At 56.2% G+C, this 57671-nt stretch carries 48 protein-coding genes, 1 tRNA gene, 1 rRNA gene and 1 pseudogene (1 of these 51 only partly in view); 39 read left to right on the top strand and 12 right to left on the bottom strand.

All coding sequences use genetic code 11. The annotated features are described in order from the left end of the window. From livH to D9980_RS18420, 11 genes are all read left to right on the top strand, one after another. Positions 1-819, top strand: partial view of a high-affinity branched-chain amino acid ABC transporter permease LivH gene (gene livH, locus D9980_RS18475; protein ID WP_024484633.1) — the 3' portion only. The gene continues 108 nt to the left of window position 1, outside the view; the window shows 819 of its 927 coding nt (coding positions 109-927); its start codon lies off the left edge, out of view; its stop codon occupies positions 817-819. Further along, complete coding sequence (locus D9980_RS18470; protein WP_024484632.1) at positions 816-2099, top strand: high-affinity branched-chain amino acid ABC transporter permease LivM; 1284 nt, start codon at positions 816-818, stop codon at positions 2097-2099. Before livH ends, D9980_RS18470 begins: the two co-directional genes overlap by 4 nt. Beyond that, a complete protein-coding gene (gene livG / locus D9980_RS18465; protein WP_121608071.1) occupies positions 2096-2863 on the top strand; it encodes a high-affinity branched-chain amino acid ABC transporter ATP-binding protein LivG in 768 nt (255 codons plus the stop codon). The genes D9980_RS18470 and livG overlap by 4 nt, the downstream gene beginning before the upstream one ends. A gap of 4 nt (positions 2864-2867) precedes the next feature. Next, positions 2868-3569, top strand: coding sequence for a high-affinity branched-chain amino acid ABC transporter ATP-binding protein LivF (gene livF / locus D9980_RS18460; protein WP_121608070.1), 702 nt, complete (start codon positions 2868-2870; stop codon positions 3567-3569). Between the two features lie 92 nt (positions 3570-3661). Beyond that, positions 3662-4849 (top strand): PLP-dependent aminotransferase family protein, encoded by a 1188-nt coding sequence (locus D9980_RS18455; protein ID WP_024484630.1) that lies wholly within the window; start codon positions 3662-3664, stop codon positions 4847-4849. A 193-nt stretch (positions 4850-5042) separates the two neighbouring features. Continuing rightward, positions 5043-6362, top strand: coding sequence for a sn-glycerol-3-phosphate ABC transporter substrate-binding protein UgpB (gene ugpB / locus D9980_RS18450; protein ID WP_024484629.1), 1320 nt, complete (start codon positions 5043-5045; stop codon positions 6360-6362). Positions 6363-6477: 115 nt separating this feature from the next. Continuing rightward, positions 6478-7365, top strand: a complete 888-nt coding sequence (gene ugpA, locus D9980_RS18445) for a sn-glycerol-3-phosphate ABC transporter permease UgpA (RefSeq protein WP_021181493.1) — start codon at positions 6478-6480, stop codon at positions 7363-7365. Further along, positions 7362-8207, top strand: a complete 846-nt coding sequence (gene ugpE, locus D9980_RS18440) for a sn-glycerol-3-phosphate ABC transporter permease UgpE (protein ID WP_121608069.1) — start codon at positions 7362-7364, stop codon at positions 8205-8207. Before ugpA ends, ugpE begins: the two co-directional genes overlap by 4 nt. 5 nt (positions 8208-8212) lie before the next feature. Further along, entirely contained in the window at positions 8213-9286 is a 1074-nt protein-coding gene (locus tag D9980_RS18435; protein WP_024484627.1) for a sn-glycerol-3-phosphate import ATP-binding protein UgpC, read from the top strand. Beyond that, positions 9286-10023, top strand: a complete 738-nt coding sequence (gene ugpQ / locus D9980_RS18430; RefSeq protein WP_024484626.1) for a glycerophosphodiester phosphodiesterase — start codon at positions 9286-9288, stop codon at positions 10021-10023. The genes D9980_RS18435 and ugpQ overlap by 1 nt, the downstream gene beginning before the upstream one ends. 395 nt (positions 10024-10418) lie before the next feature. After that, positions 10419-11375 (top strand): AEC family transporter, encoded by a 957-nt coding sequence (locus D9980_RS18420; protein WP_121608067.1) that lies wholly within the window; start codon positions 10419-10421, stop codon positions 11373-11375. Here D9980_RS18420 and D9980_RS18415 read toward each other — a convergent pair. Beyond that, positions 11356-11709: a hypothetical protein gene (locus tag D9980_RS18415; protein WP_024484624.1), complete on the bottom strand. Its 354-nt coding sequence runs from the start codon at positions 11707-11709 to the stop codon at positions 11356-11358. The two genes, D9980_RS18420 and D9980_RS18415, sit on opposite strands and share 20 nt — an antisense overlap. Before the next feature lie 157 nt (positions 11710-11866). Between D9980_RS18415 and D9980_RS18410 the strand changes: the two genes are divergently transcribed. After that, complete coding sequence (locus D9980_RS18410) at positions 11867-12727, top strand: carboxylate/amino acid/amine transporter (RefSeq protein ID WP_121608066.1); 861 nt, start codon at positions 11867-11869, stop codon at positions 12725-12727. Positions 12728-12784: 57 nt separating this feature from the next. On the opposite strand, the gene D9980_RS18405 is transcribed toward D9980_RS18410, so the two are convergent. Together D9980_RS18405 and metR are read right to left on the bottom strand one after the other, a co-directional pair. Next, a complete protein-coding gene (locus D9980_RS18405; RefSeq protein WP_121608065.1) occupies positions 12785-15367 on the bottom strand; it encodes a hypothetical protein in 2583 nt (860 codons plus the stop codon). Between the two features lie 126 nt (positions 15368-15493). Beyond that, a complete protein-coding gene (gene metR / locus D9980_RS18400; RefSeq protein WP_024484622.1) occupies positions 15494-16444 on the bottom strand; it encodes an HTH-type transcriptional regulator MetR in 951 nt (316 codons plus the stop codon). Between the two features lie 105 nt (positions 16445-16549). Between metR and metE the strand changes: the two genes are divergently transcribed. Together metE and D9980_RS18390 are read left to right on the top strand one after the other, a co-directional pair. Further along, positions 16550-18826, top strand: a complete 2277-nt coding sequence (metE, locus tag D9980_RS18395) for a 5-methyltetrahydropteroyltriglutamate--homocysteine S-methyltransferase (RefSeq protein WP_121608064.1) — start codon at positions 16550-16552, stop codon at positions 18824-18826. Positions 18827-18946: 120 nt separating this feature from the next. Further along, the gene (locus tag D9980_RS18390) at positions 18947-19834 is read left to right on the top strand and encodes an AraC family transcriptional regulator (protein ID WP_121608063.1); all 888 of its coding nucleotides are present in this window, start codon (positions 18947-18949) and stop codon (positions 19832-19834) included. Between the two features lie 194 nt (positions 19835-20028). Here the strand turns inward: D9980_RS18390 and D9980_RS18385 are convergent, their stop codons facing one another. From D9980_RS18385 to D9980_RS18365, 5 genes are all read right to left on the bottom strand, one after another. Beyond that, the gene (locus D9980_RS18385; protein WP_021807973.1) at positions 20029-20373 is read right to left on the bottom strand and encodes a PTS fructose-like transporter subunit IIB; all 345 of its coding nucleotides are present in this window, start codon (positions 20371-20373) and stop codon (positions 20029-20031) included. A 21-nt stretch (positions 20374-20394) separates the two neighbouring features. Beyond that, the gene (locus D9980_RS18380; RefSeq protein ID WP_121608062.1) at positions 20395-21291 is read right to left on the bottom strand and encodes a [formate-C-acetyltransferase]-activating enzyme; all 897 of its coding nucleotides are present in this window, start codon (positions 21289-21291) and stop codon (positions 20395-20397) included. Next, the gene (locus D9980_RS18375) at positions 21257-23554 is read right to left on the bottom strand and encodes a formate C-acetyltransferase (RefSeq protein ID WP_121608061.1); all 2298 of its coding nucleotides are present in this window, start codon (positions 23552-23554) and stop codon (positions 21257-21259) included. The genes D9980_RS18380 and D9980_RS18375 overlap by 35 nt, the downstream gene beginning before the upstream one ends. A 68-nt stretch (positions 23555-23622) precedes the next feature. Next, positions 23623-23943 (bottom strand): PTS fructose-like transporter subunit IIB, encoded by a 321-nt coding sequence (locus D9980_RS18370; protein ID WP_021181481.1) that lies wholly within the window; start codon positions 23941-23943, stop codon positions 23623-23625. Between the two features lie 74 nt (positions 23944-24017). Further along, entirely contained in the window at positions 24018-25094 is a 1077-nt protein-coding gene (locus D9980_RS18365) for a PTS fructose transporter subunit EIIC (RefSeq protein ID WP_121608060.1), read from the bottom strand. Between the two features lie 361 nt (positions 25095-25455). On the opposite strand from D9980_RS18365, the gene ptsP reads away from it, so the two are divergent. Then, the gene (ptsP, locus tag D9980_RS18360; protein WP_121608059.1) at positions 25456-27957 is read left to right on the top strand and encodes a phosphoenolpyruvate--protein phosphotransferase; all 2502 of its coding nucleotides are present in this window, start codon (positions 25456-25458) and stop codon (positions 27955-27957) included. Positions 27958-28008: 51 nt separating this feature from the next. Further along, complete coding sequence (gene fsa / locus D9980_RS18355; protein WP_121608058.1) at positions 28009-28674, top strand: fructose-6-phosphate aldolase; 666 nt, start codon at positions 28009-28011, stop codon at positions 28672-28674. A gap of 301 nt (positions 28675-28975) precedes the next feature. Here fsa and D9980_RS18350 read toward each other — a convergent pair whose 3' ends face one another. Next, complete coding sequence (locus tag D9980_RS18350) at positions 28976-29803, bottom strand: dienelactone hydrolase family protein (RefSeq protein ID WP_024485455.1); 828 nt, start codon at positions 29801-29803, stop codon at positions 28976-28978. A 302-nt stretch (positions 29804-30105) separates the two neighbouring features. Between D9980_RS18350 and udp the strand changes: the two genes are divergently transcribed. The 14 genes from udp to hemB all read left to right on the top strand — a co-directional run bounded on the left by udp (position 30106) and on the right by hemB (position 43318). Next, positions 30106-30867: a uridine phosphorylase gene (gene udp / locus D9980_RS18345; RefSeq protein WP_024485456.1), complete on the top strand. Its 762-nt coding sequence runs from the start codon at positions 30106-30108 to the stop codon at positions 30865-30867. A gap of 159 nt (positions 30868-31026) precedes the next feature. Continuing rightward, positions 31027-31809: a tyrosine-protein phosphatase gene (locus D9980_RS18340; protein WP_024485457.1), complete on the top strand. Its 783-nt coding sequence runs from the start codon at positions 31027-31029 to the stop codon at positions 31807-31809. An 86-nt stretch (positions 31810-31895) separates the two neighbouring features. After that, on the top strand, positions 31896-32426 hold the full coding sequence (locus D9980_RS18335; RefSeq protein ID WP_121608057.1) for a DedA family protein: 531 nt from the start codon (positions 31896-31898) through the stop codon (positions 32424-32426). Positions 32427-32717: 291 nt separating this feature from the next. After that, positions 32718-33500 (top strand): histidine phosphatase family protein, encoded by a 783-nt coding sequence (locus tag D9980_RS18330; RefSeq protein WP_238393734.1) that lies wholly within the window; start codon positions 32718-32720, stop codon positions 33498-33500. 108 nt (positions 33501-33608) lie between these two features. Continuing rightward, entirely contained in the window at positions 33609-34922 is a 1314-nt protein-coding gene (locus D9980_RS18325; RefSeq protein WP_121608055.1) for an OprD family outer membrane porin, read from the top strand. Positions 34923-35068: 146 nt separating this feature from the next. Further along, positions 35069-36616 carry a DNA recombination protein RmuC gene (gene rmuC, locus D9980_RS18320; RefSeq protein WP_121608054.1) on the top strand — a complete coding sequence of 516 codons (1548 nt, stop codon included), beginning with the start codon at positions 35069-35071 and terminating at the stop codon, positions 36614-36616. 78 nt (positions 36617-36694) lie between these two features. Next, positions 36695-37450 (top strand): bifunctional demethylmenaquinone methyltransferase/2-methoxy-6-polyprenyl-1,4-benzoquinol methylase UbiE, encoded by a 756-nt coding sequence (gene ubiE / locus D9980_RS18315; RefSeq protein ID WP_021181470.1) that lies wholly within the window; start codon positions 36695-36697, stop codon positions 37448-37450. Between the two features lie 13 nt (positions 37451-37463). Further along, complete coding sequence (locus D9980_RS18310) at positions 37464-38072, top strand: SCP2 domain-containing protein (RefSeq protein WP_024485462.1); 609 nt, start codon at positions 37464-37466, stop codon at positions 38070-38072. Further along, on the top strand, positions 38069-39700 hold the full coding sequence (gene ubiB, locus D9980_RS18305; protein WP_024485463.1) for a ubiquinone biosynthesis regulatory protein kinase UbiB: 1632 nt from the start codon (positions 38069-38071) through the stop codon (positions 39698-39700). Before D9980_RS18310 ends, ubiB begins: the two co-directional genes overlap by 4 nt. Before the next feature lie 129 nt (positions 39701-39829). Then, a complete protein-coding gene (tatA, locus tag D9980_RS18300) occupies positions 39830-40096 on the top strand; it encodes a Sec-independent protein translocase subunit TatA (protein WP_024485464.1) in 267 nt (88 codons plus the stop codon). A 3-nt stretch (positions 40097-40099) separates the two neighbouring features. Further along, entirely contained in the window at positions 40100-40672 is a 573-nt protein-coding gene (gene tatB, locus D9980_RS18295) for a Sec-independent protein translocase protein TatB (protein ID WP_065685044.1), read from the top strand. Between the two features lie 3 nt (positions 40673-40675). Continuing rightward, complete coding sequence (gene tatC, locus D9980_RS18290; protein ID WP_121608053.1) at positions 40676-41446, top strand: Sec-independent protein translocase subunit TatC; 771 nt, start codon at positions 40676-40678, stop codon at positions 41444-41446. A 52-nt stretch (positions 41447-41498) separates the two neighbouring features. Then, positions 41499-42281 (top strand): 3'-5' ssDNA/RNA exonuclease TatD, encoded by a 783-nt coding sequence (tatD, locus tag D9980_RS18285; RefSeq protein WP_121608052.1) that lies wholly within the window; start codon positions 41499-41501, stop codon positions 42279-42281. Between the two features lie 14 nt (positions 42282-42295). Next, entirely contained in the window at positions 42296-43318 is a 1023-nt protein-coding gene (gene hemB / locus D9980_RS18280; RefSeq protein WP_024485468.1) for a porphobilinogen synthase, read from the top strand. Positions 43319-43360: 42 nt separating this feature from the next. On the opposite strand, the gene rfaH is transcribed toward hemB, so the two are convergent. After that, complete coding sequence (gene rfaH / locus D9980_RS18275) at positions 43361-43849, bottom strand: transcription/translation regulatory transformer protein RfaH (protein ID WP_024485469.1); 489 nt, start codon at positions 43847-43849, stop codon at positions 43361-43363. A 232-nt stretch (positions 43850-44081) separates the two neighbouring features. Here rfaH and pepE point away from each other — a divergent pair, with 232 nt between their 5' ends. From pepE to fre, 3 genes are all read left to right on the top strand, one after another. Further along, positions 44082-44807, top strand: coding sequence for a dipeptidase PepE (pepE, locus tag D9980_RS18270; RefSeq protein WP_121608051.1), 726 nt, complete (start codon positions 44082-44084; stop codon positions 44805-44807). A 214-nt stretch (positions 44808-45021) separates the two neighbouring features. After that, positions 45022-46518 carry a 4-hydroxy-3-polyprenylbenzoate decarboxylase gene (ubiD, locus tag D9980_RS18265; RefSeq protein WP_121608050.1) on the top strand — a complete coding sequence of 499 codons (1497 nt, stop codon included), beginning with the start codon at positions 45022-45024 and terminating at the stop codon, positions 46516-46518. Between the two features lie 29 nt (positions 46519-46547). Then, on the top strand, positions 46548-47249 hold the full coding sequence (gene fre / locus D9980_RS18260; RefSeq protein WP_024485471.1) for an NAD(P)H-flavin reductase: 702 nt from the start codon (positions 46548-46550) through the stop codon (positions 47247-47249). A gap of 355 nt (positions 47250-47604) precedes the next feature. On the opposite strand, the gene fadA is transcribed toward fre, so the two are convergent. Beyond that, positions 47605-48768: an acetyl-CoA C-acyltransferase FadA gene (gene fadA, locus D9980_RS18255; RefSeq protein WP_021181458.1), complete on the bottom strand. Its 1164-nt coding sequence runs from the start codon at positions 48766-48768 to the stop codon at positions 47605-47607. A gap of 10 nt (positions 48769-48778) precedes the next feature. Continuing rightward, positions 48779-50971, bottom strand: coding sequence for a fatty acid oxidation complex subunit alpha FadB (fadB, locus tag D9980_RS18250; RefSeq protein ID WP_121608049.1), 2193 nt, complete (start codon positions 50969-50971; stop codon positions 48779-48781). A gap of 320 nt (positions 50972-51291) precedes the next feature. On the opposite strand from fadB, the gene pepQ reads away from it, so the two are divergent. The 6 genes and pseudogenes from pepQ to D9980_RS18215 all read left to right on the top strand — a co-directional run bounded on the left by pepQ (position 51292) and on the right by D9980_RS18215 (position 57475). Further along, entirely contained in the window at positions 51292-52623 is a 1332-nt protein-coding gene (gene pepQ, locus D9980_RS18240) for a Xaa-Pro dipeptidase (protein ID WP_121608048.1), read from the top strand. Then, positions 52623-53237 carry an IMPACT family protein gene (locus D9980_RS18235; protein WP_021807951.1) on the top strand — a complete coding sequence of 205 codons (615 nt, stop codon included), beginning with the start codon at positions 52623-52625 and terminating at the stop codon, positions 53235-53237. Before pepQ ends, D9980_RS18235 begins: the two co-directional genes overlap by 1 nt. Positions 53238-53272: 35 nt before the next feature. Next, positions 53273-54723 (top strand): annotated as a pseudogene (trkH, locus tag D9980_RS18230) (Trk system potassium transporter TrkH). 23 nt (positions 54724-54746) lie between these two features. Next, positions 54747-55280 (top strand): menaquinone-dependent protoporphyrinogen IX dehydrogenase, encoded by a 534-nt coding sequence (gene hemG / locus D9980_RS18225; RefSeq protein WP_021181453.1) that lies wholly within the window; start codon positions 54747-54749, stop codon positions 55278-55280. A gap of 433 nt (positions 55281-55713) precedes the next feature. After that, positions 55714-57254 (top strand): 16S ribosomal RNA (locus tag D9980_RS18220). Positions 57255-57399: 145 nt separating this feature from the next. Then, positions 57400-57475, top strand: a tRNA-Glu gene (locus tag D9980_RS18215). Positions 57476-57671: the final 196 nt, after the last annotated feature.

Below are 57671 nucleotides of genomic sequence, written 5' to 3'. Positions count from 1 at the left end.
GGCATGATCAACTTCGCCCACGGCGAGGTATATATGATCGGCAGCTATGTCTCCTTTATCGTGATCGCCGCCCTGATGATGATCGGCATCGACGTGGGTTGGCTGCTGATCGGCGCAGCGTTCCTGGTGTCGATCGTGATTGCCAGCGCCTATGGCTGGAGCATCGAACGGGTGGCCTACAAACCGGTGCGCAGCTCCAAGCGCCTGATTGCGCTGATCTCCGCCATCGGGATGTCGATATTCCTGCAAAACTACGTCAGCCTGACGCAGGGTTCGCGTGATGTGGCGCTGCCAAGCCTGGTCACCGGCCAATGGGTGTTGGGTGAGAGCAACGGCTTTGCCGCGACCATCAGCACCATGCAGCTCATCATCTGGGTGGTCACCTTCCTGGCGATGCTGGCACTGACGATGTTTATCCGTTATTCGCGAATGGGCCGCGCCTGCCGTGCCTGTGCGGAAGATTTGAAGATGGCCAGCCTGCTGGGTATCAATACCGACCGGGTGATTTCGCTCACCTTCGTGATCGGCGCGGTAATGGCGGCGGTGGCGGGTGTGCTGCTCGGCCAGTTCTACGGCGTGATCAACCCTTACATCGGCTTTATGGCCGGGATGAAAGCCTTCACCGCGGCGGTACTGGGCGGGATTGGCAGCATTCCTGGGGCGATGATCGGCGGGCTGGTGCTGGGCGTGGCTGAAGCGCTCACCTCGGCCTATCTGAGCACCGAATACAAAGACGCGGTGTCCTTCGCCTTGCTGATTGTGGTGTTGCTGGTGATGCCAACCGGTATCCTTGGGCGTCCGGAGGTTGAGAAAGTATGAAACTCGGTCTGCTTAACGCCTGTATTGCCACGGTCGTCCTGTTTGTCATGGCCTCCTTCCTGATGGGGATGCAACTGAGCCTCGACGGTACCAAGCTGGTGGTGCACGGTGCTGCCGAAGTGCGCTGGATGTGGATTGGTATCGGTTGTGTGGTGGTGTTCTTCTTCCAACTGCTGCGTCCGCTGATGCAGCATGGGATGAAGAAAATCTCCGGCCCGTCGTTTGTATTACCCAGCTTTGACGGTTCCACAATGCGCCAGAAGGTGCTGGCAGCGGCGATCATCATTGCCGCCGTCGTCTGGCCGTTCCTGGTGTCGCGCGGCACGGTAGATATTGCCACCCTGACGCTGATCTACGTGATGCTGGGGCTGGGCCTGAACGTGGTGGTCGGCCTTTCCGGCCTGTTAGTGCTGGGTTACGGCGGCTTTTACGCCATCGGTGCTTATACCTACGCATTGCTGAACCATTACTACGGCCTGGGGTTCTGGGAAAGCCTGCCGCTGGCGGGAATTGTCACCGCTATCTTCGGCTTCCTGCTTGGTTTCCCGGTATTACGCCTGCGGGGAGACTATCTGGCGATCGTCACGCTCGGCTTTGGTGAAATCGTCCGTATTCTGCTGCTGAACAACACCGAAATTACCGGCGGGCCGAACGGCATCAGCCAGATCCCGAAACCTACCTTTTTTGGTCTGGAGTTTAACCGCAGTGCTCGCGATGGCGGCTGGGATACCTTCCATAACTTCTTTGGCCTGAAATATGATCCCAGTGATCGCATAGTGTTCCTCTACCTGGTAGCGCTGCTGCTGGTGATATTGACGCTGTTTGTGATTAACCGCCTGCTGCGCATGCCGCTGGGCCGTGCCTGGGAAGCGTTGCGCGAAGATGAAATTGCTTGCCGTTCACTGGGCTTGAGCCCGACCAAAATCAAACTGACCGCCTTCACCATCAGTGCCGCCTTTGCCGGTTTCGCCGGTACGCTGTTTGCCGCACGTCAGGGGTTTGTCAGCCCGGAATCCTTCACCTTTGTGGAGTCGGCCTTTGTGCTGGCGATCGTGGTGTTGGGCGGCATGGGCTCACAGTTTGCGGTGATCCTGGCGGCGATCCTGCTGGTAGTGTCCCGTGAGATGATGCGCGATCTGAATGAATACAGCATGTTGCTGCTGGGGGCGCTGATGGTCTTGATGATGATTTGGCGGCCACAGGGGCTGCTGCCGATGAAACGCCCGCAGTTGAAGCTGAAAGTGGCTGATATCAAAGCCGTGAAGGGGGAGCAGGCATGAGTACTCAACCTTTACTGGCGGTCGCCGGGCTTTCGATGCGTTTTGGCGGTTTGCTGGCGGTAAACAACGTCGCGCTGGAACTGCATCAAGGTGAGATTGTTTCGTTGATTGGCCCGAACGGCGCAGGCAAGACCACGGTGTTCAACTGCCTGACCGGGTTCTATCGCCCGACCAGCGGCACCATCAAACTGCGCGATCGCCATCTGGAAGGGCTTTCAGGCCAGACTATCGCCCGCATGGGCGTGGTACGTACCTTCCAGCACGTGCGGTTGTTCCGTGAAATGACGGTGATTGAAAACCTGCTGGTGGCCCAACATCAGCATCTGAAAAGTGGCGTGTTTGCCGGTTTGCTGAAAACCCCGGCGTTCCGCCGTGCAGAGGCCGATGCGCTTGAGCGTGCGGCGGTGTGGCTGGAGCGTGTGGGTCTTTTAGACATGGCTAACCGTTCGGCGGGTAATCTGGCCTATGGCCAGCAGCGTCGGCTGGAGATCGCCCGCTGCATGGTAACGCGCCCGGAACTATTGATGCTGGATGAACCGGCGGCGGGCCTGAACCCGAAAGAAACCGATGAGCTGGATCATCTGATCGTCGAGCTGCGTGACCAGCACCAGGTATCGGTGCTGTTGATTGAGCACGATATGAAACTGGTGATGGGGATTTCCGATCGCATCTACGTGGTGAATCAGGGAACGCCGTTGGCACAAGGCTCACCGGCAGAAATCCGCAATAACCCGGACGTGATCCGGGCCTATCTGGGCGAATAAGCATATGTTGTCATTTAATCAGGTTTCCGCCCATTACGGCAAAATTCAGGCGCTGCACCAGGTCAGCCTGAACATTCAACAGGGGGAGATTGTCACCCTGATCGGCGCCAACGGTGCTGGTAAAACCACCCTGCTCGGCACGCTATGCGGCGACCCAAGGGCCAGCGAAGGGACCATCACCTTGATGGATCAGGACATCACTCAGTGGCAGACAGCGCGCATCATGCGCGAGGCCGTGGCGATCGTACCGGAAGGGCGGCGGGTGTTCTCACGCATGACGGTGGAAGAGAACTTGGCGATGGGCGGTTTCTTTGCCGATCGCGAGCAGTATCATCAACGTATCGAGCGGGTATTTACCCTGTTTCCACGTCTGCTGGAGCGCCGCAGCCAGCGCTCTGGCACTATGTCCGGCGGTGAGCAGCAGATGCTGGCGATTGGCCGTGCGCTGATGAGCCAGCCAAAGTTGCTGCTGTTGGACGAGCCTTCACTCGGGCTGGCCCCCATCATCATCCAGCAGATTTTCGACATCATCCAACAGCTGCGCGAAGAGGGGATGACCATCTTCCTGGTGGAACAAAACGCCAATCAGGCACTAAAACTGGCGGATCGTGGTTATGTGCTGGAAAACGGGCGCGTGGTGTTGGAAGATACGGGGGCCGCATTATTAGCAAACGAAGCAGTACGGTCGGCGTATTTGGGCGGATGAATCGGTAGGGATCGAACATGTTCGACCCGGCTGCCTATCAGGGTGTACCAGAACGTGTTGCGCCCATATTTTAACGATTACGAGAACAAGCAATGAAGACAGAAGGACTACTCGCGCAGCGCATCGTAAAGGTCAAAAGCTCGGCAATCCGCGAATTGCTCAAGCACAGCAAAATGGAAAACGTCATTTCGCTGGCGGGTGGCATTCCCTCTGATGCGCTGTTTGACTTCGAAGGATTGAGCATTGCTACCCAGCAGGCTATTACCGAACAACCAAAAAGCGCTTTCCAATATGGGCTGACCGAAGGCAGCGAACTGCTGCGTGAAGGCATCTGTACCCTATGCGCACAGCGTGGCGTTAATGCCAAGCCGGAAGATATCGTGGTGACCGCAGGCTCCCAGCAGGCGTTAGATCTGGTGATGCGTGCGGTGATTAACCCTGGTGATGTGTTTGTGGTAGAGCGCCCGACCTATCTGGCGGCGCTGCAAACGCTGGAACTGGCGGAAGCCAACGTCATGTCCGTCTCTTCCGACAGCGACGGCATGGTAGTGGATGAACTGGCTGAACTGCTGAAAACCCAGAAGATCAAAGGGGTGTACGTGGTGCCGAACTTCGGCAACCCGAGCGGCCTGACCCTGAGCGCCGCACGCCGTGAGCAGTTAGTGAAACTGGCGGTAGAGCATAACTTCCTGATTATCGAGGATGACCCGTACGGCGAGCTGCGCTTCACCGAAGAGCGTAATGCTACGCTGTATCAGGTTTCGCAGCAGGTGCTGGGCCATACCGAAAACATTATCTATACCTCCACCTTCTCGAAGATCCTGGCTCCGGGCCTGCGCCTGGGTTGGGCCATCCTGCCGCCATTCCTGCTGCATAAAGTGGCGATCATCAAGCAGGCGGCGGATCTGCATGCCAGCGCGCTGTCGCAGAGCATCGTCGAATGTTACCTGGGGCTGGATCGTTTACCGGCGCAGATCGAAAAGATCCGCGCGGCCTACAAGCACAAAGGCGAGATCCTGGCCGGGTTGGTGGAAAAAGAGCTGGGTGATGTGATCAGCTTTGATATGCCGAAAGGCGGCATGTTCCTGTGGGCGCGCTTCCGTCAGCAATTCGATGCCACCGAGTGGCTGAAAACCACCCTGAAGCAGGGCGTGGTGTTTGTGCCGGGAGAATACTTCTTCTCTGACAAACCGGATCGCTCTACCTTCCGTCTGTCGTTTGCCACGGCAACCGAACAACAGATGCAAGAGGCCGTCGCCCGCCTGCGTCGTTCGCTGTAATCTCTCTGCGGCGGTGGGGTGAATTCCCTACCGCCGACATCAAACCGCCATCTGCACTTCACCTCGCTGTCATCTAGCTGTCACGCCAGAGTTATTTTTCTGTCATCCGCGCATGGCATGTTTAGCATCCGAACAAAAACTGTTTCTTTTCGCTCACGCGTTTTGATCACACCAGCTTTTTCAGGAGTTAGGCATGTTTGCTCACGCGATTAAAAAAACCACGTTGTGCGTTACCTTGGCCCTGGCGGTCAGCGGCCATGCAATAGCTGCCACCGAGATCCCATTCTGGCATTCGATGGAAGGGGAACTGGGTACCGAAGTCGACTCTCTGGCAGACCGTTTCAACCAAACTCACAGCGATGTGAAGATCGTCCCGGTTTATAAAGGCAACTACGAACAGAGCCTGGCGGCGGGCATTGCCGCTTACCGTTCCGGCAAGGCACCGGCGATCCTGCAAGTGTACGAAGTGGGCACCGCCACCATGATGGCGAGCAAGGCGATCAAACCGGTGTATCAGGTGTTCCAGGAGTCGGGCATCAAGTTCGATGAGTCGGTGTTTGTGCCGACCGTGGCCGGATACTACACCGATAACAAGAGCGGCCATCTGCTGTCCCAGCCTTTCAACAGCTCCACCCCGGTGCTGTATTACAACAAAGACGCCTTCAAGAAAGCGGGCTTGAACCCGGATCAGCCACCGAAAACCTGGCAGGAACTGGCGGCCGATGCCGCCAAACTGCGCGCGGCTGGCATGAAGTGCGGCTACACCAGCGGTTGGTTGGGTTGGATCCAACTGGAGAACTTCAGCGCCTGGCATGGCGTGCCGTTCGCCAGTGAAAACAACGGCTTTGGTGGCACCAATGCCAAGCTGGAGTTCAACCAGCCGCTGCAGGTTAAACATATTCAGTTCCTGCAAGACATGAACAAGAAGGGTGACTTCACCTACTTTGGCCGCAAGGACGAACCGACCGAGAAGTTCTACAACGGCGACTGCGCCATGGCGACTGCTTCTTCCGGCTCGTTAGCCAGTATCCGCAAATACGCCAAGTTTGATTTCGGCGTGGGCATGATGCCTTACGATGCTGACGCCAAAAATGCACCGCAGAACGCCATTATCGGCGGGGCCAGCCTGTGGGTGATGAACGGCAAAGATGCGGCGACCTACAAAGGCGTGGCGGAGTTCCTGCAATATCTGGCCCAGCCTGAGATTGCCGCCGAATGGCATCAAAAGACCGGCTACTTACCGATCACCACTGCCGCCTATGAAATGACCAAGCAGCAGGGCTTCTACGACAAAAACCCAGGGGCCGATGTGGCCACCCGCCAGATGCTGAACAAACCACCGTTGGCGTTCACCAAAGGGCTGCGTCTGGGCAATATGCCGCAGATCCGTACCGTGGTGGATGAAGAGCTGGAAAGCGTGTGGACCGATAAGAAAACCCCACAGCAGGCGCTGGATGCCGCCGTACAGCGCGGTGACGTGTTGCTGCGCCGCTTTGAGGCCTCCACCAAGTAAGCGTCAGATTGGGCGTTCTTTTGCCAAACGACATCGATCCACTCCCTCTCCCTTTGGGAGAGGGCTGGGGTGAGGGGCTGCTACCGATCCTCATCCCCATTTAACGGTTAACTCTATGTCATCATCCCGTCCCGGCTTCGGCTGTAGCTGGCTGCCCTATGTGTTGGTGCTGCCACAACTGCTGATCACCGTCGTTTTCTTCCTGTGGCCTGCCGGTCAGGCGCTGTGGTACTCGGTACAAAGCGTCGATCCGTTTGGCCTTTCCAGCCAGTTTGTCGGGTTGGACAACTTCACACAGCTGTTCCAGGACCCGTATTACCTGGACTCTTTCTACACCACGCTGTTGTTCAGCTTCCTGGTGGCCGGTGTTGGCCTGCTGGTCTCGCTGTTCTTTGCCGCGCTGGTGGACTATGTGCTGCGCGGCAGCCGTTTCTATCAGACGTTGATGATCCTGCCCTATGCGGTTGCCCCTGCGGTAGCGGCGGTGCTGTGGATCTTCCTGTTCAGCCCCGGCATGGGCCTGATCACCCATGTGCTCGCCGGTTTCGGCTACGACTGGAACCATGCGCAAAACAGTGGGCAGGCGATGTTCCTGGTGGTGCTGGCATCGGTTTGGCAGCAGATCAGCTATAACTTCCTGTTTTTCCTGGCCGCGTTGCAATCTATCCCGCGTTCTCTGGTGGAAGCGGCGGCGATCGACGGGGCTGGCCCGGTGCGGCGTTTCTTCAATCTGGTGCTGCCGCTGATCACGCCGGTGAGCTTCTTCCTGCTGGTGGTCAACCTGGTGTATGCCTTCTTCGACACCTTCCCGGTTATCGACGCCGCTACCGGCGGTGGGCCGGTGCAATCGACCACTACGCTGGTGTACAAAATCTATCGTGAAGGCTTTGCCGGTCTGGATCTGTCCAGCTCGGCGGCGCAGTCGGTGGTGCTGATGTTGCTGGTGATTGGCCTGACGGTGATCCAGTTCCGCTTTGTCGAACGTAAGGTGCGTTACCAATGATTGAGAACCGACGCGGGCTGGATATCTTCAGCCATACGATACTGATTGTTGGCGTGCTGGTGGTGCTGTTTCCGCTATATGTGGCCTTTGTGGCCGCTACGCTGGACGATCAGCTGGTGTTTCAGGTGCCTATGACGCTGGTCCCCGGAGGCCACCTTTGGGACAACATCCGCCATATCTGGCAGGGCGGTGTGGGTACCCTCAAGGTGCCGTTCTCGATGCTGCTGCTCAACAGTGTGATCATGGCGCTGGCGATCACCTGCGGCAAGATCGTGGTCTCGGTGCTTTCCGCCTATGCCATCGTCTATTTCCGTTTTCCGCTGCGTAGCCTGTTCTTCTGGCTGATTTTCATGACGCTGATGCTGCCGGTCGAGGTGCGTATCTTCCCGACGGTGGAAGTGATCTCCAACCTCAACCTGCTGGATAGCTACACCGGTCTCACGCTGCCCCTGATGGCATCGGCCACGGCCACCTTCCTGCTGCGTCAGTTCTTTATGACCCTGCCGGATGAGCTGCTAGAGGCTGCACGCATCGACGGAGCCGGGCCGATGCGCTTCTTTTGGGACATTGTGTTGCCGCTGTCGAAAACCAATCTGGCGGCGCTGTTTGTCATCACCTTCATCTACGGCTGGAACCAGTACCTGTGGCCGATCCTGGTCACCAGTGACGCCTCAATGAGCACGGCGGTAGCGGGGATCCGCAGCATGATCTCTACCTCCGGCGCGCCGACCCAGTGGAATCAGGTGATGGCGGCAATGATTTTGACTTTGATCCCGCCGTTGGCGGTGGTTCTTCTGATGCAGCGCTGGTTTGTGCGCGGTCTGGTTGATAGCGAGAAGTAACGAATATGGCAGGTTTAAAACTACAGGCGGTCACCAAGTCTTACGACGGCAAAACGCCGGTGATCAAGCAGATCGATCTCGACGTGGCTGACGGCGAATTTATTGTGATGGTTGGCCCCTCCGGCTGTGGCAAATCGACGCTGCTGCGGATGGTGGCAGGACTGGAGCGCACCACCAGCGGGGATATCTATATTGATAGCCAGCGCGTGACCGATCTGGAACCGAAAGATCGCGGCATCGCTATGGTGTTCCAGAACTACGCGCTGTATCCCCATATGAGCGTGTACGACAACATGGCCTATGGCCTGAAAATCCGTGGCTTTGGCAAACAGCACATCCGTCAACGGGTAGAAGAGGCCGCGCGTATTCTGGAGTTGGAACCGCTGCTGCAACGCAAACCGCGTGAGCTTTCCGGTGGCCAGCGCCAGCGGGTGGCGATGGGGCGCGCGATTGTGCGCGAACCGGCGGTATTTCTGTTTGATGAGCCGCTCTCCAACCTGGACGCCAAATTGCGTGTCCAGATGCGCCTGGAATTGCAGCAACTGCATCGCCGCCTGAAAACCACCAGCCTGTATGTTACCCACGATCAGGTTGAAGCGATGACGCTGGCGCAGCGGGTGATCGTGATGAATAAAGGCGTGGCGGAGCAGATTGGTACGCCAAGTGAGGTTTATCAACGCCCGGCGACGCTGTTTGTTGCCAGCTTTATCGGCTCCCCGGCGATGAACTTGTTGCCTGGCACGCTGAGTGCGGACGGCAAGCAACTGCAATTGGCCGGTGGCATGGCGCTGGATCTGCCAGAACCTCGGCCACAGTGGGGCGGACAGGAGTTGACGTTGGGTATCCGACCGGAGCATATTCAACTGAGTACGCGCGAGCAGGGCGGTATTCCGCTAGAACTGCAAACGCTGGAACTGCTCGGTGCCGATAACCTGGCGCATGGCCAATGGGGGAGTTCAGGCGTGATCGTCCGCCTGAGCCATGAAACCCTGCCACCTGCGGGCAGTACCCTATATTTACAGCTGCCTGCGTCGGCGCTGCACTTTTTTGCTACCCACAGCGGAACACGGATGGATTGATGACTACAGCCTGGCCTTATCCCCATATTGTCGCTCATCGCGGCGGCGGTTCTCTGGCACCGGAAAATACCCTGGCGGCGATTGATGTCGGCGCGCGTCATGGCCACAAGATGATTGAGTTTGACGCCAAACTGGCGCAGGACGGGCAGATCTTCCTGCTGCATGATGACACGCTCGAACGCACTAGCAACGGTTGGGGTGTGGCGGGTGAACTGCCATGGGAAAAGCTGGTAGAGCTGGATGCCGGTGATTGGTACAGCTCAGCCTTTAAAGGGGAGCGTTTGCCGCTGCTGTCGGATGTGGCGGAGCGCTGTAAGCAGCATGGCATGATGGCCAATATTGAAATCAAGCCAACCACCGGCAGCGACGAAGAAACCGGCCGCGTGGTGGCGTTTGCTGCCAGCATGCTGTGGCAGGGGCAAACCGATCCGCTGCTTTCTTCGTTCTCGGTGGAAGCCCTGGCAGCGGCACAGCAGACCGCCCCAGAACTGCCGCGCGGCCTGTTGCTGGACAAGTGGGATGACAATTGGCGTGAGCTGACCGAGCGTCTGGGCTGTGTCTCGCTGCATATTAATCATAAAGAACTGACCGCAGAGCGTGTCGCGGCGCTAAAAGACGCTGGGCTGCGTATTCTGGTGTATACCGTCAATAAGCCGGAGCGGGCACGCTTATTGTTGAATTGGGGCGTTGACTGTATTTGTACCGACCGGATAGATTTGATCGGCCCGGATTTTTAACTGTTTAATTTATAATATAAAGATTACCCCTCACCCCGACCCTCTCCCACAGGGAGAGGGAGCCAGTCCGGGCACTGTGTTAGCCCGAGTTTCTTCCGGGATATCAGAGGGTTCGATCGGATTTCGCTGTCAGTCTGGACACTGGGTTAGCCTGAATTTCTCCGGAGTATCAGCGAACTCGATCGGTCCCCTCTCCCACAGGGATAGGAGCCAGTCCGTGCATTGTGTTAGCCCGAGTTTCTTCCGGGATATCAGAGGGTTCGATCGGATCATCAGCGAGCTCGATCGGTCCCCTCTCCCTGTGGGAGAGGGTTAGGGTGAGGGGCCATTCACTTTGACTAAACCAGAACATAGCGACGTCAGCCCGTTGCCGCCGCGCCATCGGAAGGGATACGATGCCTGCCTTTATTGTTTCGCTGTGGCACCAGATAGTGCTTTCATTGCCGTTATTTGTGCTGATCGTGCTGGGATATGGCCTTATCCGCTGGGGAAAGTGGCCAGCGACCATCACCGATGGCATGACCCGTTTCGTGTTTTCCCTCGCCTTGCCCGCGATGCTGTTTCGCATGATGTGCGATTTCTCACAGCGTCCTGCGGTGGATACCCGCCTGCTGATCGCCTTCTTCGGCAGTTGCCTGATCGTCTTCGTCATCGGCCGCATTGCCGCACGGCGGATCTTCAAGCTGGACGGTGTTTCGGGTTCGGTATTTGCTCTGGGCGGTATTTTCTCCAATAACGTCATGCTTGGCCTGCCAATCGCCACGGTGATGCTGGGAGAGGAGGCCATCCCATCGGTGGCTCTGGTGCTGGTATTTAACGGCCTGATTCTGTGGACGCTGGTGACCATCTCCATCGAATGGGCACGGAATGGCTCCCCCACGCTGCAAGGCTTTATCAAAACGGCGCGCAGCGTGCTGACCAACCCGCTGATTATCGGCATCCTGTCTGGCACGTTGTTCAGCCTGACTGGCCTGCCGCTGCCGGTATTTGTCGATCAACCGGTCAGCATGCTGGGCCAGGTGGCGGCTCCGTTGTCGCTGGTGGTGCTCGGCATGGGGTTGGCGGAATATCGTATCAGCGAAGGCTGGCAACTGAGCAGCGCCATCTGCTTCCTCAAGCTGATCGTCCAGCCGATGGTGGTCTGGCTGCTGGCTTGGTCAATGGATTTACCCCCGATGGAGACCCGCGTGGTGGTACTGCTGGGGTCAATGGCCGTGGGGGTAAACGTCTACCTGATGTCACGCCAATTTAATGTGCTGACTGGCCCGGCGGCCACCAGTCTGTTGATGTCCACCGCGCTGGCGGCGATCACCACCCCGTTAATCCTCACCATTATGGGGGTAAGGGTGTAGCCGGGAGCGGCGCCTGTGGTATTACCGGAGCAGTCTGGTTAAAGGGATTAACCGGCTGATTGCCGTTTTGCAGCATCTTGCCCGTGGTCATCTGCGGCTGCATCGGGTTGTTATTGCCGTTATAGGGCAGCATTTTGGGCTGGTTGGCCTTGAGCGGATAACCCTGCTGCTGGCGCTGCTCCATCTGCTGATTGTCCAGCATGCGCTGTTGCTGTGCCTGCTGGTCGCGCTGGTTAAGAAACTGCTGTTGCTGGCTAAGCGTAGTGACGCCGTTTTCCGCCGTAGCCAGGCAAGGCAGCCACAGCAGGGTGGCCATAATAAGTTGACGTCTCATATTCTACCTCCGTTTGTCTCACAGTTTTAAGCCTAACGTAGTCAGGCAAAATTGCTCGATAGTTTGTTTTATGCTCAAATGTAAACCTCCTTTGCGCCACATTGTTGTTCTGCTTCCGCTACAATCGCCCTTTCGGATCTTTTAGGGTGAACTTGTCGTGCTGCTTCTGGTTATTACCACCATTTTATGGGCATTTTCTTTTAGCCTGATCGGCGAATACCTGGCTGGCAATGTCGACAGTTGGTTCTCGGTGCTGATGCGCGTTGGGCTGGCGGCGCTGGTGTTTCTGCCGTTCCTGCGCTGGCGCAATATCAAGCTGAAAGTGATCCTGCTGTATATGCTGGTGGGTGCCTTCCAGCTTGGCATCATGTATCTGATCAGCTTCCGTGCCTTTATCTATCTGACCGTGTCGGAATTCCTGCTGTTTACGGTGCTGACACCGCTGTATATCACGCTGATTTACGATCTGATCAGCGGCCGCCGTCTGCGTTGGGGCTATCTGTTCAGCGCGTTGCTGGCCGTGCTGGGGGCGGCGATTATCCGCTACCACCAATTGAGCGATCACTTCTGGTGGGGGTTGCTGCTGGTGCAGGCGGCGAATATCAGCTTCGCCATCGGCATGGTGGGTTACAAACGCCTGATGGAAGTGCATCCGTTGCCGCAGCATACGGCATTTTCCTGGTTCTATCTGGGCGCGGCGGCGGTAGCGGTGGTCGCCTGGTTCCTGTGGGGTAATCCGAACCAACTGCCAACCACCAACCTGCAATGGGGTATTTTGGTCTGGCTGGGTGTGGTGGCTTCCGGGCTGGGCTACTTTATGTGGAATTACGGGGCGACACAGGTGGATGCCGGAACGCTGGGCATCATGAACAATATACATGTGCCCGCGGGCCTGCTGGTTAATTTTGCTGTTTGGCATCAGCAGCCGCACTGGGCCAGCTTTATTATCGGTGGCTCGGTGATTGTCGCTTCGCTATGGGTCCATCGCCGCTGGGTTGCGCCGAAAGGCACCCATTAACGCAGGATGTCTTATCGTAAGGGGGGCTGCATGCAGCCCCCCTTGTGAGTTCTACGACTACCTTCTTCCACCCATGCCCCCATGGAAACGCGGTTCATAGTTACTGCGGTCGAACTGATGATGCTGTTCCGGCGCTCTTTGTTGCAATCGCTGCTGTACCTGTTGATGCTGTTGCTGATTAATGCGTGGTTGTGCCTGCTGGGCAGGGGTTCTTTGTTGTAACCGCTGCTGCACCTGCTGGTGCTGTTCCTGACTCAGGCGCGGTTGCGTTTGTAAGGTTTGCGCCCGCTCGGTCTGCCGTTCATCGCCGCGTTGGCGGGCCTGCTGGGCGCTGCTGACCTCTGCCGGAGGCTGGCTTTTAACAAACTTGCCGCTGGCGTTCATCTGTTGCCAACTGCCGTTGTTGTATTGATAGATATTGCCATCGCGCCCGGCGTAGACGTGATCGGGGCCGTTAACCACGCCACCATGTGTCACCTGGCCGGTTTCCTTGTTGTAATGCACGTAACCTGAGCCTTGCGCCACGCCATTTTTCCCGGCGGTGGTAAAGCTGCCTGCCTTACCCGCCCCCTGCGGCGTGGTGCCACTGATGCTTTGGCTGTGGGTCACGCGCCCGGTCTTGGTGTTCACGCTGTTGCGCTCTCCCCCAGCGATGCCGTTGCCGGTATTCGGGTTATAAGCCCCGGCCCCGTTGGCTGCCACCGCTCGGCCGGTCTGCGGATTGAAGCGTACGCCGCCTGCACCGCCGTGGGTGATGCCGTTATTGCCGTTGGTATCGCGCCAGGCGTAACCGGCTCCGTGGCCGCCGGTGGCGTTATTATAGAAACTGCCGCGCACGTTGCTGCCGTAATGGCCGTTCCACGGATTGCTCCAGTCGGCGCGCACGCCTTGCGCCACGGTGTTCCCCCAGTGGTTATAGACGTTATACACCGACACGCCGCCACCCCAGTAGCCAGGATGATAGGGCGGGTAGTAACCGTACCAGGGGCCCCACCAAGGTTGGCTCCAGGCACTGCCCCAGATCCAACCGCTGATGAAGCCAAAGCTCCAGCCGATCGCCGGGTCCCAGGCAAAGCTGCTACCGTAACCGTAGGTAGCCGGGCAGCTGTACCAGACGTTGCCAACCCAGGCGTTGCAAGGGTATCCGGTGCCATACACCACTACGCCATTGCTGGCCACTGTGCCGTAATAGCCCGGCGTATAACCGACGTATACCTCCTCGTTGGTGCTGCCGTAGACGCGAACATAGGTCACGTAATGCAAAGGAGAATTGGCTGGAATGGTGTAGATCACCGCCGGGACGTTGGTGGCAACCACCCACGGGCCTTGCGGTGCGGTGGCGGCAAACCATACGCCGTTTTTCACTGCGAAGAAGCTCTTACCGTCTACCTTGATCACCGGCACATCGGTGTTCCAGGCATATTGCAGCGGCGTACCGTCGATCGATCTGAATTTGGCGCTGCCGCCATCATAACGGACCTGTAGCGCCGCTTTGCTGCGTGACACTTTGGCGGTCTGTGGTACCGAGTTGGCGATCAGCGCCTCGCGAGCCTCCGGCGTTCCTGGGATCGAGGCCAGTACCGCGCTTTTTGGGCTGTCGGAAGGGATATTGCTAAAGTCTGCGGGCAGAGCGCTACCGGCAACATACTGCCATGGGCCGTTGGTGGAATCGGCACGGAACCAGCGGCCAGACACCAGCACGTACCAGCTGTTATTTTGCTGGGCATCGATAAACACGTCTGAAGGCGTATTGACCACGTAAGACAGCTGGGTGCCGTCAATCGGCATAAACTGCGGATCGCCGTCGATCTGGATCAACTCTGCTGGCTCAGTGGAGACGGTGATCTCCGCTGGCTTGGTGACCGACGTTTTTTCCTGCGGCCCGGTGGTGACCAGCTTACTTTTCACTGCGGCCTGCATAGCCTGGGTCAGCTCTACCGGCACCGTGAGTTTTTGCGCCCAAGGTCCGCCAAGGCCTGGTGAGGTATACCATTGATTGGCAAAGTAGATATACAGCGTGCCGTCTTTTTTCAGCAGCAATGAGCGGGTATTGATGGCGCGTTCCACACCCGATTGCCCGCTAGCCTGCCAGGCGGGTTGTCCATCAAGTAACACCAGCGCGGCGGGTTGGAAAGCGAACAGGATTTTTGGCGGTGCGTTGTTTACCTTCACGCCCTGTTGTGGGACCTGATCCTGAATGGCCAGATCGGACTCCAGTTGGTCTAGACTGACCAGCAAGGTTTTTGCCGGAAGTTGTCGCAATAGGTCCAGATAATGCTGTTGATTGGCGCTATCTGTCGGGAAGTTCACCTTTTCAACTTTGAGATTATCCAGCGTGACCTGCCGCTGTTCCTTATCAGTACTGGTGCGGGCGCTGAACCAGGCGACGCCGTAGCTGATTTTGTCCTGTTTTTTGCCTTTGGCATCGGTCAGGGTGCCGGTTTTCACCGCGACCACCATGCGGCCTTTCAGCAGGTTATCTTGCCAACTGTCGAGCTGCGGCTGGTGCAGCTCCATGGAGGTGCCGGAAAGGGTCACGCTGTGTGGCCAGGGAGCAACCGTTTCGGCCGCCCATAACGCTGTGCTGGCTAACAGCGCCAGGAGAAGGAACCATTGATAACAACCACGCAGTGTTCGCATAAGCGCCTCGGAAAAGCCGATAATTTCTAGGGGGGAATTGTTCCCGATGAAATTACTGTAACCGCTTTTGCCGAATTTGCATGGTGCAGAGTGTGTGTAAAATTAGACTCTCCGTCCGCCAATCAGTTAACTCAAGGACGTTAAGGATTTGGCCCCTGCAATATTGGCGCTGGGCCTGGCGGCATCACGCACAAACGGCAGGTGATCGCAGGCGTGCTGACGTGCCGAGCGGATAAAGGCTTCGGTGACAGTCTGGCGCTGCTCGCCATCGCGGGTGGCGGCATATAACCGGCTCCACAGGCCATCCCCAAGCGTCTTGGTGACGACCAGCCCCTGGCGTTCAAAACTCTCCACCACCCAGTGCGGTAACGCGGCGATCCCCATCCGGGCTGACACCATTTGAATCAATAAAAGCGTGTTATCGACGTTTTTCAGCGCCGGGCTGACGCCTGCCGGTTGCAGGAAATGACGCCAGATATCCAGCCGTTGGCGCTGCACCGGGTAGATCATCAGCACTTCATCACTCAGGTCTGCCGGTTCAATGTGCGGCTTATTGGCCAACGGGTGATCGGGGGCCAGGATCAGCCGGACTTCAAAGTCGAACATCGGCGAGTAGTGCAGCCCGCTGCGCGGCAGGATGTCTGAGGTCAGCACCAGATCCAGTTCTCCTTGCTGCAAGGCCGGTTGCGGATCGAACGTCACGCCGGATTTGAAATCCATCACCACCTGCGGGAAATAGGAGCGGAAGTTGTCCAACGCCGGCGTCAGCCACTGAATACAGCTGTGGCATTCAATGGCGATGCGCAGCGTGGTTTGATGCGGTTCGTGGCAGGCCTGCAGCGCCTGTTGGATCTGCGGCAATACCTGTTCTGCCAGCTGTAGCAGGATCTCCCCCTGAGCGGTAAAGCGCAGCGGCTGGCTTTTACGAACAAACAGCTTAAAGCCCAGACGCTGTTCCAGATCGCTGAACTGATGCGAAAGGGCAGACTGTGTCTGATGAAGCTGTGCGGCAGCGGCGGCCAGGGAGCCGGTATTACGCAGAGCCTGTAGGGTCCGTAAGTGTTTCAGTTCGATCATGAGAGTCCTTCACAGTGACAGTGAAAATATTGCGCTTGTGGATCATACAGTACCTGCGGATTATGGATGTGTAAACATCTGGACGGCTAAATGGGAAATATGACGATGACAATTCTAAATCACACACTGGGTTTTCCACGCGTTGGTCTGCGTCGTGAACTGAAAAAAGCGCAGGAAAGTTACTGGGCAGGTAATTCAACACAGGAAGAGCTGTTGGCGGTTGGCCGCGAGCTGCGCGCTCGCCACTGGCAACAACAACAGCAGGCCGGGGTGGATTTGGTGCCGGTTGGCGATTTCGCCTGGTACGATCACGTGCTGACCACCAGCCTGCTGCTGGGCAACGTCCCGGCGCGTCACCAAAATAAAGATGGCTCGATCGATCTCGATACCCTGTTCCGTATTGGCCGTGGCCGCGCACCGACCGGTGAACCTGCGGCGGCGGCGGAAATGACCAAATGGTTTAACACCAACTATCACTACATGGTGCCTGAGTTTACAAAAGGCCAGCAGTTCAAACTGGGCTGGACCCAACTGCTGGATGAAGTTGACGAAGCGTTGGCGCTGGGCCACAAAATCAAGCCGGTGCTGTTGGGCCCGGTAACCTATCTGTGGCTGGGCAAGGTGAAGGGTGAGCAGTTCGACCGCCTGTCGCTGCTGAACGATATCCTGCCGGTCTACCAGCAAGTGCTGGCGGAGCTGGCCAAACGCGGCATCGAGTGGGTACAGATCGACGAACCTGCGCTGGTGCTGGAACTGCCTAAGGCCTGGTTGGAGGCCTTTAAACCGGCTTATACCGCGCTGCAAGGCCAGGTCAAACTGCTGTTGACCACCTATTTCGACAGCATTGGCCATAACCTCGACACCATCCGTGAACTGCCGGTACAGGGTCTACATGTGGATCTGGTCGCAGGCAAAGATGATGCCGCTGTCCTGAACAACGCATTGCCGAAAGAGTGGGTGCTGTCGCTGGGGGTGATCAATGGCCGTAACGTCTGGCGTGCCGATGTGAGCAGCTGGTTTGAACGCTTGCAACCGCTGGTAGGGAGCCGCCCACTGTGGATTGGCACCTCGTGCTCGCTGCTGCACAGCCCGATCGATCTGAGCGTGGAAAGCCGCCTGGACGAAGAAGTGAAAAGCTGGTTCGCCTTTGCACTGCAAAAATGTGCCGAGCTGGCGTTGTTGAGCTCAGCTCTGAATTCACCAGGAGCAGATAAACAAGCCAAACTGGATGCCTACAGCGCACCAATCCGCGCCCGTCGCCAATCCAGCCGTGTGCATAATGCGCAGGTTGAGCAACGCCTGGCGGCCATCACTGCCAAAGACAGCGAACGTCAGCGCCCTTATGAACAACGTGCCCAGGCTCAGCGCGATCGCTTCAACCTGCCTGCCTGGCCAACGACCACCATCGGCTCCTTCCCGCAGACCACCGAAATTCGCGGCCTGCGCCTGGACTTCAAGCAGGGCCGCCTGGATGGGAGCAACTACCGCACCAGCATCGGCGAACATATCAAGCAGGCCATTGCTGAGCAGGAACGCCTGGGGCTGGACGTGCTGGTGCACGGCGAAGCCGAGCGCAACGACATGGTGGAATACTTCGGCGAAAACCTGGACGGCTTCGTGTTTACCCAAAACGGTTGGGTACAAAGCTATGGTTCACGCTGCGTGAAACCACCGGTGATTATTGGCGATATCAGCCGCCCGGAAGCCATCACCGTAGAGTGGGCCAAGTTTGCCCAGTCGCTGACCGACAAGCCGGTAAAAGGTATGTTGACCGGCCCGGTGACCATTCTTTGCTGGTCCTTCCCGCGTGAAGATGTGACCCGCGAAGTGATCGCCAAGCAGATTGCGTTGGCACTGCGTGACGAAGTGGAAGACTTGGAGAAGGCCGGTATCGGTATCATCCAGATCGACGAGCCTGCACTGCGCGAAGGCCTGCCGCTGCGCCAGTCCGATTGGGCTGCGTACCTCGACTGGGCGGTGGATGCCTTCAAACTGAACGCCGCCGTGGCGCAGGATGATACCCAGATCCATACCCACATGTGTTATTGCGAGTTCAACGACATCATGGATTCTATCGCGGCGCTGGATGCTGACGTGATCACCATCGAAACCTCACGTTCCGATATGGATCTGCTGGAAGCGTTCAAAGAGTTCGACTATCCAAATGAAATTGGGCCGGGCGTTTACGACATCCACTCGCCGAACGTGCCAAGCGTAGAATGGATTGAAGCGCTGCTGCGTAAAGCGGCACAGAATATCCCGGCAGAACGCCTGTGGGTGAACCCGGACTGCGGCCTGAAAACCCGTGGCTGGCCAGAAACCCGCCAATCGTTGGCCAATATGGTGTTAGCGGCTCAGCGCCTGCGCGACCAGGTTGTCTGATCCAAACACGTTTACCAAGGGCGCTTCGGCGCCCTTTTCTTGTTCTACTCCCGCGTTTTCCTCGCCGCTATTGGTTATCATCAGTTATCGTTTGTCACTTGGTTTGAAGGATTATCCCCAATGAAACACCCGCTGGTGGCCGTGTTGGCTCCGCTGCTCGATGATGGGCAGGGGATCCGGCAGGTTTATTTTGCTGGCAATCAACATCCGGCCCCGGAGCTGGCCTATCAGGTAGGTTTTCCACGCCTTGAACTGGTGGTAGACGGGGAACAGGAAATGGAGTGGGAGGGCAGCCAGGGAGCGCGGCAACAGCAGATACTGCTGCCGGGGGATGTGCTGTTTGTTCCGGCGCAAGGCTGGAACAGCCCGCGCTGGCAGCAACCGACGACCACGCTCAGCCTGTTGTTTGGCAAGCAGCAACTGGGCTATAGCCTGCTGGGTTGGGACGGGGAAAATACGCTGCCGTTGGGCAAGGATAACGTGGCGCGCCGTGGCCCGCGCGTGGGGTCATTCATGTTGCAGGCGCTTAACGAACTCTCCTGGCATCAGAGCGATCAGCCTACCGCACGTTTCCTGGTAAAGGGCTTGCTGAGCCATGCGCTCGATCTGTTTGGCACCTCAGTGAGAACCGCCTCCCGCAGCCAGGCGTTGTTTGATGCGGTGCGGGGTCACCTGGAGGAGCATTATCGCGAGCCGCTCACCCGTGAGTCGGTGGCCCAGGCGTTTTATATCTCGCCCAATTACCTTTCTCATCTGTTCCAGAAGGCCGGTGGTGTTGGGTTTAACGAATATCTCAATCACGTGCGGCTGGAGCAGGCGAAGCACCTGCTCAAACGCTATGACATGAAGGTGAAAGAGGTGGCGCACGCCTGCGGATTTGTCGACAGCAACTATTTCTGCCGCCTGTTTCGCAAGAACACCGAGCGTTCCCCGTCGGAGTATCGCGGCCAATACCACAGTGAGCTGTGCCCCTCACCCCAACCCTCTCCCACAGGGAGAGGGAGCTGATGGCCCTTGCTCTTTTGCAAGTAAAGAGGCCATAGCAGCAAACGCGATCGTCCCCTCATCCAAGGTGAATCACTAAAATTTCAGAGATACTCGATCGTCCCTTCATCCAAGGTGAGTCACTGCAATTTCAAGCACTCTCGATCGGTTCCCTCTCCCTGGGGAGAGGGTTAGGGTGAGGGGGGCTAACACAGCAGTTAAACCACGCGGATATGCGTTTCCTGGGGTGATGCGGCGGCCTTGCGTACCGCACTGAGCGCCTTCTCCGGCGTACGCAGAAAGGTGTTTATGCCGATCTGCACGCAGCGGTGGTGCTCAAAACGCTCGCTTTCCGCCAGCAGGATGTCGCTGATCAACAGCACCACGTCGGCCTGCGCCAGATCGTCCGCCGTCAGCGAGTTTTCAATCCCCAGAGCACCCTGGGTTTCTACTTTGACCGGCCATTTCTCTTGCGCGCACAGTTTTTCCAGCCGCTCGGCAGCCATGTAGGTATGGGCGACCCCGCTGATACAGGCCGTTACCGCTACGAGTTTTATCGTCATACCTGCCTCTCTATCTTCTGTTCAACCGCCAATGATCACCCGGTAACCTGCCTGTTGCGCCATCGCCTGCAAGGGAGCGATCTGCTGCTCTGTTGGGGCCGCTACCCCGCGCATGGCATATTCGCGCCCCAGCAGGGTATATTTCGCCTCGCCATACTGATGAAAAGGCAATAGGTGGATCTCTTGTAGCCCAAAAGGTGCCAGGAATACCAGCACCTGTGCCATGTTCTCCGTGCTCAAAGTGTAGCCGGGTATTAACGGCAGACGCGGGATCAGGTTAACTCCGCGCTGCACCAGCGCAGTAAAGTTTGCCAGTACCCGTGGCAGGTTGATGTTCAACTGATGTTTGGCGGAATCGGCATCCATGATTTTCAGATCGAACAGGATCTGATCGCAGTGTTCTGCCAGGGCCAGCACTTGGGCCTGTGAGGCATCTCCGGCCGTTTCGACGGCGGTATTGATGCCCAACGCCCGCAAGCGCTGCAACAGCTGGGTGGCAAACTCGGCCTGCATCAGCACTTCGCCCCCGGAAAGCGTTACCCCGCCGCCGGAGGTGCGATAAAACACCTCATCTTTCAGGATTTGCTGCAGCAGCGCATCGAGCGTGATGTTCTGCCCGATCAGTTCCATCGCTCCGCTTGGGCATTCCTGTGCGTCGTTCAGGCAGGGTTGGCAGCGCAGGCATTTGGCCTCGCGGCGTACGCGGTGGATCTTGCCCGACATCGACTCCGGGTTGGCACACCAAGGGCAGCTATGTGGGCAGCCTTTGAAAAACACCACGGTGCGGATGCCGTGGCCGTCGTTCAGCGAATAACGCTGAATATTGAAGATCCGGGCCTGCGGCTCTGCGGGTGTCGCCCGGGAAAACCCGGGCGTGATCAGGTTACAGTTGATGCGCTGTACGGCGGATGATGTCATCCTGGATCTCCTTCGACAGCTCCACGAAGAATGCGCTATAGCCGGCAACACGCACCACCAGCCCGGCGAAGTCCTGTGGCCTGGCCTGCGCTTCCTTCAGCGTTTCGGCATTCACCACGTTGAACTGCACGTGCTGTAGCTTGAGCTTGGTAAAGGCCCCGAGAAAATCAGCCAGCTTGTTCAGCCCTTGCTGGCCTTCCAGCGTGCTTGGGGTGAACTTCACGTTTAGCAGCGTACCGTTGGAGAGCAGGTAGTTATCCAGCTTGCTGACCGATTTCAGCACCGCCGTCGGCCCCTGGCCATCCTGGCCGAGCATCGGCGAAAGCCCGCCGTCCGCCAACTGTTCCCCCGCATAGCGCCCGTCTGGCGTGGCGCCCACCACCGCACCCAATGGCACGTGGGCAGAAACGGTATAAGAGCCTGGGGTAAATTGGCCGCCGCGCGGGTTACGGTACTGTTCCACCTCTTTGCAGTAAAAGCGCAGCAGATCGGCACTAATCAGGTCAACTTCGTCGATATCATTGCCGTATTTATCGAAGCGGTTGATTAACCGTGCGCGGATCTTTTCCCCTTCTGGCGTGGCGAAGTTGGCCTTCAGCGTGGCCAGCAGCTCATCAAAGCTCAGGCGCTGTTGATCGAACACCAGGCCTTTCAGGGCAAACAGCGAATCGCTCAGGTTGGCAATGCCGATGCCTTGTACCCCGGAGAAGTTGTAGCGTGCGCCGCCTTCGGTGATGTCTTTGCCGTGTTGCAGGCAGTCATCGATAAAGGAAGATAGCAGCGGCACCGGTGCCCAGTCGCGGTGGCCGATATCGCAGATGTTGCTGCCTTCGGCCATCAGCCGGACGTAATGGCGGATCTTTTCGCGAATGTGATCCAGCAACTGCGGATAGGTGAGGCTGGCGTTGCCTTCGTTATCCAGCAGCGTCAGCTCCATCACTTTCAGCAGGTTGAACATGGCAATGTCGTGCAGGCCGTAGGTGCGCCCAGGGATCGACAGTTCAACACAGCCCACCACGGCATAATCACGTGCATCTTCCAGTGAGACGCCACGGTTCAGGAATGCTGGCACTACTACTTCATCGTTAAAGATTTGCGGAATACCGGTGCCGAGGCGGATGGTCTCGGCGGTTTTCAGCAGGAATGGTCGATCGATAAACTCATTGACCCGCACGCCCAGGTTCGGCTGTGGCAGGCGGATATTGTGGTAGGCATCCAGGCACAGGAACGACAGCACGTTGACTGCGCTGCGGCCGGTTTCCGTCAGGCCACCCAGCAAGATGGTGTAGCCGGTAGGGAAACCCGCAAAATAGCGGGCGCTGGAAGTAGAGCGCAGCAGCACGATGTCGTTGCATTTCACCCACAGGCTTTCCAGCAGCTCCTTGAGGAAGGCCGGATCCTGCCCCTGATTGAGGGAGGCTTGATAAAACGGCAGCATGTATTGATCGAAGCGGCCCAGCGACAGCGAGCTGGCGTTGGATTCATACTGCAAAATGATGTTCATATACCAGAACAGCTGGCACGCCTGGTAGAAATCCTGCGGCTTGTGGTGGGCGTTGTGGCTTGAGATCTCTGCGATGCGCAGCAGCTCGGCGCGGCGAGTCTCATCGCTGCATTGCTCCGCCATTTGGCGTGCCAGGCTGGCATAGCGCAGGATATGGCGCTGTGAGGCTTGTAACAGCAACAAAGCTGCGGCATAGAATGCGTTATCTGGCTGCTGCTCGACATGGCTTTGCAGTTCGGTTAGCAGATTATCCAGGCCGTTATTCAGCAGGCGTGGGTAATCGATGATGATATGCCCCTGGCCCTTGTCCGTCTGGTTGACGCTGAAAATCTGGGTCTGGGTGGCGGTTTTAACCTCCTCTGACATCTGGCCGTTGATGAAATCCTTCATCGAACGTTTTTCCCAGTAGGGGTAAAGCTGTTCGCGGTACACCTGTTTGTCCGCTTCGGAAATGGCAAAGCGATCCTGTGGACGAGTAGGGAAAGCATCCAGCTCTTTCAACAGCCAGTAAGGGTCCATCTCTGGCGATACGATCCCGGCACGCGGCTTCACCGTACGGTTACCGGCAATCAGCTCATCTTCCCGCAGGGTGATCGCTACGTGATCGAGAATATAGGCGGTTGCCTTGGCACGGCGGATGATGGTCGGTTCTCCCTCGGTCTGCCGGTGGCTGGCGGTATAGAGTAGTGCGCGTTCGAGTGAAATTTCGCGCGGGGCGGAGAACAAGGCGGCTTTTAGACGTTCGATCCGGGAGAGCATCACATTTTCCTTTTGTGCGGTAATGGGGGCGGGAAAACCCGGCACGGCGTGCCGGGCTGGCTGTGCGGTTAGGCCTTTTGCGCTAAGTGGGCGGCAATTTTCTCCATGATGGCATCGGCGCGTTTTACCGCGTCGCTGATGGCCACGCGTACCACGGTTTTCCCTTTAAAGCGTTCTTCAAACTTGATGCCGATATCCTTGGTCAGGATCACCACGTCGGCGGCGGCCACGTCTTCGGCCGTCAGTTCGTTTTCCAGGCCGATGGAGCCCTGGGTTTCAACTTTGCACTGCCAGCCTTGGGCTTTGGCGGAACGTTCGATGGCTTCGGCAGCCATGTAGGTATGGGCAACGCCAGATGGGCAAGCGGTTACAGCGATAATCATAGTCATGGAAAACTCCTCAAAATGGTATGCGTGTCTTGCAAGCTCCACTGTGATTAGCGGCAGCTTGCAGGCGTATTTATTCAGTTAATTTCGAAATCCAAGTCCAGATCATCCTGGGCGACTTTAGTAGCCTGTTTCTTGGCGGCAAAGCTTTTCAGCAGGTTAACCAGCAGGGCGGTGACCACCATGCCCACCAGCAGAGCGGCTACGTAACCCAGCTTGCCTTCAACTACCGGCAGCACAATCAGACCACCCCAACCGGCGTAGCACTGTGCACCCACCAATGCGGCGGTCACGGCGGCGCAGGCAGAACCAATCATGATGGAGGGGATAACACGCAGTGGATCGGCAGCGGCGAACGGGATAGCCCCTTCGGTAACGCCGACGCAGCCCATCAGCAGCGCGGCTTTACCCGCTTCGCGCTCTTCCAGGGTGTAGTATTTACGGCCAATCAGCGTGGCGAATCCCAGGCCAAGCGGCGGGGTGGCGATGGCAACGGCCGCGATGGCGACCACCGAGTACACGCCCTGAGCGACGCAGATCAGCATAAAGGCGTAGGCCACCTTGTTAACCGGGCCGCCCATGTCAAACGCCAACATCAGGCCCATGATGATGGCCAGCACTACGATGCTGCCCTGCTGCATACCTTGCAGCCAGTGGGTCAGGCCGTTGGTCAGCGCGCCAACCGGTTCACCCAGGCCCCACATCATGATGCCTGCGGTAAGCAGGGTGCCGATGATTGGGATCACGAAGATCGGCATCACCGAGCGCAGGATCTTCGGTACCGGGATCTTCTTGAGATAGAACACAATAATGCCGCCCAGCAGGCCAGCGATGATCGCCCCGAAGAAACCAGCCCCGAAGGATGCGCCCACCCAGGCCCCAATCGCAGAAGGAGCCAGCGCGGAGCGATCCGAGATGGAGTAGCCGATATAGGCCGCCAGGAAAGGCACCATCAACGTCAATCCGGCCACGCCGATATCGAACAGTTTTTTCAAGTTAGGGTCCGTCACCGCGTCGGGTACCGCCCCTTTGCCATACAGCATCACGGAGATGGCCAGCAAAATGCCGCCGGCGACCACAAACGGGGTCATATGGGAGACGCCGGTCATCAAGTGCTGGCGTGTGTTTCTTAGAATATTGAGTAGCTCTTTCATCGTTCACTCCCTGGCCGCAACCAGCGTGCTTCTGAGATAAAACCACCGGGGAATGACCCCTGATGGATAAAGGTTGTTGGCTATCACAATAGGCATCTGGCGGTACTATCAACAGTGGATAAAATTGCCATTTACTGGATTTTTGTATTGTCAGGAGAAAAGTGCGATCTAACTCAAAGTGTGCGACAGAATAAACCGGGCTTGTGGAAACGGGCTTTGTGAGCGGCATCGCATTTATGCCGTCAGGATACATTTGTCCAGTGTTTGACATTTTTATCCGATAGCCCTGGGCCGCGCTGCGCTTTTATCCTTGTGGCAAACCGGTGTTGTTCACCGCTGCTTGTGGTATGAGGAAAGAGTGATGGCGAAAATAGTGACGTTTACCTGCGTGCTGCCCAACGGGATGCATGCCCGCCCAGCCAGCCATATCGAAACCCTGTGCAACGGTTTCCGTTCCCGCTTTGAATGGCACAACTCGCGTAGCGGCCTGCGTGGCGACGGCAAAAGCGTGTTGTCACTGATTGGTACCGATACTTTGCTGGGCGATGAGTGTCGCATCACCATCGAAGGGGAAGATGAACAGGCGGCGTTTGAGCGCCTGAGCCAGTTTATCCAACATGAATTCCCGCATTGCGACGAAGCGCTGCCACAGGTGGATGACCAGGCAGAGCAGGAGCCTATCCCGCAGTCTCTGGCTAACCTGAACCCAACGCTGGTGCGCGCTCGCTCCGTCAACCAAGGCACCGCCAATGGCAAACTGGTGCATCTGGCTCGGGTGGATTTAAACGCCCTGACGTTACCGCCTACGCAATCTGTTGAACAGGAGCAGCAGCAGTTGGCCGAAGGGTTGACGCGCTTTGGCAAGGCGCTGGATCTGCAACTGATGGGCGGTAACGGCACTACTACGGCGGTGCTGGAAGCGCATCGCTCCTTGCTACGTGACGGCGCATTCCGCCAACACCTGCTAGATGGCGTGCTGGCAGGGGAAAGCTGTGCTGCCGCCATTGTGGCCACCGCAGCCCACTTCAGCCAGCAGCTGGCACAGTCTGCCAGTGCCTATCTGCGCGAGCGCGAACTGGATATTCGTGATGTCAGCTTCCAACTATTACAGCAAATTTATGGCGAGCAGTGCTTCCCGGCGCAGCAGGCGCTAAGTGTAGACAGCATTTGCATCACCGATGAGCTGACCCCGAGCCAATTCCTGGAGCTGGACAAGCGTTATTTGAAAGGCCTGATGCTGGGCAGCGGCGGTAGTACCTCGCATACGGTGATCCTGGCGCGCTCCTTTAACATCCCAACCCTGGTTGGCGTCGATGCCGCCTCAATGTTGCCGTATTTGAATCAATCGGTGCAGATCGACGGCGATCTTGGGCTGGTGGCCTGTGATCTCAGCGAGCCGGTTCGTCGTTACTATCAGCAGGAGCAGTGGCTGAGCGAGCAGATCCGCAGTCAACAAAGCGCCTATCTCGATCAACCGGGGCGTACGGCCGACGGCGTGCGGATGGAAGTTGCCGCCAATATCGCCCACGCGGTAGAAGCAGAGGCGGCCTTCAGTAACGGTGCGGAGGCAGTGGGTTTGTTCCGTACCGAAATGCTGTATATGGATCGCCTGACAGCACCTTCCGAAGATGAGCTTTACAACATTTACTGCCAGGCGGTGGAAGCCGCAGCAGGCAAGACGATCATCGTGCGTACCATGGATATCGGCGGTGACAAGCCGGTGGATTATCTAAACATCCCGGCCGAAAACAACCCGTTCCTCGGTTACCGGGCGGTGCGTATCTATCAGGAGTTTCTGCCGCTATTTCGTACCCAGTTGCGCTCGATCCTGCGCGCTTCGGCACACGGTCCGCTGAAGATCATGATCCCGATGATCTCCTCGATGGAAGAGATCCTGTGGGTGAAAGATCAACTGGCCGAAGTGAAGCAATCGTTGCGTGCCGGGCAGATCCCGTTCGACGAAAAAATCCCGCTCGGCATCATGCTAGAAGTGCCTTCGGTGCTGTTTATCATCGACCAGTGCTGTGAGGAGATCGACTTCTTCAGTATCGGCAGCAACGATCTGACGCAGTACCTGCTGGCGGTGGATCGTGATAATGCCAAGGTCATCAAACACTACAACAGCCTGAACCCGGCGTTCCTGCGTGGGTTGGATCATGCAGTGCGGGAAGTGCACCGCCACGGTAAATGGATCGGCCTGTGTGGAGAGCTGGGGGCGAAAGGTTCGGTGCTGCCGTTGCTGGTAGGGATGGGGCTGGATGAGATCAGCATGAGCGCGCCTTCCATTGCCGCCACCAAAACCCGCCTGGCCAAGTTGGATAGCCGCGAATGCCGTTTACTGCTCAACCGGGCCATGGCCTGCCGTACGTCGCTGGAAGTGGAGCACCTGTTGGCCCAGTTCCGCATGGAGCAAAGTGATGCGCCGCTGATCACGCCGGAATGCATTGCCCTGGGGGCCGATTGGCGCAGCAAAGAAGAGGTTATCAAAGGGATGGCGGATAACCTGCTGCTGGCCGGGCGTTGCCGTTACCCACGTAATCTTGCCGCCGATTTGTGGGCGCGTGAGGCGGTATTCTCCACCGGGCTGGGCTTCGGCTTTGCCATTCCGCATACCAAATCTGAACATATTGAACAGTCCACCATCAGCGTGGCCAAGCTGGCACAGCCGGTCGTCTGGGGCGATGAAGAGGCGCAGTTCGTGATTATGCTGACCCTTAATAAACATGCCGCCGGGGACCAGCATATGCGTATTTTCTCCAAGCTGGCGCGGCGCATCATGCATGAAGGTTTCCGTGACGCACTGGTGAACGCAGTGTCTGCCCAACAGGTAGAAGCGTTACTGAAACAAGAGCTTGAACTGTAATCCATTTTTGGGCGCTGCGGCGCCCTTCATTTTTAGCCTTGAGGAGCAACTATGGAACTCTATCTGGATACTGCCGACATCAATGCGGTGAAACGCCTGGCACGTGTGTTGCCGCTGCAAGGGGTGACAACTAACCCGAGCATTGTGGCTGCGTCACGCACGTCGCTATGGGAAGTGCTGCCTGCTTTACGCGATATCATCGGTGGCGAAGGCAAATTGTTTGCCCAAGTGATGGCGGCCACGGCCGAGCAGATGGTTGAAGAGGCGGTCATGCTTCACCAGCGCGTTCCTGGCCTGGTGGTGAAAGTGCCGGTGACTGGTGAAGGGTTAGCGGCGATCAACATCCTGAGCGGCTTGGCTATTCCAACGTTAGGGACGGCGGTGTATGGGGCGGCACAGGGGCTGCTTTCTGCCTTGGCAGGGGCGAAGTATGTGGCACCTTATGTCAACCGCGTGGATGCTCAGGGCGGCAATGGCATTACTACCGTACAGGAGTTACAGCACTTGTTAGAACTGCACGCTCCGCAGGCCAAGGTACTGGCTGCCAGCTTCAAGACTCCGCGTCAGGCGCTGGAGTGCTTGTTGGCAGGTTGTGAAGCTATTACCTTACCGGTCGATGTCGCAGAGCAGTTTATCAGCGCCCCGGCGGTGCAGGCGGCGGTAGAAAAATTCGAGCACGATTGGCACGGTGCGTTTGGCACTTTGTCACTGAGCTAAGATAAGACGCCCCTCACCCTAACCCTCTCCCACAGGGAGAGGGGACCGAAAGTGCCTCTATTTGATTAGGGTATTCGTCCTCGACATCAATCCTGCCACAGATTAACTCTTGTACCTGAACGCAGCACCGAACTGGCTCCCTCTCCCCGAACCCGTGTCCAAGAAGCCTCTGATCTTTACATCGGGAGAGGGTTGGGGTGAGGGGAGATTGGTGACAAGCATCAGGGGCACTTGCTGCCCCTGAAACTGCTGATATTCCTCACCCAACTTGGCATGTAGGGGCGCTGTATGCTGCGCCCATCTATTTCACACCATGCTGGCTGAACCAGGCTAACATGCGCTGCCATCCGTCGGCAGAAGCCTCCGCGTTATAGCTTGGCCGGTAATCGGCGTGGAAAGCGTGGCCCGCTTCTGGATACACCACGATTTCCGCATCGGCATTGGCCGCACGGATCGCCTTGCGCATGGTTTCCACCGTTTCCTGCGGAATGCTGCCATCCTGGCCACCGTATAGCCCAAGCACCGGCGCCGAAAGATCGGTCGCGATATCAACCGGATGCTTCGGCGAATTCAAGGTTTTCTCCCCCACCAGCTTGCCGTACCAGGCCACTGCCGCTTTCAGCTGCGGATTATGCGCCGCATATAACCAGGTGATGCGGCCGCCCCAGCAGAAACCGGTGATCGCCAACCTGCTGGCGTCGCCGCCGTGGCGCGTTGCCCAGTGCGCAGCGTGATCCAGATCCGCCAATACTTGGCTGTCTGGTACCTTGCTGACCAACTTTTGCATCAGCTCGCTGATTTCGCTGTACTCTCTGGCATCGCCCTGGCGGAAATAGAGTTCTGGAGCGATGGCCAGATAACCCTGCTTCGCCAGGCGGCGGCACAGATCCTGAATATGTTCATGCACGCCAAAGATTTCCTGCACCACCAGCACAATTGGGAACGGCCCTTGGTGATGGGCCGGTTTGGCGATATAGGCTGGCAGATCGTCCCCCTGCGAAGGGATGGTGGTTTCCCCCACATGAATATCCTGATCGTCGGTCAGAATGGTTGAGGTGGCCAACGGTGCGACGGCCGGGGTAAATCCCCCTTTGGCCTGTTTTAACGTCATTTGTTGTTCTGTTTTCATTGATTGCAGGCTCCATGCGTTAGAGAAAAAGCGCGGCAGTTAACTATAGGCAGATTAGCGCTTATTAGCACCGCATGGCGAATTTTCGCGCAGGATAGCAATGGCTGCTCAGGTAGCAAATTGGTATAAACTGAGTGGAGATTAAGCGTGCTAGGGTTTTTTGTGTGATTTAAATCACAAAAATAATGTAGATGAATTTCTGTTTCTTTATTCAAAGTGATGATCATCACGAAATTTAATGACGATTGTCAGTAGAATCTCTGTTTGTTCCTCCCAAAAACCGTATCCATGAGGAGTCTCCCATGTCTCAGTCTGACGTTTTCCACCTCGGTCTCACTAAAAACGATCTGCAAGGCGCTACATTGGCCATCGTCCCTGGCGATCCGCAGCGTGTTGAGAAAATTGCCAAGCTGATGGAAAACCCGGTTCACCTGGCTTCCCACCGTGAATTTACCTCTTGGCGTGCAGAGCTGGATGGCAAGGCAGTGATCGTGTGCTCAACCGGTATCGGTGGCCCGTCTACCTCTATTGCCGTTGAAGAGTTGGCTCAGTTGGGCATCCGTACCTTCCTGCGTATCGGCACGACCGGTGCCATTCAGGCCAATATCAACGTGGGCGATGTGCTGGTGACAACTGCAGCTGTGCGCCTCGACGGTGCCAGCTTGCACTTTGCCCCAATGGAATTCCCGGCAGTGGCGGACTTTGCCTGTACCACTGCGCTGGTTGAAGCCGCCAAGGCCTGCGGTGCTACCACGCATATCGGCGTAACCGCCTCTTCCGATACCTTCTACCCAGGCCAGGAGCGTTACGACACCTATTCCGGCCGTGTAGTCAGCCGCTTTAAGGGCTCGATGGAAGAGTGGCAGTCAATGGGCGTGATGAACTATGAAATGGAATCCGCCACCCTGCTGACCATGTGCGCCAGCCAGGGCCTGCGTGCGGGAATGGTTGCCGGTGTGATCGTTAACCGCACCCAGCAAGAGATCCCGAATGCGGAAACCATGAAGAAGACCGAAAGCCAAGCGGTGCAAATCGTCGTCGAGGCAGCTCGCCGTCTGCTGTAATCCAAATCCTCGTTAAAAGCGGGCCGTTTGACGGCCCGTTTCTCCTTCTGTTACGGTTATCCTCCTCTGCGTCATGCTGCTGGCCTTCTGTTGTCTGTGTTTGCCGATTGCCGGCTGATGTGGCGGCATATCCCGAGACAATCAATGTAAGGACGTCTTATGACCGCTCAGATCCTGCTCCATCCTTCACTTGCGCCGTTAGACGGTGGCATCAACTTCCGCGATTTAGGCGGCAACAGCGTGGCCGATGGTCGCCGTATTAAACGCGGGCTGCTGTTTCGTTCCGGTGCACTGGATCGGTTGAGCGAAAACGACTGCAGCTACCTGGCTCAGATGCCAATGCGTTCGGTGCTGGATTACCGCGACTTCGACGAAGTGCAGGCCAAACCTGACGTGCTATGGTCGGGAGCCGACTATTACCACGTGCCGGCCAATCCGCTCAGCAGCGAAGTGAATGCCAACCTTGAAAAACTCACCGACGAAACGCTGGCCAAGTTTGATGCCCGGGTCTTTATGCTGGAGCTGTACCGCCGCCTGCCGTTCAATAACGCCGCCTATCGCCAACTGGCGCAACTGCTGGCTCAGCCTGAAGGCGGTGCGATTGTGCAGCACTGTGCGGTAGGCAAAGATCGTACCGGCGTTGGTTCGGCGATGGTGCTGCTGGCGCTGGGCGCGGATGAGGCTACGGTAATGGAAGACTATCTGCTGACGGAAACCACGTTGGCGAGCTATCGTGAACACATGCTGGAGCAGATCTCCAGCCGCCTGAACGATGCTTCGGTGGCGCAGTTTGCCTATGTACTCAGTGCACGTGAAGAGTTCCTGGCGACTGCGTTGGGTTGCATTCATGAGCAATATGGTTCCACCAACCGTTGGTTGGAGGCCGAATATGGGCTGGGGCAAAGCCAGCTCGAGACGTTGCAGGCGCTCTATCTGGAATAACGGCGCCATGTTTAACCGGAGTTTAGCCAGTGAGGTAGGGTACTGCGTATCCTTGAGGCCGGATCCGTTCTCAAAAGGAGCAGGCTATGAACCTCAATGACGTGATTAACTGGGTTAGCGAAACAGTGCGCCAGCATGAAGCCTGGGCGATCCCGATCGTCTTCTTCCTGGCGTTTGGCGAGTCGCTGACCTTCCTCTCGTTGTTGTTGCCTGCCACGGTTATTCTGCTGGGGCTGGGGGCGTTGATTGGCGAGAGCGGCATTGCCTTCTGGCCGATTTGGGCTGCCGCCGCTGCTGGTGCCTTCTTTGGTGACTGGCTCTCCTATTGGGTCGGTTATCACTATCAGGGGCGTGTCGCTCATATGTGGCCGCTGTCACGCAATCCACAGCTGTTGGTGCGTGGTCATGCGTTTTTTGAGCGCTGGGGCGTGCTGGGTATCTTCTTTGGGCGCTTCTTCGGACCGTTGCGCGCCGTAGTGCCGCTGGTGGGGGGCATCTGCGCCATGCCGCAAACCGCATTCCAGATTGCCAATGTGGCCTCGGCAATGGTCTGGGCCTTCGGCATCCTGGCACCAGGCGCCTTTGGTATCAAATGGTTTACCCAGTGGATGGCATGAACCGGCGCCTTGCCAATAACCTCGTATTTTAATTATTCAGCGTCACAGTGAGAATTCGATCACGAATTTATCCTTATCTGACGCTTTTTAATTCCCTTATTTTTTTAACAGTGTTACTTTCCCAATAAGTGGATTGTTACTGTGAATAAACAGGCAAAACCCAAACCCGTTGACGAACCAATGTCATGGGTTTGGGTTTTTTTTCGCCCTTATTTTGGCAAATGATCTGCCGATGATTAAAAAAATTAACCTATAGACGTTATTTTGTTCACTAAGGAAAAATTAATGAAAATTAAAACCTGGTTACTGGCCTCCGTACTTGCCGTTTCCTCTGCTGCGGCCTTCAACGTAACTGCCGCGCAAAGCGACAGCGTCGATATCTATTTTGCTCGCCACGGTAAAACGCTGCTCAATACCTACGATCGCGTGCAGGGCTGGGCTGACTCACCGCTGACACCGGCCGGGATCGAAACCGCGCGCTATCTGGGTGCCGGGTTGAAGGGGATCCCTTTCGATAGCTTCTACACCAGCGACGCTGGCCGCCAGCGTGAAACGATGCAGGTGATCCTCAAGGAAATGGGTAAGTCGGACGCCAAGGTCACGGAACTGACCGACCTGCGCGAAATGTTCTTCGGCGGTTTTGAAGGGCGCGCTAACGCAGAAATGGCCGACGCTGCTGCCAAGAAGCTGGGCCTGGCCTCTGGTGGCGAGATGTTCAAGCAAATGGGCGAAGGCAAGATCAGCCTGATCCCGATGGTGGATGCCATCACGCAAAGCGATGATAAGCAAGAGGCGGAAAGTGCGCTGCAGGTCAAAACCCGTATGCAACAAGCCTTGCATACCATGGTGCAGAATGCCGTAAAGAATGGGGATAAAAACATCCTGGCGGTCTCTTCCGGGCTCTCGATGCAGATGATGATTTCTGATATGACCGATAACCCGAACAAAAATAAGCCACTGACTAATGCGGCAGTCGTCAAGATGACTTATAAAGACGGAAAATATACCGTAACCGATATTGGCGATATGACTTATGTCGCTAAAGGGAAAGCGTTACTAAATAAAGCACCTTGATTATTACGCAATAAAAATAACTCACCCTTTTGGCTTGGGGATATTATCTGAGGCGATAGCATATCGCCTCGGCAGGGATTTTCTATACCTTTTTCGGGGATAACAATAATGAAACGTTCTGCTTTAAGCTGTCTGGTCGCTATTTCGCTATTCTCCACCGTGGCCCAGGCCAGCGTTGATGACGTCCTGAATTCGCCCTTTTTCAGCGACAGCCATGCTGAACTGTCGCTGAAAAACTACTGGAAGTATCTCAAGGAAGATGCAGCCAACCCAAAAGAGGTGCATAACGCCTGGGGGCAAGGGTTGGCACTGGGCTATCAGTCCGGCTATCTGGCGGACTTTATCGGCGTGAACTTCGATTACTACAGTGCGGTAAAGCTGGGTGCCAGCGATTACTTCAATACACGTGGGGTGTTGTATAACAACGGCCCAGGCAACAACAAAGAGAATGCTGCTGGCTACAGCAAGGTGGGCCAACGCTATATCAAGCTGAAAGGCGACGTGGGCGGCGCGGCGCTGAATGCGCAGGCGGGCTGGCAGGTATTGCGTAACTACGGCGTGATTTCCACCTCCACTCGCCTGTCGCCTACGACTTACCTGGGTTGGTCCGGTGGCGTGTCCGGTGCCGGGCTCTCTTTGCGCGGCGCGTATGTTGAACGTTCTATGGATCGTAACTCCCCTGACAGCCTGCGTTTGCAGACCAACGATGGCCGCTATATCAACCATCTCGCCAGCGCTGAGCTGGGCTATGAGAATAAGCAATTCAATGGGCAACTGGCCTATGGGGAATCTCAGGACTATTTACGCCGCCAGATCCTACGCGTGGGTTACAAAGCCAATGAAAAACTCAGCCTCGGCAGCCAGATTTACACCACTCAGGCGCTGGACGAGTACAAACAGATGGCGCTGAGCAAGCGCAACTTCGATCATAACGCCAACCATTTTGCGCTGGATGCCAAATGGCAGGAGCCGCTGTGGAGCGTCAAGGTCGGCATCGCCCATACGCGAGCACCGAAGGGGGACGGTCAGCTTGGCTTCTATCCCCGACATATGTCCAAAAACTCACGCGGTACCTTTACCTCCATGGCTTATGCCGGTGAAGACTACATGCGCGATGGCGAAACCATGCTGGCCACCATGGCCGAATACCGCATCACGCCTGAGTTTACTGCCGGGCTGGCGGGCAACGTGGGCCAGTTCAGCTATCAAGGTGCCGCGGTGCGTACCGGTGAGATCAACGTCTTTGGCCGCTGGGCTCCCTCCCATCCCAAGCTGAAAAACCTGACGGTATTCGCCATGGCCGGGCCGGGCTGGTCTTATAAGAACAGCAATAAAACGCCGATACTGGTGGATGGGCATTCCCAGCTCTCCCACTCACTGTCCGGCGAGTTTATCGCCGAATATCGCTTCAAACTGTTTTAACCCGCCTTATCTGCACGGTAATGCCTTGGTTACCGTGCTCACTTCCACATAAAAACAGACTGGACATCCATACAGGCTCCCTTTAACGTGACAGGCAATGGGCGCAATACGCGCCGCAAGCGCATGCATGTATGACAGGAGGCAGGGTGGATACCAGTCTGATTTACGGTATTGGTGGTGTGGCGATAGGTTTACTGCTGGGGTGGCTGATCGCCAGCCTGCGTGCGCAGCAGCACGGTGCGCAACATGAAACCGACCTGCGTCTGCTGGAGCAGTCTTTACAGCAGGCGCAGCTTGAAACGGCCTCCCGCCAAGAGACGCTGCAAAGCCACGAACAACGGCTACGGCAAAACGATCTGGAACTGCGCACCCTGCACAGCCAACTGGCCGCCGGGCAGGAGAGACTGCAACAGCTCAACCATTGGCGCAATGAATGTGAATTGCTGAACCAGGAGCTACGGGCACAGCGTGAAGTCAACAGCGCTCAGGAAGCCGAACTGCGTGAGGTGACGATCCGCCTGGAAGAGACCCGGATGGCCGCAGAAGAGAAACAGCGGCTGTTGATCAGCAGTGAACAACGTTTGACCACCCAGTTTGAGAACCTGGCCAACCGCATTTTCGAAAACAGCGGCCGCAAGGTGGATGAGCAAAATAAGCAAAGTCTGGATCGCCTGTTGCTGCCGTTACGCGAGCAGTTGGACGGTTTCCGCCGCCAGGTGCAGGATAGCTTTGGCCAGGAAGCACGCGAACGCCATACATTGACGCACGAAATCCGTAATCTGCAACAGTTGAATGCGCAAATGGCTCGCGAGGCACTCAACCTGACCAAGGCACTAAAAGGCGATAACAAAACCCAGGGTAACTGGGGCGAGGTGGTGCTGAGCCGCGTGTTGGAAGCCTCTGGCCTGCGCGAAGGGCATGAGTATGAGACACAGGTTAATGTGCGGCTGGATAGCCAAAGCCGTATGCAGCCAGACGTGATCGTACGTTTGCCACAGGGTAAAGACGTGGTGATCGACGCCAAAATGTCGCTGGTGGCCTATGAGCGTTATTTCAACAGTGAAGATGACTTCGAACGGGAAGCGGCGTTGACCGAGCATATCACTTCGCTGCGCGGGCACATTCGCGTGTTGGGCCGTAAGGATTATCAACAACTGCCTGGCCTGCGTTCGCTGGATTACGTGCTGATGTTTATCCCAGTGGAACCGGCCTTCCTGCTGGCCATCGATCGTGAGCCGGAGCTGATTAGTGAGGCATTGCAACATAACATCATGCTGGTCAGCCCAACCACCTTGCTGGTGGCACTGCGAACCATTACCAACCTGTGGCGCTATGAGCACCAAAGCCAGAACGCCCAACGGATCGCCGATCGCGCCGCCCGGCTGTATGACAAGATGCGCCTGTTCGTAGACGATATGTCGGCCCTGGGGCAGAGCCTGGATAGGGCGCAGGGCAGTTATCACCAGGCGATGAATAAACTGAGCGAAGGCCGTGGTAATCTTATCGGCCGCATTGAGGGCTTCCGCGCGCTTGGGGTTGAAATTAAACGCCCCATCAACCCGCTTTTGGCGCAGCAGGCATCGGAACAACAGGATGATGAGCTGCTCTCCGAGCCTGACGAGGATATCGCCTCGCTACCGGGGGAAGAGAACGATGATAGCAACGAAGAACCACATCGCGCATCGCACGGATGATGCCGTTGCAAGGTGGGGTATTACGCGGCTTTCTGGTACACTCCACGACACTAAATTGACTGAATGGCAGGCAGGACAATGGCAGATCAAGCGCAGGAAACCACCGATTTTGGCTTTCGTACCGTAGCAAGAGACGAGAAGCAGGCCATGGTGGCTAACGTTTTTCACTCGGTAGCGGCAAAATATGACGTGATGAACGACCTGATGTCGTTTGGTATCCATCGTATCTGGAAGCGTTTTACCATCGATTGCAGCGGCGTGCGCCGCGGCCAGCGTGTGCTGGATCTGGCCGGTGGTACTGGCGATCTGGCTGCCAAGTTCTCCCGCATGGTGGGTGAGCAGGGGCAGGTGGTGCTGGCGGATATCAACGATTCCATGCTCAAGATGGGGCGCGAAAAGCTGCGTGACCACGGCATTGTTGGCAATATCAGCTACGTGCAGGCCAACGCCGAAGCGCTGCCGTTCCCAGATAATTATTTTGACTGCATCACCATCTCCTTTGGCCTGCGCAACGTCACCGATAAAGACAAAGCGCTGCGTTCGATGTTCCGCGTGCTGAAACCGGGTGGCCGCCTGCTGGTGCTGGAATTTTCCAAGCCGCTGCTGGAGCCGCTGAGCAAGGCTTACGACGCCTATTCCTTCCACGTGCTGCCAAAAATTGGTGAGCTGGTGGTGAAAGATCCGGACAGCTACCGCTATCTGGCAGAATCGATCCGCATGCACCCCGATCAGGAAACCCTGAAGGGTATGATGGCTGCGGCCGGTTTCGAGAACGTCAACTACTTCAACCTGACCGGTGGCATCGTGGCGCTGCACCGGGGCTTCAAGTTCTGATATGGAAATGCCGATGCTGCTAACCCCGTTACTGACCGGCGTGCTCGAAACCTCGCTCAATAGCCTGCTGTTTCGCGATCGCAGCATGAAAGCTGCCCGCCAACGGCTGGCGGGTAAAGTGTTACGTATCGAGCTACAGGAACTCTCTTCGCCGTTGGTTCTGCTGTTCAGCGAACAGCGCGTGGATGTGCTCGGCCAATCAGAAGATAGTGCCGACTGTACGGTGCAAACCCGCGTACCGGTGCTGCTGAAATTGCGCGATCGTCAGCAACTTTCCCCGCTGATGCGTAGCGGCGAGCTGATTGTCGAAGGCGATATTCAGGTGGTGCAACAGCTGGTCGGTTTGCTCGATCTGGCAGAGTGGGATCCGGCGGAATGGCTGGCACCTTATGTGGGCGACATCGCCGCGCAAGGGGTTAGTCAGATCGTAGGTAAAGGTTTAGGCCTGCTGAAATCCGGTTTGCAGAGCCAGCAACGCTACGTGGCCGAAACGCTGACCGAAGAGTGGCGTATGGCTCCCGGCCCGCTTGAAGTGGTGTGGTTTAACGAAGAGGTTGATGCCACCGTTCGCAGTGTGGACGCACTGATTGCTCGTCTGGACAAGTTGGAGGGTAAGCGATGACCCCTGGCGAAATTTGCCGCCTGTATTTGATCGTGCGCGTTTTCCTGAGCTATGGACTGGATGAACTGATCCCCAAGATGCGCTTGACGCTGCCGCTGCGCATTGGCCGTCGCCTGCTGTTCTGGATGCCGAACCGCCATAAAAACCAGCCGTTGGGCGAACGCCTGCGCCTGGCGCTGCAAGAGCTGGGTCCGGTGTGGATCAAGTTCGGCCAGATGATGTCGACCCGCCGCGATCTGTTCCCACCCCATATTGCCGACCAACTGACGCTGTTGCAGGACCGAGTGGCACCGTTCGATGGTGCGCTGGCGCGTAAGCATATCGAGTTGGCGATGGGCGGCCCGCTGGAAACCTGGTTCGATGACTTTGACCAGCAGGCGCTGGCGTCGGCTTCGATTGCCCAGGTGCATACCGCCCGGTTGAAAACGACCGGCCAAGAAGTGGTGCTTAAGGTGATCCGCCCAGACATTGGGCCGATTATTAAAGCCGATGTGCGCCTGATGTATCGCCTGGCAGGCTGGGTACCCAAGCTGATGCCGGACGGTCGCCGTCTGCGCCCGCGCGAAGTGGTGCGTGAATATGAGAAAACCCTGCTCGATGAGCTGAACCTGCTGCGTGAAGCGGCCAACGCCATCCAACTGCGCCGTAACTTTGACGGTAGCCCGATGCTCTACGTGCCAGAGGTTTACTCCGATTACTGCCGTGAGAGCGTGTTGGTGATGGAGCGGATTTACGGCATCCCGGTGTCGGATATTGCGGCTCTGGAACAGCAGAACACCAATATGAAACTGCTGGCCGAGCGTGGCGTCCAGGTGTTCTTTACCCAGGTGTTCCGTGACAGCTTCTTCCATGCCGACATGCACCCAGGCAACATTTTCGTTAGCTATGAGCACCCGGAAGATCCGTGTTATATCGGCATCGACTGCGGTATCGTGGGTTCACTGAACAAAGACGACAAGCGCTATCTGGCGGAAAACTTTATCGCCTTCTTCAACCGCGACTACCGTAAGGTGGCGGAGCTGCACGTTGATTCTGGCTGGGTACCGCGTGATACCAACGTGGAAGATTTCGAGTTTGCCATCCGTACCGTCTGTGAGCCGATTTTTGAAAAACCGCTGGCGGAAATTTCGTTCGGCAACGTGCTGTTGAACCTGTTCAACACCGCACGCCGCTTCAATATGGAAGTGCAGCCGCAGCTGGTATTACTGCAAAAGACGCTGCTGTACGTTGAGGGCCTTGGCCGTCAGCTCTATCCGCAGCTGGATCTGTGGACCACGGCGAAGCCGTTCCTTGAAAGCTGGCTGCGGGATCAGGTAGGCATTCCGGCGGTGATCCGCGCGCTGAAAGAAAAAGCGCCGTTCTGGGCCGAGAAACTGCCGGAGTTACCTGAATTGTTTTATGACAGTCTGCAACAGCATAAACTGTTGCAACAAAGCGTCGATAAATTGACCGGTCAGATGCAGGCGCAACGCGTTCGGCAAGGTCAATCACGGTATTTGTTCGGGGTTGGCGCTACACTGTTAGTCAGTGGTACGATTTTACTGCTGGGAGGCGTAGAGGTGTTCCCTGCCTGGATGATGGCCGCAGGCGTAGTGGCCTGGGTCGTCGGTTGGAAACGCACCGTCTGAATAAATTAACCATCAGGTTAAGCGTTGTCGCTGCAGCTCTGCAAAAACGGGGCATATCCAACACAAAGATGAAGGGTATATAATGCGGCAGCTTGAAATAGACCCTTTTTTAAACCAGAGGTAAGTACAATGGGCGGTATTAGTATTTGGCAATTGTTGATCATCGCGGTGATCGTGGTGCTGCTGTTTGGTACCAACAAACTGCGTACGCTGGGTTCCGATCTCGGTGCATCAATCAAGGGCTTCAAAAAAGCGATTGGCGACGACAACAGCGCAGCGCCAACCAATACGACTGAAAAAACCAACCACGATGCAGACTTTGCGGCCAAGCCTATCACCGATAAGCAGCCGGAAGTGAAAGCAGCGGAAGAGTCGAAGAACAAAGAGCAGGTATAAACCGTGTTTGACATTGGGTTTGGTGAACTGCTGCTGGTACTGGTGATTGGCCTGGTGGTACTTGGGCCAGAACGGTTACCAGTGGCGGTCAGAACCGTTGCGGGCTGGATCCGAGCGCTGCGCTCTCTGGCAGCTTCGGTGCAGAATGAGCTGACACAGGAATTGAAGCTGCAAGAACTGCAGGAAAGCCTGAAGAAGGCAGAGAAAGCGGGCTTGCAGAATTTAACGCCGGAACTCAAAGCTTCAATGGATGAGCTGAAAGAGGCGGCTGAGTCGCTGAAACGTTCTTATCACGTCGATAAGGACGAGCCGCCGCATACCATTCACAATCCAGTGGTCACCGATCCTGAAGCCATTCACGACGGCGTGACTCCGGCGGAAGCGGCGACTACCGCTTCGGCACCTGTTGCCACACCGCAGCCCACCGAACCTGCGCCAGCCGTGCAAAGCGAGCCGGTGGTGCCCCCCGTGGCTCAGGCAACGGTCGTGGATCAGCAAATCCCTGCAAAGCAGGCCATCCCAGAGCCTGTGGCGGATAAATCCCCTGCGTCTCAACAACCTAGTGGCGAACGTTAAAACATGGCCGTTGAAGATACCCAACCGCTTATCAGTCATCTGATTGAACTGCGTAAGCGGCTGTTGAATTCGATCATCAGCGTGCTGGCGATCTTTATTGTGTTGGTGTTTTTCGCTAACGATATTTATCAGATCGTTTCTGCACCGCTGATCGATCAGTTGCCTGCTGGGGCGAGCATGATCGCCACCGACGTGGCTTCACCCTTCTTTGCTCCGATCAAGTTGACGATGATGGTTTCGGTGATCGTTGCCGCGCCTTTCATTCTCTATCAGGTCTGGGCCTTTATCGCTCCTGCGCTGTACCAGCATGAACGCCGCCTGATGATGCCGTTGCTGGTCTCCAGCAGCCTGTTGTTCTATCTGGGGATGGCGTTTGCCTACTTTGTCGTGTTCCCGCTGGCCTTTGGCTTTTTTGCCAAAACTGCACCCATCGGCGTCACGATTGCGACCGATATCAGCAACTACCTGAGTTTCGTCATGGCGCTGTTTATGGCGTTCGGCGTGGCTTTTGAAGTGCCGGTTGCCATTATTCTGCTGTGCTGGAGCGGTGTTACTACGCCAGATGACCTGCGTAAGAAACGCCCGTATGTGCTGGTTGGTGCTTTCGTGGTCGGCATGCTGTTGACGCCGCCAGACGTGTTCTCGCAAACCCTGTTGGCGATCCCGATGTACCTGCTGTTTGAGGTCGGGGTATTCTTCGCCCGTTTCTATGTCGGGAAGCGGCGCAAGCCGGTAGAGGAAGAAGAGGAAGGCGAAGAGCCACCAGCCTCCTGATACTCGTCTGTCCCTAAGCCGCCCATCGGGCGGCTTTTGCTTTGGAAAAACCATGTTTGATATTGGCGTCAACCTTACCAGCTCCCAATTTGCCAAAGATGCCACACAGGTGGTTGAGCGAGCCAAAACCGCAGGTGTAACGGGGATGCTGATCACCGGCACCAACGCACAGCAAAGCGAGGCGGCCAGTCACCTGGCCCGTGCGCATAGTGGCTATTGCTGGTCTACGGCTGGCGTGCATCCGCATGATGCCAGCAGTTGGAACGATGAGGTCGCACAGCACATTCACCGGTTGGCATCGCAGCCCTTCGTGGCAGCCATTGGCGAATGTGGGCTGGATTTTAACCGCAATTTTTCCACTCCGGCACAGCAGGAACTGGCTTTCAACGCTCAACTGGCATTGGCCGCCGAGCTCAATATGCCGGTATTCCTGCATTGTCGCGACGCACACGCACGTTTTGTTGCACTGCTGACCCCTTGGTTGGATAAACTGCCCGCCGCAGTCGTGCATTGCTTCACCGGAAGCGCCGAAGAGTTACAAGACTGCCTGGCGCTTGGGCTGTCGATCGGTATCACCGGTTGGGTTTGTGATGAGCGCCGGGGTCTGGAACTGCGTGCCTTGTTACCCCAAATCCCAGCCGATCGTCTGCTGCTGGAAACCGATGCCCCCTATTTGTTGCCCCGGGATTTACACCCGAAACCTGCATCTCGCCGCAACGAACCCTGTTTTCTGCCCCATATCATTCGGCAGGTTGCGACCTGGCGCGAAGAAGATCCCGCGTGGCTGGGCCAGAAAACTGATGAGAATGCCCGCCGGTTATTCCGGCTGGTCTGAGTTAGGAGAAAATTATGAGCTATGCATTTCCGGGCACCTTCCCTGGTCGCCGTATGCGCCGTGTGCGCCGTCATGACTTCAGCCGCCGTTTGGTCGCCGAGAATCAGGTAACGGTCAATGACCTGATCTACCCGGTCTTTGTTATGGAAGGCAGCAACCGCCAGGAAGCCGTTTCCTCGATGCCTGGCGTATCGCGCATGAGCATCGATCTGCTGATCAAAGAGGCAGAAGCCATTGCCAAGCTCGGCGTACCGGTGATCTCTCTGTTCCCGGTGATTGAGTCTGGCCTGAAGTCGCTACATGCCGAGGAAGCCTACAACCCGGATGGTTTGGTGCAGCGTACCGTGCGTGCGTTGAAAGATGCCGTGCCGGAGCTGGGGATCCTGACCGATGTAGCGCTCGACCCGTATACGACCCATGGGCAGGACGGCGTGATCGACGAGCATGGTTACGTGATCAACGACATCAGCAAAGAAATTCTGGTTCGCCAGGCGCTATCTCATGCAGAAGCCGGTGCCGAAATCGTGGCTCCCAGCGATATGATGGATGGCCGCATCGGCGCTATCCGCGATCAACTCGAGCTGCAAGGCCTGGTGAATACCCAGATCATGGCGTATTCCGCCAAATATGCCTCATGCTATTACGGCCCGTTCCGTGATGCGCTCGGCTCCACCGGTAACCTGAAAGGCGGCAACAAGAAAACCTATCAGATGGATCCGGCCAACGGCGACGAAGCCCTGCAAGAGATTGCTCAGGATCTGCAGGAAGGCGCGGATATGGTGATGGTGAAGCCGGGGATGCCGTATCTGGACGTGGTGCGTCGTGTCAAAGATACCTTCGGGGTGCCGACCTTCGCCTATCAGGTATCGGGCGAATATGCGATGCATATGGCGGCGATCCAGAACGGCTGGCTGCAGGAGCAACCGGCGGTGATGGAATCCTTGCTGTGCTTTAAGCGTGCCGGGGCTGATGGTGTGCTGACCTACTTCGCCAAGCGTGTTGCCCAGTGGCTGCATGATGATGCGATGCGCCGTTAATCGGTAGCAGACAAAACAGGCACCTTTGGGTGCCTGCTTGCATTAAAGTTTTTGGAACTGCCGGTTATCGATGCTCTGATTAATCTGCTTGTTGATCAGATTCAGCAGCAGCATTGAGCGGGCTTCACCGTCAGGTTCGGTGTAGATCGCATGTAGGCCCTCGAACACGCCATCGGTGATCAACACCGTATCGCCCGGCTGCGGGGTCTCTGGATCCACATAGAATTCTTCGCTATGTGTCTGGAGTTCTTCGATAACCTGTAAAGGTATCTGGGTCGGTAAGGCTCCAAATCGCACAAAGTGGCTGACACCACGGGTTGCACTGATCGTAGTGGTGTGAATACGTTCCGGATCGAATTCAACAAACAGGTAGTTGGGAAATAGCGGTTCGCTAACGGCGGTACGCTTGCCACGCACGATTTTCTCCAACGTAATAATTGGGCTCAGGCAGTTGACGGCTTGCCTTACCAGGTGTTCCTGGGCCCGTAAGAGCTGGCCGCGCTTACAATAAAGTAAATACCAAGATTCCATAGTTTCACATGCCTTTCTGTCAGCCGTTAAGCATACCAAAAGCCACCGCGGATACCTAGTGACGCAAGTATCCATCTGTTGCCATTAGTGACTGCAATCCCCCGTAGCCCGCGTAAAGTCACACACTTGATTACCCAGTTCAGGTATAACCATAGGTTCAAAATTTGCGACTGTCACAGAGGTCAGATGCTCAATGTGACGTCTTTAATCATTCTTGCACTGAGGGAGAGACATGGAGCTATTTTTGCTAAGTAACGGCAAGCTTTCCGGCGAGGCCGAACTGCTCGGTTATGCCAAGAGCCAGCTGTTGGCCATGATTGAACGCCGTAACATCACGTCAGCCGTTTTTATTCCTTATGCCATGATCCGTGGTGATTACGACCAGCGTGCGCAGGAACTGTCGCAGACGTTGGGTATCAAGGTTACCAGCATCCACCATGCCGAGTCTCCGGCAGAGGCGATCGCACAGGCCGAGTGTATTTTGGTCAGCGGCGGCAATACCTGGATGCTGAACCAGATGCTGCATGAAAATGGCCTGATTGTGCCAATTCAGCGTGCGGTGCGTGAGCGCGAAGTACCTTATGTGGGTTGGAGCGCTGGTTGCAACGTGGCGACGCCGAGCATCCGTACCACCAACGATATGCCGGTGCGTAACAGCGTCGTGTTGCCTGCGCTGGGGCTGTTCCCGGTACAGATCAACCCACATTACATCGATGCCCATATCAGCGGCCACATGGGTGAAACCCGTGATGAGCGCCTGGCAGAGTTCTGTGCGGTGAACCCAAGCGAGTCGGTTGTCGCACTGCGTGAAGGCAGCCTGCTACACGTCTGCGGCAACGATCTGCGCTACTTCAGCGCCAGGGAGCAGGGTTTTAAAGTGTTCCGCCACGGAGTAGAGATACAGGAATATCATGATACTTTGGCGCTGCGCTCGTTGGTGCCGTTCATCTGCCATTGATAAACCGAAGGGGGGCGCAGCATGCGGCGCCCCTAGAGATTCAGCATTGTGATGACAACCCAAACCAGTAGCGCTAATGTGGGCAGATTGGCTAGAATTTGTTAATCTATCTCTTTGCTGTGAAACGCCTTAAAATCAGCCAGTTAATTAAACGTCGAACCACCTTGATATTTTCCGGGTTCGTCGTTTAAATCTTCTATAAATCAATGGTGTAATGGCTTGCATGAAATACCGTGACCTACGCGATTTCCTCTCGTTGCTGGAAAAGAGAGGGGAACTAAAACGCATCAGCCAGCCGATTGATCCCTATCTGGAAATGACAGAAATTGCCGATCGTACGCTGCGAGCAGGCGGCCCGGCATTGCTGTTCGAAAACCCGAAAGGCTACGATATGCCGGTGCTCTGTAACCTGTTCGGCACGCCCAAGCGGGTGGCGATGGGGATGGGGCAGGAAGACGTCAGTGCGCTGCGCGAAGTGGGCAAGCTGTTGGCGTTCCTCAAAGAGCCGGAGCCACCGAAGGGCTTTCGCGATCTGTTCGACAAGGTCCCCAAATTCAAGCAAGTGCTGAATATGCCGACCAAGGTGCTGGGCTCTGCCCCGTGCCAGGAACAGGTGTGGCAAGGGGAAGATGTCGATCTTGGCCGTATTCCGGTGATGCACTGCTGGCCGGAAGATGCCGCACCGCTGGTCACCTGGGGGCTGACGGTTACCCGAGGCCCGCATAAAGAACGACAGAATCTGGGGATCTATCGCCAGCAGGTGTTGGGCAAGAACAAGCTGATTATGCGCTGGCTCTCGCATCGTGGCGGCGCACTGGATTATCAGGAGTGGTGTCAGGAACATCCTGGTGAACGTTTCCCGGTTGCCGTTGCGCTGGGGGCCGATCCTGCCACCATTTTGGGCGCGGTGACGCCGGTGCCGGATAATCTGTCTGAATATGCCTTTGCCGGGCTGTTGCGCGGCAACAAGACCGAAGTGGTCAAATGTCTGTCCTGCGATCTCGAAGTTCCCGCCAGCGCGGAAATTGTGCTGGAAGGCTATATCGAGCAAGGGGAACTGGCGCCGGAAGGCCCGTATGGCGATCACACCGGTTACTATAACGAGATCGACCACTTCCCCGTCTTTACCGTGACCCATATTACCCAACGGCGCAACGCGATTTATCACTCGACCTATACCGGTCGCCCGCCGGATGAACCAGCGGTGATGGGAGTGGCGCTGAACGAAGTGTTCGTGCCGATCCTGCAAAAACAATTCCCGGAAATCGTCGATTTCTACCTGCCGCCGGAAGGGTGTTCCTATCGCCTGGCGGTGGTGACCATCAAAAAACAGTACGCAGGGCACGCCAAACGCGTAATGATGGGGGTCTGGTCTTTCCTACGCCAATTTATGTATACCAAGTTTGTCATCGTTTGCGATGACGACGTGAATGCGCGTGACTGGAATGACGTGATTTGGGCGATCACTACCCGAATGGATCCGGCAAGGGATACCGTTTTAGTGGAGAATACGCCGATTGATTATCTGGACTTCGCCTCGCCGATTTCCGGGCTGGGATCGAAGATGGGCCTGGATGCCACCAATAAATGGCCGGGAGAAACCCAACGAGAGTGGGGCCGTCCGATCAAGATGGATGAGAAGGTGCGTGCGCGCATCGATGACATCTGGGATGAGCTCGCCATATTAAGTGACAGAGAACCGACGCTTTAAGCGCCAGTGATGACCCGACAGAGGAACGCATGACAATCCTGAGCTGTAAAGTGACCTCCGTAGAGGCCATTACCGATACCGTTTATCGGGTACGTTTGGTGCCAGAGGCACCGTTTTCGTTCAAAGCAGGGCAATACCTGATGGTAGTGATGGATGAGCGTGATAAACGCCCGTTCTCTGTGGCTTCGACGCCAGCACAGCAAGATTATATCGAGCTGCATATTGGCGCTTCTGAACTGAACCTGTATGCCATGGCGGTGATGGATCGGGTGCTGAAAGAGCAGGCCATCACCGTGGATATTCCGCATGGTGAAGCCTGGCTGCGTGAAGAGGGCGAGCGCCCGCTGGTGTTGATTGCCGGTGGTACCGGGTTCTCTTACGCGCGCTCGATTTTGCTGACGGCGCTGGAACAGCAACCCAATCGCGATATCTCAATCTACTGGGGTGGCCGTGAGCTGAAGCATCTTTATGATCTCAGCGAACTGGAGGCGATTTCACTGCAATACCCAAATCTGAAGGTCATCCCGGTAGTTGAACAGCCGGAAGAGGACTGGCGTGGCCGCAGCGGCACGGTGCTGAGCGCCGTGTTACAGGATTTTGGCTCGCTGGCGGAGCATGATATCTATATCGCAGGGCGTTTCGAGATGGCGAAAATTGCCCGTGAGCGTTTCTGTGCTGAGCGTGGCGCACTGGAAGCGCACATGTTTGGCGATGCTTTCGCGTTCATCTGATATACCCGTCGTCTTTCAAGCTGCAGCGTTGTTACCTGCGCTTAGTTATTCGACCCGTCCATGGGCCTCACCCCTTACGGGGCCGCTGGATACAGCGTTCAAATCTGTTCCTGACAGATTTGTCACCCCAGTCACTTACCCAAAAGTAAGCTCCTGGGGATGAGTAAGCTTGTCGCCTAGCCGCAGCTTGAAATCCATAGGGTATAAAATGTCGATTAGTACAAGCGGGGTGGCCAGGTGCTGCCCCGTTTTTATTGGTGCCGAATTCCAGGCATAAAAAACCCGCCCCTGACAGGCGGGAAGTACGGCAACAAAACCTTTGGGATGCCCTTTTGGGGCATCCAATCAGACACAGCTAAACGCGTTCAAATACCGTGGCAATCCCCTGACCCAGGCCGATACACATGGTGGCCAGACCAAACTGCACGTCACGGCGTTCCATATTATTCAGCAGGGTGGTGGAGATACGAGAGCCGGAGCAGCCTAATGGGTGGCCCAGGGCAATCGCACCGCCGTTTAGGTTGATCTTATCGTCCATGCTTTCCAGCAGTCCCAGATCTTTAATGCAGGGCAGCGACTGGGCGGCAAAGGCCTCATTCAATTCAAACAGATCGATATCCTGCACGCTCAGACCGGCGCGTTTAAGCGCGAGTTTGCTGGCAGGCACCGGACCATAGCCCATGATCGAAGGATCGCATCCCACGACCGCCATTGAGCGGATGCGGGCACGAGCCTTCAGGCCGAGCGACTTGGCGCGGGACTCGCTCATGATCAACATGGCGGAAGCGCCGTCAGACAGTGCGGAAGAGGTACCTGCGGTGACGGTGCCGTTGACCGGGTCAAACGCCGGGCGCAATGCCGCCAGGCTGGCAACGGTGGTTTCCGGGCGGATCACTTCATCATAATCGTAACGAGTCAGTACGCCGTCGGCGTCATGGCCAGTGGTGGGGATAATTTCGTTCTTGAAATAGCCGGCCAACGTAGCGGCATGGGCACGTTGGTGGGAGCGGGCTGCAAATTCATCCTGCATTTCGCGACTGATATTATGCATTTTCGCCAGCATTTCTGCGGTCAGGCCCATCATCCCGGCCGCTTTTGCCACGGTGCGGCTCAGGCCTGGATGGAAGTCTACGCCGTGGTTCATCGGGACGTGGCCCATATGTTCCACACCGCCAATCAGGCTGACCTGTGCGTCACCTACCATGATTGCGCGGGCTGCGTCGTGCAAGGCCTGCATCGAAGAACCACACAGGCGGTTCACCGTTACCGCTGGCACACGATGTGGGATCTCGGCCAGCAGCGCGGCGTTACGGGCGATGTTGAAGCCTTGTTCCAGCGTCTGCTGCACGCAGCCCCAATAAATATCATCAATTTCAGCGGCATTCAGCGCCGGGTTACGGCTCAGCACGGCACGCATCAGATGAGCGGAAAGATCTTCCGCGCGAACCTGGCGGAAAGCGCCGCCCTTCGAGCGGCCCATTGGCGTACGTACGGCATCAACAATAACTACGTTTTCCATCTTTATAACCTCATGCCGGTTGGCCAGTGGAGATATCAGACAGCGCCGCTGTCGCCACCGGGTAGTAGCTTTCATTACGTTCTGCCTTGGCACGCAGACCGGCTGGCACTTGATACAGCGCCCCCAGATTAGCGTAACGCTGGGCCATTTCGACGTAATTAGCGGTGCCGAGCGTATCCAGATAGCGGAATGCGCCACCGTGGAACGGCGGGAAGCCGATGCCGTAAACCAATGCCATATCCGCTTCTGCCGGGCTGGCCACAATGCCTTCTTCCAGGCAGCGTACCACTTCGTTGATCATCGGGATCATCATGCGGGCGATGATCTCTTCACTGCTGAAGGTCTGTGCCGATGCGCTCACGGTTGCCAGCAGAGTGTCGGTTTGCTCGTCGTTATCTTTACGCGGCTTCCCTTTGCTATCCTGGCTGTAGCGGTAGAAGCCCAGCTGGTTTTTCTGGCCGAAGCGTTGGTTATCGAACATCACGTCGATCGCATCGCGGTAATTTTTACTCATGCGTTCAGGGAAACCGTTGGCCATCACCGCCTGGGCATGGTGCGCGGTATCAATACCGACCACATCCAACAGATACGCCGGGCCCATCGGCCAGCCAAACTGTTTCTCCATCACTTTGTCGATCTGACGGAAGTCTGCGCCGTCGCGCAGCAGCTGACTGAACCCGGCAAAATACGGGAACAGCACGCGGTTAACGAAGAACCCAGGGCAATCATTGACCACGATCGGCGTTTTGCCCATGCGGGTGGCGTAGGCCACCACGGCGGCGATAGTGCTGTCGCTGGAGTGTTCACCACGGATTATCTCAACCAACGGCATGCGGTGCACCGGATTGAAGAAATGCATACCGCAGAAGTTTTGCGGGCGCTTCAACGATTTTGCCAGGTGATTGATCGGGATGGTTGAGGTATTGGAGGCCAATACGGTATCTTCGCCGATCAGGGCTTCCACTTCAGACAACACCGCCGCTTTTACCTTAGGGTTTTCAACTACGGCCTCAACAATCAGTTGGGCGCGTTCGATACCGGCATAGTCCAGCGTTGGCTGGATGGTTGACAGCACCTGTGCCATCTTCAGGCCATCCAGTTTGCCGCGCTCCAGCTGTTTATTCAGCAGCTTGGCCGCTTCATTCATGCCGAGGGTCAGGGATTTGTCGCTGATGTCCTTCATGATCACCGGCACGCCTTTCAGCGCGGATTGGTAGGCGATGCCGCCCCCCATGATCCCGGCACCCAGCACGGCAGCCTGTTTCGGTGCTTCAACGTTCTTGGCCAGTTTTTTCGCCTGGCTTTTCACGAACTGATCGTTGAGGAAAATGCCCACCAGGGCGCGCGCTTCGTTAGAGCGGGCCAAAGGCACAAAGCTGGCGGTTTCCAGTTTCAACGCTTCTTCACGGCCAAACTTGGCGGCGGCTTCGATAGTTTTTACCGCGGTCATTGGCGCAGGGTAATGAATACCTGCGGTTTGCATCACCATGCCTTTGGCAGTGGTGAAACTCATGGCCGCTTCGATTGGGCTCAGCTTTAGCGGCTCCAGCTTCGGCTGACGGTAGGCGCGCCAGTCGAGTTGGCCGTCGATCGCCTGTTGCAGTACTTTCAGCGCGGCTTCCACCAGTTTCTCCGGTGCGACCACGGCATCGACCAGGCCGACTTTCAGCGCGTCTTTCGCGCCGATATCTTTCCCGGCGGCAATGATTTCCAGCGCGCTGTCGTTACCCAGCAGGCGTGGCAGACGTACGGAACCCCCGAATCCTGGCATGATGCCCAGTTTGGTTTCCGGCAGGCCGATGCGTGCGTCTGGAGAGGCGATACGGAAATCGGTCGCCAGGATGCATTCGCAGCCACCGCCTAACGCGTAACCGTTAATGGCGGAGATGGTTGGCACCGGCAAATCTTCCAGCCGGTTAAAGATGGTATTGGCAAACACCAGCCATTCATGCAGCTTTTCGGCCGGTGCGGCAAACAGCGAGAGGAACTCGGTGATGTCGGCACCCACGATGAATGCGGATTTGGCAGAGCGCAGCAGCAGCCCTTTCAACTCGGTTTGCTGTTCCAGCACCTCGAGTGCGGCACCCAGGCTGGCAACGGTGCTGGTATCCAGCTTGTTGATCGGGCCTGGTGCGTTGAACACCAACTCGGCGATGCCGTTGTCGAGCCAGTGTACTTGTAATGTTTCGCCTTGGTAGAGCATGTCTATCTCCTGAATCAGCGCAGATGATCTGGTATGACCAGATGATGAGGAGTGTGGTTTTTATGTTAATGAATTGCAAATAATAGATTGCATATTTGCAAACCGGATCACAGGGGGAATGGCTAATTGCTTGATACTAAATCAAGTTATTTTTCCCCCCTGGGAGAGAAACTTTGGCGGGTAGCGGCCATATCACCCGGGGATGTAATCTGTTTGCAGCGGTTTGCGAAGCAGACCTCATGCAAGAGGAGATGGGGTTGGAGCGTGGGATCTGTGTGTTAAGATGGCACATTCCGTTCTGAGGGCATAAGGGTACTGTGATGGAAACGCTGGCTTCTTTGTATAACGACCACCTGGCAACACTGCAACAACGAGCTCGTGAAGTATTAGAGCGCAACAATCTGGATGCATTGCTGATCCACTCAGGCGAGCTGCAACGGGTCTTTCTGGACGACCATAGCTACCCGTTTAAAGTGAACGCCAACTTCAAGGCGTGGGTGCCGGTAACGTCGGTGCCGAACTGCTGGTTGTGGGTGGACGGCGTTAACAAACCAAAGCTGTGGTTCTATTCCCCGGTGGATTACTGGCATAGCGTTGAACCGCTGCCCAACAGCTTCTGGACCAAATCCATTGAACTGTTGCCGCTGACCAATGCCGATGATATCGCCAGCCAACTGCCGCAGCAGCGCGAGCGTGTAGGCTATATCGGCTATGCACAACAGCGGGCCCTCTCTCTTGGCATTGCGGCCGAACACATCAACCCGCAAGCGGTATTGAATTTCCTCGATTTTCGTCGCTCGATCAAAACCGGCTATGAGCTGGCCTGCATGCGCGAAGCTCAGAAAACGGCCGTGATGGGGCACAGTGCGGCTCATGAAGCCTTCCAGTCCGGTATGAGCGAGTTCGATATCAACCTGGCCTACCTGACCGCCACTGGCCATCGTGATACGGACGTGCCTTACGATAATATCGTGGCCCTGAATGAGCATGCGGCGGTACTGCATTACACCAAGCTGGATCATCAACCTCCGGCCGAATCCCGCAGCTTCCTGATCGATGCAGGGGCGGAATACAACGGCTACGCCGCCGACCTGACTCGCACCTATGCGGCTCAGAGCGACAATGCGTTTGCCCATCTGGTGAAAGATCTCAACAGTGAACAGCTTGCGCTGATAGATACCATGAAAGCCGGGGTTCGCTATACGGATTACCACGTACAGATGCATCAACGTATCGCCAAGCTGTTGAAAAATCATAAGCTGGTAACGGGCATCAGCGAAGAAGCGATGGTCGAACAAGGCATCACCTGTCCGTTCCTGCCGCACGGCTTAGGCCACCCGCTTGGTTTGCAGGTGCATGATGCCGCCGGGTTTATGCAGGATGAAAATGGTACTCATCTGGCAGCACCCGCAAAATATCCCTTCCTGCGCTGCACTCGTGTCATGCAACCAGGCATGGTGCTAACCATTGAGCCGGGCCTGTATTTCATTGAGTCCCTGTTGGCACCTTGGCGTAGTGGCGAGTTCAGTAAACACTTTGCCTGGGATCGTATCGACGCGTTGAAACCTTACGGCGGTATCCGCATTGAGGACAATATTGTGATCCACGAAAAGCGTATTGAGAATATGACGCGTGATCTGAACCTGGCCTGATGCAGCCTTACCCCATTCCTGGCGCTGTCATCAGCGTCAGTGAAGAGATAAAGAAAAGTCGTTTCATCACTCTGCTGGCACCTACCTGCGGGGTCGAGGCGGCCAAAGCCTTTATCCAGCAGGTGCGTGACGAGCATCCAACGGCCCGGCACCATTGCTGGGCTTTTGTTGCCGGGGCACCGAATGATTCGCAGCAGTTGGGGTTCTCCGATGACGGTGAACCCTCCGGCACGGCGGGCAAGCCCATCCTGAGCCAGCTCATGGGCAGTGGGATCGGTGAAATAACCGCGGTGGTAGTTCGCTACTATGGTGGGATCAAGCTGGGTACCGGTGGCTTGGTGCGGGCATACGGCAGCGGCGTACAACAGGCGCTTAAGCAGTTGGTTGTCAGCTATAAAGTGCCGCAGCTCGAATATACTTTGCAGTGCGACTATGCTCAGCTGGCAATGGTAGAGAATTTGCTACAGCTTAGTGAAGGGCGGATTGTGCATGGGGATTACGGTGCTGCCGTGGTGTTACATTTGGCACTACCGGCCACGGGTACCGAGGCATTCGGGAATAAATTACGCGATCTCAGCCGCGGAAGTTTGCAATTAGTCCCTATATCGCAATAATTCCCACCAACTGAATTGTTAAGGATCGTGCTGAAATGCATTTTCGCGCCATAACCCGTATTGTGGGCCTGCTGGTTATCCTGTTTTCCGGGACAATGTTTATTCCTGGCCTGGTGGCATTGATATACCGCGACGGAGCGGGGCGGGCATTCAGCCAGACCTTCTTTGTAGCCGTGACCATTGGCTTGATGCTGTGGTGGCCAAACCGCAAGCAGAAGCATGAATTAAAGCCACGTGAAGGCTTCCTGATTGTGGTGTTGTTCTGGACCGTACTGGGCAGCGTGGGGGCATTACCTTTCCTGTTTTCCGAACGGCCCAATCTCTCCCTGACAGACGCCTTTTTCGAATCCTTCTCGGGTTTAACCACTACCGGAGCTACCACCCTGGTCGGGTTAGACTCCTTGCCTAAAGCCATCTTATTCTATCGCCAGATGCTGCAATGGATGGGGGGATGGGGATCATCGTGCTGGCCGTCGCCATACTGCCTATCCTCGGCGTCGGGGGCATGCAGCTATACCGTGCGGAAATGCCCGGCCCATTGAAAGACAATAAAATGCGCCCGCGTATTGCCGAAACGGCCAAGACCTTGTGGCTGATTTACGTACTGCTGACCATTGCCTGCGCGCTGGCGTTATGGGGCGCCGGAATGTCGGTATTCGATGCTATCGGTCACAGCTTTGCAACTATCGCCATCGGGGGCTTTTCCACGCATGATGCCAGCGTGGGTTACTTTGCCAGCCCGGCCATCAACACCATCATCGCTGTGTTCCTATTGATCTCCGGTTGTAACTACGGCTTGCACTTTGCCTTGCTCAGCGGGCGCAGCTTGAAAGTGTACTGGCGCGATCCGGAATTTCGCATGTTTATCGCCGTGCAGTTCACGCTGGTGGCGGTGTGTACCGTGGTGCTGTGGTGGCACGGTATATATAGAAGCGGCATGGAAACGCTTAATCAGGCTTTCTTCCAGGTCGTGTCGATGGCAACCACTGCAGGGTTTACCACCGACAGCATCGCCAAATGGCCACTGTTCTTGCCAATGCTCCTGCTCTGTTCAGCGTTTATCGGTGGCTGCGCGGGCTCAACCGGCGGTGGCTTAAAAGTGATCCGCATCCTGCTGCTGTATCTGCAAGGATCGCGTGAGTTGAAGCGGTTGGTGCATCCAAATGCGGTTTACACCATCAAGTTAGGCAACCGCGCGTTGCCGGAGCGTATTCTTGAAGCGGTGTGGGGATTCTTCTCCGCCTATGCATTGGTATTTATCGTCAGCATGCTGGCCATTATCGCCACCGGCGTGGACGAGTTCTCGGCCTTTGCCGCGGTAACGGCTACGCTTAATAACCTGGGGCCGGGCCTCGGCGTCGTCGCCGATAACTTTACCACCATGCCGCCACCGGCAAAGTGGGTACTGGTCTTGACCATGCTGTTTGGCCGTTTGGAAGTGTTTACGCTGCTGGTTCTCTTCACACCGACTTTCTGGCGTGAGTAAATGTATCTACGAGGAGTAACGCCATGAAGGCACTGATTCTCTATTCGAGCCGTGACGGACAAACACACTCTATTGCTGCTTATATAGCTAACCAGTTGCAGGATACCCTGAACTGCGACGTTATCGATCTGCAGCAGGCAGAGCATATCGAGCTTGGGCAGTACCAACAGGTACTTATAGGGGCTTCGATACGCTACGGGCATTTCAATACGGCATTACACCGATTTGTGAAGCGCCACGCTGATCAACTGAATCAGATGCCTAGTGCGTTCTTCGCGGTTAACCTGACGGCACGCAAACCGGAAAAGCGTTCGCCGCAAACCAATGCCTACACCCGTAAGTTCTTACTGTCATCACCTTGGCAGCCGAAGCAGTGCGCCGTGTTCGCCGGTGCGCTGCGTTATCCGCGTTATCGCTGGTTCGATCGCGTCATGATCCGCTTTATTATGAAAATGACCGGGGGAGAGACGGATACCAGTAAAGAAGTGGAATATACAGATTGGCAGCAGGTGGACCGTTTTTCCCAGGAATTCAGCCGCATCCAGTACGAAAAGTGATAGAAATGCTGCCTTGTGCAGCGTTTTGCCGAAAAAAGCCGCGCTTGAAAAGTTTTTTGAATTTAGGGGTTGCGCCCTTCTGAGAACTCCCTATAATGCGCCTCCACTGACCGGGAACAACGACGAACAAGTCACCCAGCCAGGAAGAAGCAACCCGGTGAAAACACCGCGTCTCGTAAGAGAAAAAGGTTGACTCTTCAGCGGGAAAGCGTAATATGCACCTCCCGCGTTACCGAGAAACTTACCGGTAACGAACGCTCTTTAACAATTTATCAGACAATCTGTGTGGGCACTCACAAGACGATATCCAGCTACTTCGGTAGCAAAAAAATATCAAGTCTTGAAGAGTGACCAAGCAGTAATTCATGCGAATGAATTATTACGAAAGTTAATTTTCGAGCATCGCTTCACGAGTTGAAGCAAATCAAGCTTTTAATTGAAGAGTTTGATCATGGCTCAGATTGAACGCTGGCGGCAGGCCTAACACATGCAAGTCGAGCGGTAGCACAGGGAGCTTGCTCCTGGGTGACGAGCGGCGGACGGGTGAGTAATGTCTGGGAAACTGCCCGATGGAGGGGGATAACTACTGGAAACGGTAGCTAATACCGCATAACGTCTTCGGACCAAAGTGGGGGACCTTCGGGCCTCACACCATCGGATGTGCCCAGATGGGATTAGCTAGTAGGTGAGGTAATGGCTCACCTAGGCGACGATCCCTAGCTGGTCTGAGAGGATGACCAGCCACACTGGAACTGAGACACGGTCCAGACTCCTACGGGAGGCAGCAGTGGGGAATATTGCACAATGGGCGCAAGCCTGATGCAGCCATGCCGCGTGTGTGAAGAAGGCCTTCGGGTTGTAAAGCACTTTCAGCGAGGAGGAAGGGTTCGGTGTTAATAGCACCGTTCATTGACGTTACTCGCAGAAGAAGCACCGGCTAACTCCGTGCCAGCAGCCGCGGTAATACGGAGGGTGCAAGCGTTAATCGGAATTACTGGGCGTAAAGCGCACGCAGGCGGTTTGTTAAGTCAGATGTGAAATCCCCGAGCTTAACTTGGGAACTGCATTTGAAACTGGCAAGCTAGAGTCTTGTAGAGGGGGGTAGAATTCCAGGTGTAGCGGTGAAATGCGTAGAGATCTGGAGGAATACCGGTGGCGAAGGCGGCCCCCTGGACAAAGACTGACGCTCAGGTGCGAAAGCGTGGGGAGCAAACAGGATTAGATACCCTGGTAGTCCACGCTGTAAACGATGTCGACTTGGAGGTTGTGCCCTTGAGGCGTGGCTTCCGGAGCTAACGCGTTAAGTCGACCGCCTGGGGAGTACGGCCGCAAGGTTAAAACTCAAATGAATTGACGGGGGCCCGCACAAGCGGTGGAGCATGTGGTTTAATTCGATGCAACGCGAAGAACCTTACCTACTCTTGACATCCACAGAACTTTCCAGAGATGGATTGGTGCCTTCGGGAACTGTGAGACAGGTGCTGCATGGCTGTCGTCAGCTCGTGTTGTGAAATGTTGGGTTAAGTCCCGCAACGAGCGCAACCCTTATCCTTTGTTGCCAGCACGTAATGGTGGGAACTCAAAGGAGACTGCCGGTGATAAACCGGAGGAAGGTGGGGATGACGTCAAGTCATCATGGCCCTTACGAGTAGGGCTACACACGTGCTACAATGGCATATACAAAGAGAAGCGAACTCGCGAGAGCAAGCGGACCTCATAAAGTATGTCGTAGTCCGGATCGGAGTCTGCAACTCGACTCCGTGAAGTCGGAATCGCTAGTAATCGTAGATCAGAATGCTACGGTGAATACGTTCCCGGGCCTTGTACACACCGCCCGTCACACCATGGGAGTGGGTTGCAAAAGAAGTAGGTAGCTTAACCTTCGGGAGGGCGCTTACCACTTTGTGATTCATGACTGGGGTGAAGTCGTAACAAGGTAACCGTAGGGGAACCTGCGGTTGGATCACCTCCTTACCTAAAGATATGCAGTTGAGTGCAGTGTCCACACAGATTGTCTGATGAAAAGTAATGAGCAAAGCGCTACCTGTTGATGTAATGAGTCTTCTGGACTCATGCTGATACGAGAAACGGTTAAACCCTGGGTTTAATCGGATTTTGTGTCCCCATCGTCTAGAGGCCTAGGACACTGCCCTTTCACGGCTGTAACAGGGGTTCGAATCCCCTTGGGGACGCCATCCGATAATGAGTGAAAGACATTATCACCGGTCATTCGTGACTGATTATCTTAAAGATGACTCTTGCGAGTCGTGTTTAAGATATTGCTCTTTAACAATCTGGAACAAGCTGAAAATTGAAACATGACAGCTGAAACTTATCCCTCCGTAGAACTATTGGGGTAAGGATTAACCTGTCATAGAGTCTCTCAAATAA

The organism is Serratia sp. 3ACOL1 (assembly GCF_003668775.1).
Taxonomy (GTDB): domain Bacteria; phylum Pseudomonadota; class Gammaproteobacteria; order Enterobacterales; family Enterobacteriaceae; genus Chania; species Chania fonticola.
The sequence above is the reverse complement of the archived record's forward strand: the minus strand, read 5'-3'. Positions and strand labels throughout refer to the sequence as shown.

Coding starts and splice junctions, on each gene's coding strand:
- D9980_RS18325 (WP_121608055.1), top strand. CDS start 33,609: ATGAAACGTTCTGCTTTAAGCTGTCTGGTCGCTATTTCGCTATTCTCC.
- ubiE (WP_021181470.1), top strand. CDS start 36,695: ATGGCAGATCAAGCGCAGGAAACCACCGATTTTGGCTTTCGTACCGTA.
- D9980_RS18335 (WP_121608057.1), top strand. CDS start 31,896: ATGAACCTCAATGACGTGATTAACTGGGTTAGCGAAACAGTGCGCCAG.
- D9980_RS18385 (WP_021807973.1), bottom strand. CDS start 20,373: ATGACGATAAAACTCGTAGCGGTAACGGCCTGTATCAGCGGGGTCGCC.
- D9980_RS18310 (WP_024485462.1), top strand. CDS start 37,464: ATGCTGCTAACCCCGTTACTGACCGGCGTGCTCGAAACCTCGCTCAAT.
- D9980_RS18390 (WP_121608063.1), top strand. CDS start 18,947: ATGAAACACCCGCTGGTGGCCGTGTTGGCTCCGCTGCTCGATGATGGG.
- rfaH (WP_024485469.1), bottom strand. CDS start 43,849: ATGGAATCTTGGTATTTACTTTATTGTAAGCGCGGCCAGCTCTTACGG.
- fadA (WP_021181458.1), bottom strand. CDS start 48,768: ATGGAAAACGTAGTTATTGTTGATGCCGTACGTACGCCAATGGGCCGC.
- ptsP (WP_121608059.1), top strand. CDS start 25,456: ATGGCGAAAATAGTGACGTTTACCTGCGTGCTGCCCAACGGGATGCAT.
- D9980_RS18370 (WP_021181481.1), bottom strand. CDS start 23,943: ATGACTATGATTATCGCTGTAACCGCTTGCCCATCTGGCGTTGCCCAT.
- fadB (WP_121608049.1), bottom strand. CDS start 50,971: ATGCTCTACCAAGGCGAAACATTACAAGTACACTGGCTCGACAACGGC.
- pepE (WP_121608051.1), top strand. CDS start 44,082: ATGGAGCTATTTTTGCTAAGTAACGGCAAGCTTTCCGGCGAGGCCGAA.
- D9980_RS18235 (WP_021807951.1), top strand. CDS start 52,623: ATGCAGCCTTACCCCATTCCTGGCGCTGTCATCAGCGTCAGTGAAGAG.
- ugpA (WP_021181493.1), top strand. CDS start 6,478: ATGTCATCATCCCGTCCCGGCTTCGGCTGTAGCTGGCTGCCCTATGTG.
- tatD (WP_121608052.1), top strand. CDS start 41,499: ATGTTTGATATTGGCGTCAACCTTACCAGCTCCCAATTTGCCAAAGAT.
- tatC (WP_121608053.1), top strand. CDS start 40,676: ATGGCCGTTGAAGATACCCAACCGCTTATCAGTCATCTGATTGAACTG.
- D9980_RS18420 (WP_121608067.1), top strand. CDS start 10,419: ATGCCTGCCTTTATTGTTTCGCTGTGGCACCAGATAGTGCTTTCATTG.
- ubiB (WP_024485463.1), top strand. CDS start 38,069: ATGACCCCTGGCGAAATTTGCCGCCTGTATTTGATCGTGCGCGTTTTC.
- livG (WP_121608071.1), top strand. CDS start 2,096: ATGAGTACTCAACCTTTACTGGCGGTCGCCGGGCTTTCGATGCGTTTT.
- ubiD (WP_121608050.1), top strand. CDS start 45,022: ATGGCTTGCATGAAATACCGTGACCTACGCGATTTCCTCTCGTTGCTG.
- D9980_RS18340 (WP_024485457.1), top strand. CDS start 31,027: ATGACCGCTCAGATCCTGCTCCATCCTTCACTTGCGCCGTTAGACGGT.
- D9980_RS18350 (WP_024485455.1), bottom strand. CDS start 29,803: ATGAAAACAGAACAACAAATGACGTTAAAACAGGCCAAAGGGGGATTT.
- metE (WP_121608064.1), top strand. CDS start 16,550: ATGACAATTCTAAATCACACACTGGGTTTTCCACGCGTTGGTCTGCGT.
- D9980_RS18365 (WP_121608060.1), bottom strand. CDS start 25,094: ATGAAAGAGCTACTCAATATTCTAAGAAACACACGCCAGCACTTGATG.
- D9980_RS18405 (WP_121608065.1), bottom strand. CDS start 15,367: ATGCGAACACTGCGTGGTTGTTATCAATGGTTCCTTCTCCTGGCGCTG.
- ugpB (WP_024484629.1), top strand. CDS start 5,043: ATGTTTGCTCACGCGATTAAAAAAACCACGTTGTGCGTTACCTTGGCC.
- metR (WP_024484622.1), bottom strand. CDS start 16,444: ATGATCGAACTGAAACACTTACGGACCCTACAGGCTCTGCGTAATACC.
- D9980_RS18415 (WP_024484624.1), bottom strand. CDS start 11,709: ATGAGACGTCAACTTATTATGGCCACCCTGCTGTGGCTGCCTTGCCTG.
- pepQ (WP_121608048.1), top strand. CDS start 51,292: ATGGAAACGCTGGCTTCTTTGTATAACGACCACCTGGCAACACTGCAA.
- D9980_RS18455 (WP_024484630.1), top strand. CDS start 3,662: ATGAAGACAGAAGGACTACTCGCGCAGCGCATCGTAAAGGTCAAAAGC.
- D9980_RS18380 (WP_121608062.1), bottom strand. CDS start 21,291: ATGACATCATCCGCCGTACAGCGCATCAACTGTAACCTGATCACGCCC.
- ugpQ (WP_024484626.1), top strand. CDS start 9,286: ATGACTACAGCCTGGCCTTATCCCCATATTGTCGCTCATCGCGGCGGC.
- D9980_RS18435 (WP_024484627.1), top strand. CDS start 8,213: ATGGCAGGTTTAAAACTACAGGCGGTCACCAAGTCTTACGACGGCAAA.
- fre (WP_024485471.1), top strand. CDS start 46,548: ATGACAATCCTGAGCTGTAAAGTGACCTCCGTAGAGGCCATTACCGAT.
- fsa (WP_121608058.1), top strand. CDS start 28,009: ATGGAACTCTATCTGGATACTGCCGACATCAATGCGGTGAAACGCCTG.
- hemB (WP_024485468.1), top strand. CDS start 42,296: ATGAGCTATGCATTTCCGGGCACCTTCCCTGGTCGCCGTATGCGCCGT.
- D9980_RS18375 (WP_121608061.1), bottom strand. CDS start 23,554: ATGCTCTCCCGGATCGAACGTCTAAAAGCCGCCTTGTTCTCCGCCCCG.
- ugpE (WP_121608069.1), top strand. CDS start 7,362: ATGATTGAGAACCGACGCGGGCTGGATATCTTCAGCCATACGATACTG.
- D9980_RS18470 (WP_024484632.1), top strand. CDS start 816: ATGAAACTCGGTCTGCTTAACGCCTGTATTGCCACGGTCGTCCTGTTT.
- tatA (WP_024485464.1), top strand. CDS start 39,830: ATGGGCGGTATTAGTATTTGGCAATTGTTGATCATCGCGGTGATCGTG.
- hemG (WP_021181453.1), top strand. CDS start 54,747: ATGAAGGCACTGATTCTCTATTCGAGCCGTGACGGACAAACACACTCT.
- udp (WP_024485456.1), top strand. CDS start 30,106: ATGTCTCAGTCTGACGTTTTCCACCTCGGTCTCACTAAAAACGATCTG.
- livF (WP_121608070.1), top strand. CDS start 2,868: ATGTTGTCATTTAATCAGGTTTCCGCCCATTACGGCAAAATTCAGGCG.